We start from the raw sequence: 56550 nt of genomic DNA on the forward strand, positions 1-56550 counted from the left end.
TGTGTTTTTGGAGTGGGGTCGTGGGCACGTCCGGGCCGCGGCGGCCCGGGGGGGGGCCCGCCGGGGGCCGCCCCCGGGGGGCCCCCCCCCCCCCCCCCCCCGGCGAGGATGAGCAGCAGCGCCACCACGGCGGCGGCCGGCCAGCCGGCCCGCTGCCCCGGCCCGCCGGCCGCCACGGCGAGCAGCCCGACGGCAAGCGGCACGGCGGCGCCGGCCAGGGCGGCGGCCCGGGTGGCGGTCGGTGACCACGCGCCGCCGCGCCGCCGCGCCCCGTCGGCGATCGCCTCGACCACGTCGTCGTACTCCAGCTCGGGCCACTGCGCGCGGGCCGGCACGAGGTGCAGCACCTCCCCGTCGCGGACGCCCTGCGGCAGCAGCGCCTGGGCGGTGGCCAGGACCGCGCCGTCGGTGCGCCGCAGCACCCAGCCGCCGTGCCGTTCGCCGTCGTCGGCGAGGCCCTCGCCGGCGTGCCGCAGCACCTCCGGCAGCAGCTCGGCCAGGGGCACCTGCTCGGGCAGCGCGACGTCGACCCGCCGCTGGGGGGCGCTGATGGTGACCCGGGCCAGCCCGATAATCATCGACTGATCTCCATATCGCGCGGGGTTGGTGGCTGCGCGGACGACAGGACTTTACCTACCATGAGCCAGGCTCGGGTTACCGAGCGCTGTCAGGAGGGTCGAGTGTCCACTGTCGTCATCAAGCGGCCGCCCCGGCGCCCGGCGCCGGAGATCCCGGTCGGCGAGCTGCCGGTGGACGCGCCCCCGGAGATCCCCGCCGTCGCCGGCGGGCGCTGGCAGCAGCTGCTCATGGTGCTGCCGATGCTCGGCGGCACGGTGGCGATGGCGATGATGTTCGGCCGCGGCGGCGGCGCCTACTCGTACGTGGTCGGCGGGATGTTCGGGCTCTCCTCGCTGGCCATGCTGGTCACCTCGTGGGGCAGCGCGTCCGGCACCCCGAAGAAGTCCGAGATGATGGCCGCCCGGCGGGACTACCTGCGGCACCTGACGGCGCTGCGGCGCCGGGTCCGGCACACCGCCGGGCAGCAGCGCGCCGGGCTCTACTACCGGCACCCGGATCCCGGCCGGCTCTGGTCGACGGTCGACAGCCACCGGGTCTGGGAGCGGCGTCCCACCGATCCCGACTTCGCGGTGGTCCGGGTCGCCGTCGGCCCGCAGACCCTGGCGACCCCGCTGGTCCCCCCGGTCACCCGCCCGCTGGAGGAGCTGGAGCCGATGACGGCGGGCGCGCTGCGCCGCTTCCTGGACGCGTACTCCGTGGTGCCGGACCTGCCGGTGGCGCTCTCGCTGCGCAGCTTCGCCCGGGTCTTCGTGCGCGACGCCACCGGCGACGGGTCGGCCGGCCAGGCGCTGGCCCGGGCGATGCTCGCCCAGCTCGCGGTCTTCCACGCCCCGGACGAGCTGCTCGTCGCCGTCTGCGCCGGGCCGGAGCGGCGGGCCGCCTGGGAGTGGGTCAAGTGGCTGCCGCACGCCCACCATCCCACCCGCACCGACGCCCTCGGCCCGGTCCGGCTGGTCGCCAGCGCGGCGACCGAGCTGGAACGGCTGCTCGACGAGGTACTGGCCAGCCGGTCCCGGTTCAGCCCGGCCGGGCCGGCCACCGACGGCCCGCACGTGGTGGTGGTGCTCGACGGGGGCGACCTGACCGGGGCCACCGACCTGACCGGGGACGGCGGCATCGACGCCGTGACGGTCATCGACCTGGACACCCCGCCGCCGCGCCTGCTGGACCGGTTCGCGCTGCTGCTGGAGCTGCGCCACGGCCGGCTGCACTCCCACTCGGCCGAGGGGCACGCCGAGGTCGGCACGGCGGACCGGCTCGACCCGGTCGACGCCGAGGCCGTCGCCCGGCGGTTGGCCCCGCTGCGACTGGCCAGCGCCGTACGCGGTCCGGACGGCCCGCCCGGCGCCGAGCCGGGCCTGCCCGAGCTGCTCGGGCTCGGCGACCCGGAGGGCTTCACCGCCGAGCAGGGCTGGGCGCCACGCTCCACGCGGGAGCGGCTGCGGGTGCCGATCGGGGTGGGCACGGACGGCGGCGCCATCGAGCTGGACCTGAAGGAGTCGGCGCAGGACGGGATGGGGCCGCACGGCCTGCTGATCGGGGCGACCGGCTCCGGCAAGTCGGAGCTGCTGCGCACGCTGGTGCTCGGGCTGGCCGCCACGCACAGCTCCGAGCAGCTCAACTTCGTGCTGATCGACTTCAAGGGCGGCGCCACGTTCGCCTCCTTCGACCGGCTGCCGCACACCGCCGCGGTGATCACCAACCTGGCCGACGCGCTGCCCCTGGTCGACCGGATGGTCGACGCCATCAACGGCGAGCTGGTCCGCCGCCAGGAGCTGCTGCGCCGGGCCGGCAACTTCGCCAGCCTGCGCGACTACGAGCGGGCCCGCGCCGCCGGCACGCCACTCGCCCCGCTGCCGTCGCTGCTGCTGATCTGCGACGAGTTCTCCGAGCTGCTCTCGGCCAAGCCCGACTTCATCGACCTGTTCGTGCAGATCGGCCGGCTGGGCCGCTCGCTGGGCGTGCACCTGCTGCTGGCCTCGCAGCGGCTGGAGGAGGGGCGGCTGCGCGGGCTCGACACCCACCTGTCGTACCGGATCGGGTTGCGGACCTTCTCGGCGCTGGAGTCGCGGACGGTGCTCGGGGTGCCCGACGCGCACGAGCTGCCCCGCTCCCCCGGGCACGGCTACCTGCGCTTCGGCACCGAGCCGCTGGTGCGGTTCAAAGCCGCGTACGTCTCCGGGGCGCTGCGCCGGCGCGGCGCGGCGCCGGGCGCGGGGGGCGCCGGAGCCCCGCGCCTGCTCGCCTTCACCACGCACCTCGTGCCCAAGCCGGAGCCGGTCGGGCCGCCCGCCCTGCCCGCCGCCGACGAGGGCGGCACGGAGAGCCTGCTGGAGCTGATGGTGGACCGGCTGGCCGGCCAGGGGCCGCCGGCGCACCAGGTCTGGCTCCCCCCGCTCGGCCAGGCACCGGCGCTGGACGAGCTGCTGGGGCCGGTCGCCGCCGACCCGAAGCGCGGCCTCGGCTTCGGCAACCCGGACCTGCACGGCGCGTTGCAGGTGCCGGTCGCGGTGGTCGACAAGCCCTTCGAGCAGCGCCGCGACCTGCTCTGGCTGGCGCTCGACGGCGCCGCCGGGCACGTGGCGGTGGTCGGCGGCCCGCAGAGCGGCAAGTCGACGGCGCTGCGGACGCTGATCTGCGCGCTGGCGCTCACCCACACCCCGGCCGAGGTGCAGGTCTACTGCCTCGACTTCGGCGGCGGCGGGCTGGCCGCGCTGCGCGACCTGCCCCACGTCGGCGGGGTCGCCGGCCGCGCCGACCCGACGGCCGTCCGGCGTACGGTCGGCGAGATCGCCACGCTGCTGGTCGACCGGGAACGCCGCTTCGCCGAGCTGGGCGTGGAGTCGATGGCCGCCTGGCGGCAGCGGCGGGCCGCGCTGGCCGGCACCGACCAGCCCGGGGCCGACCCGTTCGGCGACGTGTTCCTGGTGGTGGACGGCTGGGCCACGCTGCGCGGCGAGTACGACGACCTGGAGCCCCTCATCACCGACCTCGCCACCCGTGGCCTGTCCTACGGGGTGCACGTGGTGGCGACGGCGGTGCGCTGGCTGGACTTCCGGCCGGCGATCCGGGACCTCTTCGGTTCCCGGCTGGAGCTGCGCCTCGGCGACCCGGCCGACTCGCTGGTGGCCCGCCGGGCGGCGACGAACGTGCCGGAGAAGACCCCCGGCCGGGGCGTCACCGCGGAGAGCCTGCACTTCCTCACCGCGCTGCCGCAGCTCGCCGGCGGAGGCCCGACCGACCTGGTCAAGCAGGTCGCCGGGAGTTGGCCCGGCCCGGTCGCGCCCCCGGTGCGGCTGCTGCCGCCGGTGCTCCCGTACGCCGAGCTGGACCTGACGGCGGCCACCGGCCTGCGCGTCCCGGTGGGGATCGCCGAGGCGGACCTGCGCCCGGTGGTGCTCGACTTCGCCACCGAGCCGCACTTCGTGGTCTTCGGCGACGCCGAGTGCGGGAAGTCGTCGTTCCTGCGCGCGCTGGCCACCTCGATCATGACCCGGTTCACCCCCGAGCAGGCCCGGATCATCCTGGTCGACTACCGCCGCAGCCTGGTGGACCTGACCGAGTCGGCGTCGCCGCACCTGATCGGGTACGGCTCCGCCGCGGCGCACACCACCGACCTGGTCGAGTCGGCCGCCGGCTACATGGCGGGGCGGGTGCCGGGGCCCGACGTCACGCCCAGCCAGCTGCGGCAGCGGTCGTGGTGGTCCGGGCCGGAGCTGTTCGTGCTGGTCGACGACTACGACCTGGTCGCCAGCGGGCCGTCCAACCCGTTGCGCGCCCTGGAGGAGCACCTGCCGCACGCCCGGGACGTCGGGCTGCACCTGGTGCTCGCCCGCCGCTCGGGCGGCGCCGGACGGGCCCAGTACGAGCCGGTCGTGCAGCGCCTCCGCGAGCTGTCCACCGCCGGGCTGGTGATGGCCGGCAGCCCGGAGGAGGGGGCGCTGGTCGGCCCGGTCCGGCCCGGACCGCTGCCGCCGGGGCGCGCGCGGCTGGTCACCCGGCGCGAGGGCGTACGCCTGGTCCAGCTGGCGTATCTGCCGCCTCCGTGACGGGTGTCCCCGGATCGCCCCGCGAGGGGCGCCCGAACCGGTAATCTCCGATCGTCATGTTTGCGTGTGCGAAGAACGGCCTGAGGATGTGACCAGGGTGCGGCACTGCTGCCCGCCGGCGGATCGACGGATCGCCGGGCGCGCGTTGCTCGCCCTGGTGGCCACCGTCGCGTCGGTCGCCGGCCCGGTCGACCCGGCCGCCGCCGCCCGGCCGCTCCCCACCGAGGCCGGCGCCGCCACGCAGACCGCCGCCGTCCCGCAGCCCCTCCCCGACGGGGCCCGCGCCGCCACGCAGACCGCCGCCGTCCCGCAGCCGCTCCCCGACGGGGCCCGCGCCGCCGCGCACGGCGCCGCCGCGCAGGCCGCCGCCGTCCCGGTGCCGCTCGCGCCGCCCGACGTGAAGAGCCGCCCCGACCAGGTGCGCGACGAGCAGTGGCAGCTCGACCTGTTGCAGGCCAGGACGGCCTGGCGCAGCTCGACCGGGCGCGGGGTCACCGTCGCGGTGATCGACTCGGGGGTGGACGCGACCCACCCCGACCTCGCCGGCCAGGTGCTGCCCGGCCTCGACCTGGTGGCGACCGGGGGATCCGCCGACGCCGCCGCCGACCCGGTCGGCCACGGCACCACCGTCGCCGGGCTCATCGCCGGCCGTAACGACGACAACCGTGGCGTCGTGGGTCTCGCTCCGGACGCCCGGATCCTGCCGGTCCGCGTCCTCGACGCCGAGAACCGCTACGACGACGCCATGATCGTCGCCAGGGGCGTGCGCTGGGCCGTGGACAACGGCGCCCGCGTGATCAACCTGTCCCTCGGCGGGAGCGGCGACAGCGCCGCCCTGGCCGCCGCGCTCGACTACGCCTTCGCCCGGGACGTCGTGGTGATCGCCTGCACCGGCAACGTGGCCGCCTCGACCAGCTCCAAGGTCTGGTACCCGGCCCGTGAGCCGGGCGTGGTGGCGGTCGCCGGGCTGGACCGCGACGGCGACGACCTCTGGTCCGGGTCGATCACCGGGCGCGCCACGGTGCTCGCCGCCCCCGCCACCGGGCTGGTCGGCGCCCGCCCGGGCGGCTACTGGCGGGTGCAGGGCACCAGCTTCGCCGCGCCCCTGGTCGCCGCCACCGCCGCGCTGGTGCGCGCCCGCTACCCGCAGATGTCCGCCGGCGACGTGGTGAACCGGCTGCTCACCACCGCCCGCGACCTCGGCCCGGCCGGGCGGGACGACCGCTTCGGGTACGGCACGGTCGACCCGGTCGCCGCGCTGAACGCCGAGGTGACCCCGGTGGGCCGCAACCCGCTCGACGACCAGACCTCGCCGGGCGTGGTGGGCTTCGGCCCGGCTCCGGGCTCGACGCAGGCCGACGCCGCGGGGGCCGGCGGCGACCCGCTCGGCCTCGCCGCGCCCCGCCGGCCCACCCGGTGGGGGGCGCAGCCGGCAGGGGCCCACGAGGAGACCACGCCGGAACGGCTCTGGACCGGTGCCGCGCTCTTCGTCGCCCTGCTCACCGGGGCGGCGCTGATGGTGCGCCGGCTCCGGCAGTGGATCCCGTCGGCCGCCGCGCGCCGCCCGGCCGCCGGGGCGGACAACCGCCGAGCGGCCCGCTGAGCCGGGTGTCGAGCGGCGCGCCCGGGGCGGGCGGCTGGGCCGGCGCCACCGGGCGGCGCGCACCGGCCCGCCCGTACGGGGTCTGACCGGGCCGTGTCGCGGGTAGGACTCCTGTCATGAGCACGCCCGGCCCGCGTACCCTCGCCTCGCCGCCACGGCCGTCGTGGCGCAGCCGCCGCCTGCACCCGGACCACTCCCGCGGCCTGCGGCTGACCCTCGGCGCGGGGGCCGCGTTCCTGGTGGTCCCGTTCGCCCTGCTCGCGATCCTGGTCGGGCGGGACTGGCCCCCGCTGCGCCGGCTGGACCTGGCGGTGACCGACGCGCTGGTCGGCTACGCCGCCGACCACCCGGCGTGGGTACGCCTGATGAGCCTCTGGACCGACGTGTTCGCCCCGATGCCGCTGCGGGTCGGTGCGCTGCTCCTGGTCGTCTGGCTGGTCCGGCGGGGCGCCCGGCAGCTGGCGGTCTGGGTCGGCGTCACCATGGCGGTGGGCGGCCTGCTCAGCCCGCTGCTCAAGCTGCTCTTCGGCAGGCCGCGCCCCGACCTGCCCGATCCGGTGGCCCAGGCGCCCGGCCTGGCCTTCCCGTCGGGGCACGCGCTCAACGCCGCCCTGGCCGCCGGGGTGCTGCTGGTGGTGTTCCTCCCGCACGCCGGGCCGGTCGCGCGCCGGCTGGTGGCCGCGGCGGCGCTGCTGCTCGCGCTCGTCACCGGCTTCAGCCGGGTCGCGCTGGGCGTGCACTGGACCAGCGACGTGCTGGCCGGCTGGCTGCTCGGCGCGGCCGTGGTGGCCGCGACGGCCGCCGCCCTCACGGTCTGGCGGGCCACCCCGCCCGGCCGGCCGGAGCCGCCGGCCCCGACGGGCGCCGGCCGCGTGGGTCCGACGGGCGCCGGCCGCGTGGGTCCGACAGGCGCCGGCCGCGTGGGTCCGACAGGCGCCGGCCACGTGGGCCCGGCGGGTGTCGACCGGGCGGGCCCGGCGGACGGCGGCTGGCCGGAGCCGCCGCCCCGGACCGGGTCGGCGGGCGGCACGCGGCGGGGCTGACGCCCCCCGGCTGGACTCCGTCAGGGCGCGCGCCGCACCCCGAGGCGTCGCCTCAGGTGCACTCGCCGGTGCCGACGGCGCGGGTGCGCTCGGCGCCGGCCAGGGCGACCGGGCGGGCCTCGGCCGCGGTCACCGCGAACCCGGTGTTCGGGTCGTCGGCCGCCGCCGCGAAGATCACCCCGAGCACCAGCCCGTTGGACGACACCAGCGGGCCGCCGGAGTTGCCGCTCTGCACGAGAGCCCGGATCGTGTAGATCTCCCGGGTCACGTTGCCGGCGGAGTAGATGTCGGGCCCGGTGATCCGGTCGACGTCCCGGATCCGCGCCGACTGGGCGTTGTACGGCCCGTCGAGCGGGAAGCCCAGCACGATGGCGTCCGCCCCGCTGCCCGCGTTGCCGGCGGCGAAGCGCATCGACGGGCCGGGCAGCCCGGGCACGTGCAGCACGGCCAGGTCCCGGTCGGGGTCGTAGACCACCACCTTGCTGTCGTACCGGTCGCCGTTGAGCTCGACGACGGTGGAGCGGGTGCCGGCGACGACGTGCGCGTTGGTCATCACCCGGTCGTCGGCGTAGACGAAGCCGGAGCCCTCGATCCGGCGCGAGCAGCTCGGCGCGGAGCCGAGCACCTTGACCACCGAACGCTGGCTGTTCACCACCACCTGCGAGCCGGCGAGCGCCGGGTCGGGCGGGGACACCTGCCGGGCCCGGGTGGGCGCCAGGTCACCGAAGACGTCGGGGAAGCCGTTGGTGTCGACGGTGTCCCGCAGCGCCGTGGAGAGCTGCTGCGCCTGGTCCGGCAGGACCCGGTCGACCACCGTGAGAAGGGCGCTGTTGCGCACCGAGGCGGCCAGCCAGGGCAGCGACGACGAGCCGAGCGGCACCGCGACGAGCCAGGCGACCAGCAGTACGGCGAAGAGCGAGACGAACGCCCCGCCGATGTCGTCGGCCCGCCGGCCCACGTCGCTGGTGATCGTCTTACGCAGGTGGGAACCGAGCCAGCCGGCGAGCGCCTGGCCGACCACCGCCAGCCCGAAGACCGCCACCAGGGAGATCAGCACCCGGGTGCCGCTCTCGACGAACTGCTGCGCCAGCAGCGGCCCGACCTGGAGACCCACCAGCGCGCCCAGGAAGAAGCCGGAGAACGACAGCACCCCGATGACGAAGCCCTGGCGGTATCCGCTGATCGCGAACACGAGCATGAGCAGCAGCAGTACGAGATCCACGGCGGACACGGGTCAAGCGTACGGGCACCGGGCCCGCCGAATGACCATCGCGTGCGGAAGGTGACCGCCCGGTCAGCGCACCGGAGTCTCGTCGACCGCGTCGGTGCCGGCCGAGGGCGCCGGGCTGGCCCCTCTCGGCGGAAGGTCGACGACCCGGTCGCGCGGCCACGGCCGGGCCCATCCGCCCAACTCCAGCAGGGTGGCCAGGACCCCGGCGGTGAAGCCCCAGACCAGCATCCCGCGCGCCGAGAACGCCGGGCCGATCCAGCCGCTCGGATGGCGTACGCGCAGCCGGTTGGCCGGGTCGACCAGCTCGGTGACGGGCAGCCGGACCACGTGCGCCACCTCGGCCGGTTCCCGGGGGTGCACCGGGTGCGGCGCGTGCCACCAGCCGAGCACGGGAGTGACCACGAAGTCGCTGACCGGGATCCAGAGCTTCGGCAGCTCGGCGAGGACGGTGACGCTGGCCGGGTCGAGCCCGACCTCCTCGTTGGCCTCGCGCAGCGCGGTCGCCGGGGCGTCGGCGTCCTCCGGGTCGGCCGCGCCGCCCGGGAAGGCCGGCTCGCCGGCGTGGTTGCGCAGGACGGCGGCCCGCTGGAGGATCAGCACGTCCGGGCCGGTGCCGGGCTCCTCGCCGAGCAGCACCAGCACGGCGCTCTCCCGCCCCCCGCTCTCGGGCGTCCGGAGCCGGGTGAAGTCCTCGGCGCGCGCGTCGCCGAGCCGGGACAGCAGCGGGTCGAGCCAGCCCGGCGCGCTGCGACCCGCGCCGGCGCCCCCGCGCCCCACCGCGTCCGCCCGCCGGCTCACGCCGACACCCCCGCGCCCCACCGCGTCTCCTCTCCGCTCACGCCGCTGCCCGACCGCCGGCCGCCCAGGTCGGCGTCCGACCGCCGGGCGCGCAGGTCGGCGTCCGACCGCCGGCCGCGCACGCCGCTGACCGGCCGCCGGCCGCTCACGCCGGCACCGCCACGCCGAGGTGCTGCCGGACCAGCCCCGCCAGCCGCGCGTCGTCGAGCTCGCCGGAGGAGTCGACGTGCCGGACGCGGCCCTGCCCGTCGACGAAGACGGTCAGCGGGATGGCCTTGCGCCTCAACTCCTGCTTCAGCCGCTCGCCCCGGTCGACCAGCACCGGGAAGCGGACCCCGAAGTCCTCCCCGATCGACTGGGCGCCCTCGCGGCTGTCCCCGCTGTTGACCCCGACCACCCGGAGCTGGCCGGCGGCCCGCTCGCTGAGCCGCTGGAAGGCGGGCAGCTCGCCGCGGCACGGCGGGCACCAGGAGGCCCAGACGTTGACCACCGCCGGGCCGCGCACGTCCCGCAGGGCGACGGGGGCGCCGCCGGTGAAGCAGTTCAGGGTCAGCTCGGGCAGCTCCGCCGCGCCCGCGGGGGCGGCCGGAAGGTCGGCAGGCGCCGCGGTGGCGGGCGGCATGGCGAGTGCCGAGCAGTCCTGGAAGGGCGACGGCCGGTCGGCGGCGGCCTCCTGCCGGCCGGCCGGGCCGCTCTCCTCCTCGGTGCCGGCGGCGGTGCACCCGGCGGCGGCCAGCAGCGCGGGTACGAGCAGGACGGCGAGGCCACGCCGGCGACGACGGGGACGGTGGCCGGCGGCACGGGCCGGGACGGCGCTCCGGTTCACGGCGCCTCCGCCACGACCGCCTGGACCGGCACCAGCTCCGGATCGACCCCGGCCGCCACCGCCAGGTCCCGGGCCCGGGGGCCCTTGAGCAGCTTGGCGGCGGCCGCCGGCTCGGTCGGGCCGGTGCCGTAAGACGGGCAGAGCTTCGCCAGCGTGCACGCGCCGCAGGCGGGCTTGCGGGCATGGCAGACCCGCCGGCCGTGGAAGATGACCCGGTGCGACAGCATCGTCCAGTCGCGCCGGGGGAAGAGCGCCCCGATCGCGTGCTCGATCTTCACCGGGTCGGTCTCGTCGGTCAGCTGCCAGCGCTGCACCAGCCGCCCGAAGTGGGTGTCGACGGTGATGCCGGGCACGCCGAAGGCGTTGCCGAGGATGACGTTGGCGGTCTTGCGGCCGATGCCGGGCAGCGTCACCAGGTCGGCGAGCTTGCCGGGGACCCGGCCGTCGTACCGCTCGACGAGGGCCTGGCCGAGCTTGATCAGCGAGTCGGTCTTGTTGCGGAAGAAGCCGGTGGGCCGGATCAGCTCCTCCAGCTCCGTCCGGTCGGCCCCGGCGTAGTCGGCGGCGGTCGGGTAGCGGGCGAAGAGCTTCGGGGTGACCTCGTTGACCTTCTTGTCCGTGCACTGCGCGGAGAGGATCGTCGCGACGGCCAGCTCCAGCGGGCTAGAGTGGTCGAGCTCACAGTGCGCGTCGGGGTGGGTCTCGGTCAGCACCCGGCCGATCCGTCGGGCGCGGCGCGTACGCCCGAGGTCGGTCTCGGCGGGGCGGGCGGAGCTGATTGTCACGCCGGCCAGCCTACGTCGCCGGGGTGACCGTCCGCCGGGGCCACGCGCCGTGGCCCGTCCGGTCAGCCGCCCTGCGGCGGGCTGATCGCGCCGGAGTCGTCGAACCGCGCGCCGGTGTCCGGGAAGTCGCTCCCGCTGAGCTGCTTCACGAGGCCCAGGCCGCGGTCGTCGCCGTCCATGGTCGGCTTGCCGGCGGAGTTCATGTACGTCGACACGAACGACCCCCCGGCCCAGCTGCCGTCCGGCTTCAGCGACACCTTGAGCACCCCGCCCCAGCCGAGCCGGCCGGTGTTTTTCAGCGAGTTGCCCCCGCCGGCGAAGTTGCCCAGGCTGTACGCGATCAGCCGGCCCTTGTAGAACTCCATGCCGCGCAGCACGTGCGGGCCGTGCCCGACGATCAGGTCGGCGCCGGCGTCGATCATCGCCTTGGAGAACTTGACCGGGTCGCCCCGGTTCTCGCCGAGGTACATCTCGGTGCCGGGCCGCACCCGCGTCTTGTCGGCCCCCTCGCCGCCCATGTGCACCTGCACGACGACCACGTCGGCCATCCCGGCGGCCTTGGTGATCACCCTCTTGGCCGCGGCGATGTCGACGAGGCTGTTGGACCAGACGTACGACGAGAAGCCGGCCACCGCGACCTTGACCCCCTTGACGTCGACCACGGTGATCTGGTCGGGCGCCCCGGTGTGTTCGAGGTCGTACTTCTCCAGCGCCTTCTGGGTGTTCTCGTAGCCCTTCGGCCCGAAGTCGTAGCCGTGGTTGTTGGCCTGGTTGAGCAGGTCGAAGCCCGCGTCGCGCAGGTGCGCCGCGTAGTCCGGCGGGGCGCGGAACTGGAAGCAGCGGGTGGAGTTCGGGCCGCACTTGCCGGTGCCGGTGTCGACGGTGAGCGGCTCCTCCAGGTTGCCCATCACCAGGTCGGCGGCGAGCGCCTTCTCGACGGAGTCGAAGAAGCCCTTCCCACCGTTGGCGGGCAGCCGGTTCGGCGCGTTGCCCATGATGATGTCGCCGGTGGCGGAGAGCGAGATCGCCTGCTCGGCGGGCGAGGTCGGCTCGCCCGACCGGACCGGGGCGCCGGTGCCGCCACCGCCCTTGCCGGGCTCCCAGACCGGGTCGGCTCCGGACCCGGACTGGCCGCAGCCGGCGACGAGCAGGACGGCGAGCAACGCGCCCAGGACGGGCGCGAGCCGGCGGGGCGGAGGGAAGGCGGCAGCGTACATCGGACGCGACCCTATCGGGTACGCATCGACGAAACGAGGGCCATTCGGACGAAGGTTCAGCCGGCCGGTCGTTCGGACCACGGAACGACGGTGCCGCGCCCGCCGGCCGTCACCGCGGCGTGCACGGCCCGGGCCAGCGGGGCGCCCCAGGTCGAGCGCGGTCCGCCGTACGCCGACTCCGGGCCGTCGACCGGGCAGAGCACCGCGACCGCGTCCGTCGGGGTGCCGGTGCCCGGCAGGCCCAGCTCGGCGATCGCCTGCGCCTTCGCCTCGGTGGCGGTGGCCACCGCGTTGACCAGGGCGGCGTCACCGAGCCGCGCCGGGACGTACACGACGATGTTGACCGTGCCGACCCGCTGGGCGAGCACCGCCGGGGCGGGCTCCGCAGCCCGGATCGGGGTGCCCAGGCCGACGGTGGCCCAGACCCGCACGCCGCTGTCCGCCCGCGCGACCACCTCGGCCACGTCGACCCCGGTCAGCAGGCCCACCCCGGGCCCGTCGAGGTCGAGCCCGTCGGCCAGGCCGGCCAGGTGGTCCGCGGGGTCGTCCCGGTCGTACGTCATCGGCACGGTGGCGTTGACGACCCAGTGCCGGACGCCGAGCCCGCCGCCCAGCGGCGCGGAGCTGACCGCGCGCAGCGGCCGGTCGGCGCGCCAGACGAGCAGCGGCACGTCCCGACCGTCCTCCCGACGGGCGGTCAGCACGGGTTCACCCAGCCCGGATTCGCTCAGCACGTGGCGACCCTACGACCCGTCGTCCGCCGGCCCGCCGCCGCCTGGCCAGCGCGCGATCTTACTGCTCGATCACGTCGCGGGGGTTACACCCAACGATCAAGATTCCAGGGGTGCACCTCTGATTCCAGCTCACGTGCGCCTAGACTGGCGACGCGCGAGGGATCAGCGGACGGCGGACCCGGCCGACGGACGGCACGCGCAGGTGGAGGTGCGCGATGGACGAGGTACTGGCCCGCAGCGGGATCTTCCAGGGCGTCGACCCGGAGGCTGCCGAGGCGCTCGCCAAGGAGATGGAGACGCTCGAGGTCCGCAAGGGCGAGGTCGTCTTCAACGAGGGCGAACCCGGCGACAGTCTCTACATCCTGCTGTCCGGCAAGATCAAGGTGGGTCGGCGGGCGGCCGACGGCCGGCAGAACCTGATCGCGGTGATGGGCCCGTCGGACATGGTGGGCGAGCTGTCGCTCTTCGACCCCGGTCCGCGCACGGCGACGGCCACGGCGGTCACCGACACCCGCCTGGTGCGACTGCGCAAGCAGGCCCTCCGCCCGTGGCTGAACAACCGGCCGGAGATCGCCGAGCAGCTGCTGCGGGTGCTGGCCCGCAGGCTGCGCCGCACGAACGACTCGCTGGCCGACCTGATCTTCACCGACGTGCCCGGTCGCGTCGCCAAGAACCTGCTCCAGATGGCCGGCCGCTTCGGCACCCGCGACGGCGGCGTGCTGCGGGTGACCCACGACCTCACCCAGGAGGAGATCGCCCAGCTCGTCGGCGCCTCTCGGGAGACCGTCAACAAGGCGCTGGCCGACTTCGCCTCGCGCGGCTGGCTGCGCCTGGACGGCAAGAGCATCATCATCCTCGACCCGGAGCGCCTGGCCCGCCGCGCCCGCGTCTGACGCGGTGGTCGGCTGACGCGGTGGTCGGCTGACGCGGTGGTCGGCTGACGCGGGGGCCATCCGGCGCGGTGGTCGGCTGACGCGGGGGCCATCCGGCGCGGGGTCATCCGACACGGGGTCATCCGACACGGTGTGCACCCGGCGCGGGGGTCGTCTGCCCGGGGCAGAATCGCTGGACTCCGGCCCGGGTCGGTGGTCAGGGTGGAACGATGCTGGACCACGTCGCCGTTCTCTCCGACATCCACGGGGTGCTGCCCGCGCTGGAGGCCGTGCTGGCCGAGCCGGACGTCGCCGCCGCCGACCTGATCGTGCTCGCCGGCGACATCGCGGCCGGCCCGCAACCGGTCGAGGTGCTGGACCTGCTCGCCGGCCTCGGCGACCGGGTCTGCTGGGTGCGCGGCAACGCCGACCGCGAGCTGGTGGAGGCCCGCGCCGGCCGCAAGTCCCCGGTCGACGTGTCGAACTGGGCCGCCGAGCAGCTCCGCGTCGACCACCTCGATCGGCTGGCGGCGCTGCCGCTGACGGTGACCCTGGAGGTCGCGGGCCTCGGTCCGGTGCTGTTCTGCCACGCCACCCCCCGCGACGACGAGGAGGTCGTGCTCGTCGACTCCCGGATGGAACGCTGGGCGGAGGTACTGGCCGGGGTGCCGGCCGAGGTGGGGACCGTGGTCTGCGGCCACACCCACATGCCGTTCACCCGGCTGGCCGACCGGCGGCTGGTCGTCAACCCGGGCAGCGTCGGGATGCCCTACGGCGGCCCCGGCGCCTACTGGGCGCTCCTCGGGCCCGGGGTGCAGCTGCGGCGCACCCACTTCGACGTGGACGCCGCCTGCGCCCGGGTGGCCGCCGAGTCGGGCTACCCCGACGCCGCCGAGTGGGCGGACGAATACCTGCGCTCCCGGCACAGCGACGCCACGGCGCTCGCGGTGTTCGCCCCGCGCGACGGCCGCTGAGCGGTGGCCGACGATCGCCCGCCCCGGTGATCGACCGCTCCCCGTGCTCGCCGTTCCAGGGCGGCGGGCCGCCGCCGGTCGTCGGGCCGCCGCCGGGGTGTGGACCGACACGTCCGGGTGCCGGTCGACGCGTTCCTGGTGGCCCCCACCGGGACCCGTCCGGGGGCGGAGAAGGCACTCGTTGCGCCCTGTCGAGCTGCCCCGTCCATGGGACCGGCCGGTCTGAGGCAGGACTCGCCGGTCGGGCTGCTGGCCTGGATGACGCAGACCTGCTCTCCCGCCGCCGGTACGAGCCGGCCGGGGCCGAACCGCCCGGCTCGCGGAGGTGACGCCCCACGCCATGCCCGCACCGGCCGCTTCGGCAAAGGCGGCCCGCCGACACACCACCAGCCCTGCCCCATCCGTGGGGGCAGCTCGACAGGGCCCCAAGCCTGGTCCCCGTCCCTCTCCTCGTCCCCGCCCCCGGCCTCGGACCTGGAGAGGTGTCAGTCGAGTCGCCCCGGGCACGCCGGGCGCGGGCGGCACGCCGGGCGCGGGCGGCACGCCGGGCATCAGCCATCAACCCGGCGACGGTCCGAAGTCGACTTCAAAAAAAGTCAGTCTTGACTGTTTGTTTCCGTGGGGGCACGCTGTCCCCGTGCCCGCATCGACCCGCGTCCCTCAGCAGGAGCGCAGCCGCGCCACCCAGGCCCGGCTGCTGGAGGCGACCGTCGAGTGCCTGGTCGAGCACGGCTGGGCGGGCACCACCACCACCGTCGTAGCGGCCCGGGCCGGCGTCTCGCGCGGCGCCCAGCTGCACCACTACCCCACCAAGGCCGCGCTGGTCACCGCCGCCGTCACGCACCTCACCGAACGGCGGGCCGAGGAGCTGCGCACCGAGGCCGAGGCGCTGCCGCCCGGCCCGCAGCGGCTCGACCGGGTGATCGACCTGCTCGCCACCTCGTTCACCGGCCCGCTCTTCGTCGCCGCCCTCGAACTGTGGGTCGCCGCGCGCACCGACCGGGAGCTGCGCGAGGCCCTGCTGCCGCTGGAGGCCCGGGTCGGCCGCGAGATGCACCGGCTCACCGTCGCGCTGCTCGACGTGGACGAGCGCCGGCCGGGCGTACGCGAGGCGGTGCAGGCCACCCTCGACCTGCTCCGCGGCCTCGGCGTGGCCAACCTGCTCAACGACGACTCGGCCCGCCGCGCCGCCCTGCTCACCACCTGGAAGCGCCAACTCGCCACCCTGCTCGCGCCCTGACCGCCGCTCCTGACCGGCCCCGGCCGGCCCGACCCGCACCGGAGGCACCATGGTCGACCTCAAGGACCTGCTCGCGGATCTGGCCGACGAGTCCGAGCACCTGGACGGGCTCGTACGCGACCTGCCGCCCGACGCCTGGGCGCGCCCCACCCCGGCGCCCGGTTGGAGCGTCGCGCACCAGGTCGCGCACCTCGCCTGGACCGACCGGGTCGCGCTGCTCGCCGCCACCGACCCCGAGGCGTTCCTCGCCTCCGTCGTCGCCGCCCCCGACCCGGCCCGGCTCGTCGACGCGGGCGCGGAGGAGTTCCTCGCGCCGCCGGCCGAGCTGCTGTCCCGCTGGCGGGCCGGGCGGGCCGCGCTCGCCGCCGCGCTGGCGGGTGTGCCCGAGGGCGGAAAGCTGCCCTGGTTCGGCACCCGGATGTCGCCCGCCTCGATGGCCACCGCCCGGATCATGGAGACCTGGGCGCACGGCGCGGACGTGGCCGACGCGCTCGGGGTGGTCCGCCCCGCCACGGCGCGCCTCCGACACGTCGCGCACCTGGGCTTCCGCACCCTCGGCCACAGCTTCGCGGCCCACGGCCGGCCGGCACCGACGACCCCCGTGCGGGTCGAGCTGGCCGCGCCCGGCGGCGGCACCTGGGCGTACGGGCCGGCCGACGCCGCCGACCGGGTCACCGGTCCCGCGCTCGACTTCTGCCTGCTGGTCACCCAGCGGCGGCACCGCGCCGACCTGGCCCTGTCGGCCACCGGCCCGGTCGCGGACGAGTGGCTGGACGTCGCGCAGGCCTTCGCCGGCCCACCCGGCGCCGGCCGCCCGCCCGCCACCGCCAGCGAGGTGCCGGCGTGAGCGACGTGCTCCGGGTCGGCAACGCCTCCGGCTTCTACGGCGACCGCCACACCGCCTGGCGGGAGATGCTGGACGGCGGCGAGCTCGACGTGCTGACCGGGGACTACCTGGCCGAGCTGACCATGCTGATCCTCGGCCGGGACCGGCTGCGCGACCCCTCGCTCGGCTACGCGAAGACCTTCCTCCGCCAGCTGGAGGGCTGCCTCGGCACCGCGCTGGACCGGGGCGTACGGATCGTGACCAACGCCGGCGGGCTGAACCCGGCCGGCCTGGCCGCCGCGATCGGGGCGCTCGCCGAACGGCTCGGCCTGACCGTGCGCGTCGGGCACGTCGAGGGCGACGCCCTCCCCCGGCCGGACGCGCTGACCGCGAACGCCTACCTGGGCGCGTACGGCATCGCCGCCTGCCTGGACGGCGGCGCGGACGTGGTGGTCACCGGCCGGGTCACCGACGCGTCCCTGGTGGTCGGGCCGGCCGTCGCGCGGTTCGGCTGGGGACGCGACGACCTGGACGCGCTGGCCGGGGCGACCGTCGCCGGCCACCTCGTCGAGTGCGGGGCGCAGGTGACCGGCGGCAACTTCAGCTTCTTCACGGAGCTGCCCGACGGCGGCCACCGCCCCGGCTTCCCGATCGCCGAGCTGCACCGGGACGGCTCCTGCGTCATCACCAAGCACCCCGGCACCGGCGGCGCGGTCACCGTGGAGACCGTCACCGCGCAGCTCCTCTACGAGATCGGCGGGCCGGCCTACCCGGGGCCGGACGTGGTGGCGCGGCTCGACACGGTCGCGCTGAGCGCCGACGGCCCGGACCGGGTACGGGTGAGCGGCGTCCGGGGCGCCCCGCCGCCCGACACGCTGAAGGTCGGCGTCAACAACCTCGGCGGCTTCCGCAACTCCATGACGTTCGTGCTCTGCGGGCTCGACATCCCCGCCAAGGCGGCCCTGGTGCGGGGCCAGGTCGAGGAGGCCGTCGGCAGCGAGGGGTTGGAGTTCGTCCTGGCCCGCACCGACCACCCCGACACCGGCGACACCGAGGCGGCGAGCGCCCTGCTGCACGTACACCTGCGCGACGGCGACAGGGCGCGGGCCGGGCGGGCCTTCTCGGCGGCGGCGGTGGAACTGGCCCTGGCCTCCTACCCGGGCTGCACGCTGACCACCCTGCCCGGCGACGCGACGCCCTACGGGGTGTTCACCGCCGACGCCGTGCCGCAGGACGCGGTGCCGCACGTCGCGGTGCTGCCGTCCGGCGAGCGGGTGCCGATCGCGCCGCCGACCCGCACCGCCGGACCGGAAGCGGCCGGCCCGCCCGACGCGCCTCCCGCCGGCCTCGCCGCCGAGCCGGCCGCGGCCGGCCACCCGGCCAGGGCCGCCGACGGGACGGTCGGGGCCCGAGGCAGGTCCGGGCCGGACCTGACCGGACCGCCCGACCGTCCGACCCGGCGCGGGCCGCTCGGCGAGCTGGTCGGGGCCCGCTCCGGCGACAAGGGCGGCGACGCCAACCTCGGCGTCTGGGCCCGCACCGACGCGACGTGGTCGTGGCTGCGCGACTGGCTCACCGTGGCCCGGCTGCGCGAGCTGCTGCCCGAGACCGTCCCGCTGGCCGTGGAGCGGTACGAGCTGCCGAACCTGCGGGCGGTCAACTTCGTCGTCCGGGGGCTGCTCGGGCAGGGCGTGGCCGCCTCCACCCGCTTCGACCCGCAGGCCAAGGCGCTCGGGGAGCTGCTCCGCTCCCGGATCGTCGACCTGCCGGCGGAGCTGTCCCCCGGCCCGGCCGACCCGGCCCGCCACCCGACGCCCGAGGAGGGCCGATGACCATAGTGGACACGCCGGAACGGCGCCAGCTGCGGGAGCTGACCCGGGCCTTCGTCACCCGGGAGGCGCTGCCGCACCTGGACGACTGGGAGCGGGCCGGCGAGGTCCCCCGCGACCTGCACGCCACCGCCGCCAAGCTCGGCCTGCTGGGCATCGGCTTCCCGGAGTCGGTCGGCGGCAGCGGCGGCGACCTGCTCGACTCGATCGTCGTCACCGAGGAGATCATCCGGTCGGGCGGCTCGTCCGGGCTGATCGCGGCGCTCTTCACGCACGGCATCGCGCTCCCGCACATCGTCGCCTCGGGCGACGCCGAGCTGGTCGACCGGTACGTCCGGCCGACCCTGGCCGGCACGATGGTCGGCGCGCTGGCGATCACCGAGCCCGACGGCGGCTCGGACGTGGCCGGCATCCGCACCACCGCCCGCCGGGACGGCGACCACTACGTCGTCAACGGGTCGAAGACCTACATCACCAGCGGCGTCCGGGCGGACTTCGTGACCACCGCCGTCTGCACCGACTTCCCGGGCAGCGGCTCGCTCACCCTGCTGGTGATCGACAAGGGCACTCCGGGGTTCACCGTCGGACGGCGGCTGGAGAAGCTCGGCTGGCACTGCTCGGACACCGCCGAGCTCTCCTTCGTGGACGTGCGGGTGCCGGTCGCCAACCGGATCGGCCCCGAGGACACCGGCTTCCTGGCGATCACCCAGAACTTCGCCGCGGAACGGCTCTCCCTCGCCACGAGCGCGTACGCGACCGCGCAGCGCTGCGTGGAGCTGGCGATGCGCTGGTGCCGGGACCGGTCCACGTTCGGCCGTCCCCTGGCGAGCCGCCAGCTCGTCCGGCACCGGCTCGCCGAGATGCACACCCGCGCCGAGGCGGCCCGCGCGTACGTGCACCAGGTGGCGGCGCGGGTGGCGGCCGGCGAGCCGGTGGTGACCGAGGTGGCGATGGCGAAGAACGTCGCCGTGGCCGCCTGCGCCGAGGTGGTCGACCAGGCGCTCCAGCTGCACGGCGGCTACGGCTACCTGCGCGACGCCGAGGTGGAACGGCACTACCGGGACGCGCGGATCCTCGGCATCGGCGGCGGCACCACCGAGATCATGAACGAGATCATCGCGAAGGGCATCGGGCTGTGACGACTCTGCGCAGCGCGATCGACCCGTCCGCACCGGCCCACCGGGCCAACCGCGAGGCCCTGCTGGAACGCCTCGCCGAGCTGAAGGCGGCGCTCGACCAGGCCAGGGCCGGCGGCGGCGAGAAGTACGTGACCCGCCACCACGGGCGGGGCAAGCTGCTGCCCCGGGAACGGATCGAGCTGCTGCTCGACCCGGACAGCCCGTTCCTGGAGCTGTCGCCGGTGGCGGCGTACGGCACCGACTTCCCCGTCGGGGCGAGCGTGGTGACCGGCATCGGCGTGGTCGAGGGCGTCGAGTGTCTCGTCGTCGCCAACGACCCGACGGTACGCGGCGGCGCGGTGAACCCGTGGTCGTTGGCCAAGACGCGCCGGGCCGGCGAGATCGCCCTGGCCAACCGGCTGCCGATGGTGAACCTCGTCGAGTCGGCCGGCGCGGACCTGCCCACCCAGGCCGAGATCTTCATCCCGGGCGGCCGGGTGTTCCGCGACCTGACCCGGCTCTCGGCCGCGCGGATCCCCACGGTCAGCGTGGTCTTCGGCAACGCCACCGCCGGCGGGGCGTACGTGCCGGGGATGTCCGACCACGTGATCATGATCCGGGACCGGTCGCAGGTCTACCTGGCCGGGCCGCCGCTGGTGCGGATGGCCACCGGCGAGGTCACCGACGACGAGTCCCTCGGCGGGGCGGCGATGCACGCCTCGACGTCCGGCCTGGCGGACTTCCTCGCCGCCGACGAGCCCGACGGCATCCGGCTGGCCCGGCAGTGCGTACGCCGGCTGAACTGGCGCAAGCAGGGCCCGGCGCCGCGCAACCCGTTCCCGGCGCCCCCGAAGTACGACCCCGAGGAACTGCTCGGCATCGCCAGCGCCGACCTGAAGGTGCCGTTCGACCCGCGCGAGGTGCTGGCGCGGGTCCTCGACGGCAGCGACTTCGACGAGTTCAAGCCGGCCTACGGCACCGCCCTGGTCACCGGCTGGGGCGAGCTGCACGGCTATCCCGTCGGGGTGCTGGCCAACGCGCGGGGCGTGCTGTTCAGCGAGGAGGCGCAGAAGGCGGCCCAGTTCATCCAGCTCGCCAACGCCGCCGACACCCCGCTGGTCTTCCTCCAGAACACCACCGGCTACATGGTCGGCACCGAGTACGAGCAGCGCGGCATCATCAAGCACGGCGCCCTCATGATCAACGCGGTGTCGAACTCGACGGTGCCGCACCTGACGGTCAACCTGGGCGCCTCCTACGGGGCCGGCAACTACGGCATGTGCGGGCGGGCGTACGAGCCGAGGTTCCTCTTCACCTGGCCGAACGCCAAGTCGGCGGTGATGGGGCCGGCGCAGCTCGCCGGCGTGCTCTCCATCGTGGCCCGGCAGGCCGCCGCCGCCCGGGGACGCGACTACGACGAGGACTCCGACGCCGCCATGCGGATGATGGTCGAGCAGCAGATCGAGTCGCAGTCCGGGGCGCTCTTCCTCTCCGGCCGGCTCTACGACGACGGGGTGATCGACCCCCGCGACACCCGTACCGTCCTCGGGCTCTGCCTGTCGGCGATCCACAACGCACCGGTCAGGGGCGCCGACGGCTTCGGCGTCTTCCGGATGTAAGGGGCCACTCATGATGATCACGAGACTCCTCGTCGCCAACCGGGGCGAGATCGCCCGGCGGGTCTTCGCCACCTGCCGGACGCTCGGCATCGAGACGGTGGCCGTGCACTCCGACGCCGACGCCGACGCGCCGTTCGTCGCCGAGGCCGACCGCGCCGTCCGGCTGCCCGGGAACACGCCCGCCGAGACGTACCTGCGGACGGACCTGATCCTCGACGCGGCCCGCAGGGCCGGGGCGGACGCCGTCCATCCCGGCTACGGCTTCCTCGCCGAGAGCGCCGAGTTCGCCACGGCGGTGACCGACGCCGGGCTGACCTGGGTCGGCCCGCCGGCCAAGGCGATCGCCGCGATGGGCGACAAGATGGCGGCGAAGGCGCTGCTCGCCGAGGCGGGCGTGCCGATGCTGCCCACGTGGACCGACGCCGACCAGGTCACCGACTTCCCGGTGCTGGTGAAGGCGTCGGCCGGGGGCGGCGGGCGCGGCATGCGCGTCGTCCGCGACGCCGCAGGGCTGGCCGAGGCCGTCGCCTCCGCGCGCCGCGAGGCGGCGTCGGCGTTCGGCGACGGCACGGTCTTCGTCGAGCGGTACGTCGAGCGGGGCCGGCACGTCGAGGTGCAGGTCTTCGGCGACGCGCACGGCACGGTGGTCGCCCTCGGCGCGCGGGACTGCTCCATCCAGCGCCGGCACCAGAAGATCGTCGAGGAGGCCCCGGGGGTCCTTCCCGGCGAGGTGCGGCAGCGGCTGCACGCCGCGGCGGTGGCCGCCGCCCGAGCGGTCGACTACGTCGGCGCCGGCACGGTCGAGTTCCTGCTCGCGTCCGACGGGGCGATCTACTTCCTGGAGATGAACACCCGCCTCCAGGTCGAGCACCCGGTCACGGAGCTGACCACCGGCCTGGACCTGGTCCGGCTGCAACTGCTCGTCGCCGAGGGCGAGCCGTTGCCGGTGGCGGCGACCCCGCCCGCGCGGGGCCACGCGATCGAGGTACGTCTCTGCGCCGAGGACCCCGCGCAGGGCTACCGGCCGGCGACCGGCACCCTGCACCGGTTCGCCCTGCCCGGCGTCGCGGCCGAGTTCGGGCCGCTGGCCGGGCCGGGCCTGCGGCTGGACTCGGGCGTGGTCGACGGCTCGGTGGTGGGCGTCCACTACGACTCGATGCTCGCCAAGGTGATCGCGTGGGCGCCCACCCGCGCCGAGGCGGCCCGGGCGCTGGCCGGCGCGCTGGCCCGCGCCGAGTTGCACGGGGTGGTCACCAACCGGGACCTGCTGGTCCGCGTCCTGCGCAGCCGGGAGTTCGCCGCCGTCGACGTCGACACCGGCTTCCTGGACCGGCACCCCGACGTCCTCGCCCCGCTGCTGCCCGCCGATCAGCTCCCAGTCGTCGCGCTGGCGGCGGCCCTCGCCTCGGCCGCCGCCCGCCGCGCCTCGGCACCGGTGCTGGCCGGGCTCCCCTCGGGCTGGCGCAACGTGCCGGCGTTCCCGCAGGTCACCCGCTTCGCCGGCCCGGCCGGCGAGGTCGAGGTCCGCTACCGCCTGGACCGCTCGGGCGGCCTCGCCGAGTGGTCGGTGTCGCCGGGCGCCGGCTCTGCCGCCCGCACCGCCGGGCCGACCCCGGACGGAGCGGCCCCGCCGAACGGGCCCACCCCGGGCGGGACGGATCCGGCGGACGGACCGACGTCGGACGCCCCGGCAGGCGGGCCGACGCCGGTGGTGGGCCTGGTCGAGGCCGCCCCCGACCGGGTGGTCCTCGACGTCGACGGGGTGCGGCGCGCTTACCGCGTACGCCGGACCGGGTCGGAGGTCTTCGTGGACGGCCCGGACGGGGCGGCGGGCCTGGTCGAGCTGCCGCGCTTCGCGGAGCCCACCGCGGAGCTGGCGGCCGGGTCGCTGGTCGCGCCGCTGCCCGGCGCGGTGACGCGGCTGCACGTCGAGGTCGGCCAGCGGGTGGCGGCCGGCGACCTGCTGCTGACGCTGGAGGCGATGAAGCTGGAACATCCCGTGCTCGCCCCGACCGACGGCGTGGTCGCCGAGCTGCCGGTGCCGGCCGGCGGGCAGGTCGACACGGGCGCCGTGCTGGCCGTGGTCAACCCCCACTGATCCCTGGAGGCCCCGATGAACTTCGACCTGACCCCCGAGCAGGACCAGCTCCGCGACGCGGTCCGCGCGCTGGGCCGGCGGTACGGCCACGACTACTTCGTCACCAGGGCCAAGGCCGGCGAGCACACCACGGAGCTGTGGAACGAGGCCGGCCGCCTGGGCTACCTGGGGGTCAACATCCCCACCGAGTACGGCGGCGGCGGGGGCGGCATCACCGAGCTGGCCATCGTCTGCGAGGAGCTGGCGGCGGCCGGCTGCCCGCTGCTGCTGCTCGTGGTCTCCCCCGCCATCGCCGCCACGGTGGTCGCCCGGCACGGCACCGAGGAGCAGCGCAAGCGCTACCTGCCCGGCTTCGCCGACGGCTCGCTCAAGGTGGTCTTCGCGATCACCGAGCCGGAGGCCGGCTCGAACTTCCACCGGCTCGGCACGGTGGCCCGACGCGACGGCGAAGACTGGCTGATCTCCGGCCGCAAGTGCTACATCTCGGGCGTCGACGAGGCGTCGTACGTGCTGGTCGTCGCCCGCACCGAGGACGCGGTCTCCGGCAAGCTCAAGCCGGCGCTGTTCATGGTGCCGACCGACGCGCCGGGGCTGACCCGGTCCAAGCTGGACATGGAGATCGTCTCCCCGGAGAACCAGTTCCTGCTCTACCTCGACGACGTGCGGGTGCCCGCCGACGCGCTGGTCGGCGAGTCGCTGGACGCGGGATTGCCGGCGCTCTTCGCCGGGCTCAACCCGGAGCGGATCACGGTCGCCGCGATGGGCGCCGGCACCGGCCGGTACGCCATCGAGCGGGCCAGCAAGTACACGGCCGCCCGCAAGGTCTGGGGCGGCCGGAGCATCGGCTCGCACCAGGGCGTCGCGCACCCGCTGGCGCACGCGGCCGTGCAGGTGGAGCTGGCCCGCCTCATGATCCACAAGGCGGCCACCCTCTACGACGCCGGCCGTGACCTGGAGGCCGGGGTGGCCGGCAACATGGCCAAGTACGCGGCCGGGGAGGCGGCGGCGCTGGCCGTCGACACCGCCGTCCAGGTGCACGGCGGGGCCGGCATGACCACCGAGTACGGCGTGGCGACGCTGCTCGGCGCGGTGCGCGCCGGCCGGATCGCCCCGGTCAGCCGCGAGATGATCCTCAACTTCGTCGCCCAGCACGTGCTCGGTCAGGACAAGTCGTACTGACGGCCCGCCCCGGCTATCCGGCCAGGGCGACGGCGGTGCCGGTCACCGCGATGCCGGTTCGCGGCCCGGCGGGGATCCCGACCGTCAGGACGCTGGGGCGGCCCATGTCCTGTCCCTGGTGCACGGTGACGGTCGCGGGTGGGGTGACCAGCCCCAGCTCGCGCAGGTAGCCGCCGAACGCCGCCGCCGCGGCACCGGTGGCGGGGTCCTCCCGCACGCCCCCGGGCGGGAACGGGTTGCGCGCGTGGAACACGTGCGGGGACTCGCGCCAGATCAGGTCGACGGTCGTCCAGTCGCGCCGCGCCATCAGCGTGGCCAGCGCGTCCATGTCGTAGTCCAGGTCGGCCAGCCGCTGCCGGCTGGTGGCGGCCACGACCGGATGCCAGGCGCCGGCGAAGGCGACCCGCGGCGGCAGCGTCGCGTCGAGATCGTCCGGCGCCCAGCGCAGCGCGGCGAGCAGCGCAGCGAGGTCGTCGGCGGCGACGGGCCGGGTCTGCGGCGCCACGCTGACCAGCGTCGCCGTGGTCGTGCCGTCCGGCGCCACGGCGGTGGTGACCTCGACGAGGCCGGCCCGGGTGTCGAGGCGCAGCCGGCCCGGACCGTGCCGCTCGGCGTGGGCGACCGCCGAGGCGATGGTCGCGTGGCCGCAGAACGGCACCTCGGCCAGGGGACTGAAGTAGCGCACCTCGAACCGCCCGTCGCCGTGGGGCACGAGGAAGGCCGTCTCGGAGTAGCCGACGTCGGCGGCGACGCGCAGCATCTCGGCGTCGCCGATCCCGGTCGCGTCGAGCACGACTCCGGCCGGGTTGCCGCCAGCGGGGTCGGCACTGAACGCGACGTAGCGCAGGATCTCCATGATCAGGACCCTACGACGGTGGGCCGCTGAGGAGCCACCGACGGGCCGGGCTACGGGGGCCCCGGGCTACGCCGCGTCGTCGGCGAAGAACTCCCGCAGCGCGTCGGCCACCAGGCAGGGAGCGGTCGTCGTCGCGAAAAGGTGCGCCAGCCAACTGGTCGACCGTGGTAGCGTTCGGCCCGACATCGCTGCGACATCGGATCGCGTGGGAGAGAGGGGGGTGAGGTTGATGACCGCGAAGGCGGCTGCTGCTGCGTGCAGCGCCCGGACCAACCTCGCGTCCCGGGCCTCGGCCTGACCCAGCTGATCTCCCCGTTCGACGGGATGTTCGATCCCGACCGGGTTACGCCGGTGTCTGTCGGGGCCCCTCTTCCGAAGGGTCTCTTCCGTTGTCATCGTCATCTTCCGCGCCGATCCCGTCCTCGAACGTGCTGCGTTCGTACGGCTGGGACGGGGCACACGAACACGAGTTCGCCGCGCACCGGGCCGCCGGGTTGCGGCCCGCCCGCGTCGCCCTGGTCGACCGCGGCCTGGCCACGGTGGTCACCGCCGCCGGCCCGGTGCGCGCCACCTGGTCGGCCCGTTCCGGCCCGCCCCCGTGCACCGGGGACTGGGCCGCCGTCACCACCGCCGCGCAGCCCGAGTTGGCCGCGTTGCTGCCCCGCCGCACCGCCATCGTCCGGGCCGCCGCCTCGCGCACCTCCCGCCCACAGGTCCTGGCCGCGAACGTCGACACGGTCGTCGTCGTGGAGTCCCTCGCCACCCCCATACCCGCCGGCCGGATCGAGCGCATGCTCGCGCTCGCCTGGGACAGCGGGGCGCTCCCGGTCGTCGTCCTGACCAAGGCCGACCTCGCCGGGCGCGACCCCGCCGAGGCACGTGCGGAGGTCGCCGCGCTGGCCCTCGGCGTCGACGTCCTGGTCACCAGCGTCGCCACGGGCGAGGGCCTGGACATCCTCGCCGCGGCGCTGACCGGGACGATCGTGCTGCTGGGGCCCTCGGGCGCGGGCAAGTCCTCGCTCGGCAACGCCCTGCTCGGCGCCGAAGCGCTGACCACCGGGGCGGTCCGCGCCGGCGACGGCAAGGGCCGGCACACCACCGTTCACCGCGAACTGCTCCCACTGCCGAACGGGGGCGTGCTCATCGACACCCCCGGTCTGCGCGCGGTCGGCCTGCACGACACCGAGGACGGCCTCCAGCAGGTCTTCGCCGAGATCGAGGAGCTCGCCCGCGACTGCCGGTTCGCCGACTGCCGGCACACGAGCGAGCCCGGTTGCGCGGTACGCGCGGCGATCGAGGCGGGCGACCTCGCGCAGCGCCGGCTGGACAGCTACCGCAGACTCCAGCGGGAATCCGACTGGGCGGCCTCCCGGGACGACGCACGCCTGCGCGCGGAACGGGAGAACCAGCGCAAGGCGATCACCCGCCACCTCCGGGCGACCTACCACTTCCGGGGACAGTCGTGACCGCCCGCCCCACCGAGGCGACGCCGACCCCGCGATACGCCTCGGCCGAGGACGCGTTCTTCGTCCTGCGTCCCGTCACCGAATCGCCGAGCACCCTTCCGCACGAGGAGTCGTACCCCGCCATGACCACCCGCAGCTGGCACACCCGGCCGGAAGCCGGACCGGACGACCGCGCCGCGATCCGCCGGATCAACCTGTCCGCGTTCCCCGGCCCGCTCGAGGCCGATCTGGTCGACGCGCTGCGCGAGGACCCGCAGGCGTGGTTGCCGTGGTCCTCGTGGCTCGCCGAGGACCCCGACGGCACCCCCGCCGGCTTCGCCCTGCTGACCCGATGCCACGTGGACGACGTACCGGCCCTGGCCCTCGGCCCGTGCGCGGTGTCGCCCGAACAGCAGCGCACGGGCGCCGGATCAGCGGCGATTCGGGCCGCCCTGGACGCCGGCCGGGCGGCGGGCGAACAACTCGTCCTCGTACTCGGTCACGCGCCCTACTACCCCCGGTTCGGCTTCACGCCCGCCTCCCGGTACGGAATCCGGCCGCCGTTCGAGGTGCCGGACGAGAACATGATGGCGCTGGTACTCGACCCGGGCCGCCCGGTCCCGCGCGGAACCATCCGCTACGCGGCGGCCTTCGGCGTCTGACCCGCACCGCCTCCGTCAGGTGCGGGACGGGCCGGCCGCCCCGCACCTGACCAGGCCCGGTCGGCGAGGGGCCGGGTACGGCGGACGCCCGATCGTCCGCCGTACCCCGGGTCCTCGGCGGACGGTCGGCGAACCGACCGCCGCCAGCGGCGTGACCACCGGTGGGAGCCGCTTCGGCTCACCCCGACGTAATGAGATCCGGCCGCCGACGCCTATGCGGCCCGGCCCGCCAGGCTCATCCGATGCCGGCCATCCAGGACGGCGTCGACGCACCCCCGCCCGGCGTGTGGTCGTCCACCACCCGCCAGCCGTCGGCCCCCCGGCGCAGCAGCAGGAAGCCGACGACCTCGCTGGCCGGGGCGCCCACGCCGTAGACCTCGCCTTCGTCCGCTGTGGCCAGCTTGATCGCGCAGACCGCGTCCGGGTCGGGCTTCGCCCGCTCGCACGGCCCGACGTAGCGGGCCCCGGAGGCGTCCGCGAGGAAGCGGGCCACCGCCTGGTCGACGCTGGGGAAGCCGGCTCCCGCCGGGGACGACGCGCCGGCCGGGGACGGCGTGACCCCGGGTGCGGGCGTGGTGGCCGCCGGCGTGGTCGCCGCCGCCGGTGTGGTCGTCGGCGCGGGCGGGCCGTCCGTTCCGCAGGCGGCCAGGGCGCCCGACATCAGCACCGCGGCGACGATCCGGGTGTACCGGTGCACCGGCGCTCCTCTCCTCAAGGGACGATCTCCACAGGAGATCATCGCACCGGTGCCGGCGTCCCCGGTTGACAGCCGCCCCGGCGTGGACATGCTGGACGGGTGAGGTTTCCCAGGCCCGACGCGCGGACGAAGGCGGTCGTCGCGGCGCTGGCGGCGCTCGCGCTGCTGGTCACGCTGATCGCGCGGGGCCGCCAGGATCTCCTCGGCGTGGTCCTGGCGCTGCTCTGCGTCCTGATGACGATGATCGCGGCGGTGTCGGTGGCGGCGGCCCGGCAGGGGGACGGCGGGCGACCGACGACCGCACCGGCCGTCCCGGGGCAGCCGGGGGGCGGGATGTACGGCGTCGACGCCGACACCCTGGAGACGCTGGACCCCCGGGACACGGTCCGCGTGATGCGGGAGCGCCGCCGGGGACGCGGCTCAGCGACCGGTGAGGGTGGGTGACGCGAGCGCGTCCAGCCCGCGCCCGGCCAGGCAGCGGTACGTCCGGTCGGCGTCCGCCCCCGTCGGGGGCAGCACCTCCAGGTTCCAGCCGTCGACGCGGCTCACCCCGCTGGTGAGCCGGAAGGTGGTCTCGTTGCAGACCCGGCGCACCGCCGGGGCCTGGCGGAGCCGGGCGTGGTCCGCGCCGACCAGGGTGTCGGGGAGCCGGCCCTCGGCGTAGCTCTCCCAGGTGTGCTCGCCGTCGCAGGGCACTCGGGCCGCCCGGGCCCGGGCGCCGCGCACCTCCATCGGCCCGAAGCACTCCAGCTCGTCGGCGCAGCCCGTGCCGTCGGGCAGCCCGGTGGCCGCCGCGCACGCGGGCAGCAGCCCGCTCGTCGCGGCCACGTCGGCCGTCGGGGACGGGGCCGGGACCGAGCTCGCGCCGGCCAGCCAGGCACCGGCGCTGGCCGAGGCGGCCAGCGCGACCATCCCGGCGCCGCCGAGGAACCAGCGCCGCCGGCGCGAAGGTGCGGGGGTGGCCACCGTCGGGTGCGTGTCCTCCACGGGCGGTCGCGGGGCGGGGCGGGGCGTGCTGCCGGCGGGACCGCCGCCGGCCGGGTAACCCGACACCGGCGCGCCGCTGACCGGCGCGCCGGGCGGGACGAGCGGCAGGCCGGCCAGCAGGTCGCGCAGCTCGACGGCCGACGGGCGCTCCCCCGGGTCGTTCGACATGCCGACCCGCAGCACGTCGATCATCTCCTCCGGCACGCCGGGCAGGCCGGGGACCGGCTGGTGGAACATCTCCAGCACCGTCACCAGGCTGGGGTTGCGCTCGGAGTGCCAGCGGGGCGGGCGGCCGTGCATGACCGCGTAGAGGGTCGCGCAGAGGGCGTATACGTCGACGGCGGGCGACGGCGGGCTGTGGTTGAACATCTCCGGTGGCGCGTACGCCGGGGTGAGCACCTCCAGGGCGACGGAGGCGTCGCGCATCTCGGCCACCACGGCCAGCCCGAAGTCGGCCAGCACCGCCGGGTTGAAGTGCGAGAAGAGGATGTTCGCCGGCTTGACGTCGCGGTGCAGCACCCCGGCGGCGTGCGAGTGGGCGATCGCGTCGGCGATCTTGACGCCGAGGTCGCGGGCCTCGGCCGGCCCGAGCGGCGACGTGCGCATCCGCTCCGCGTACGAGCCGTCGCAGAGCTCCATGATCAGATAGGGGTGCTGGTCGACGGTGACCCCGACGTCGAAGAGGTCCACCACGTGCGGGTGGGACGACATCCGGCCGGCGGCCCGCGCCTCGCGCAGGAAGCGGGCCTGGTCCCGCTCGCTGTCGAGCGTGCGGTTCTCGACCTTGACCGCGACCTCGCGCCCCACCGAGATCTGGGTCGCCTTGTAGATGGTGGCGTAGCCGCCCCGGGCAAAGACGTGTAAATCAGTCAGACCGGGCACGATGGGCAACGGCAGGGCGCCGGGCGGGGTCTCGGTCACAGTTCTAGAAAATACCCAACCGGACCGGCTGCTCAATGCGCCGCATCGGGAGCCGGGGCGGCACCAGCGGAAAGAACGCTCCCACCGCCGCCGACCGTCGAGCCCGCGCGCCGCTCGTCCCACCAGAGCCCCACGGCGGTCGCCACCGCGCCCAGCCCCTCCCAGACGGCCACCCCGAGAAACCGGCCCGGCGCGACGTCGGCCAGCACCGCGATGACGAACACGGTGAACGTGACGAGCCGGAACACCACCGTGAAGCGGTAGAACGGGCGCCACTCGGTCGCGGTGGCGAGCAGGTAGTAGACGCCCATGTTGAACGAGGCCATCGAGGACGCCGTCAGGAAGGTGCCGGTGTGGTCGCCGGCCGCGCGGGTGGCGGGCACCTCGAAGCCGAGCACGCGCAGCAGCGCCTCCGGCCAGAGCAGCCCGACCGCGCCCATGACCAGGGCCAGCACGCCGAAGACCGCGATCGTCCATCCCGCGGCCGAACGCGGCAACCTCATCCCGGCCCTCCCCAGACGCCGGCGCGGTCGACATCGGACCGCCCCTCGGACCTGCCACGCTATCGGCCACCCCCGACACGCCGCATCCCCGGAACCGCCAATACCTCGCCGGGCGAGGGAGCCGGCCGCCGAGAGCGGTCCGGCGGCGGCGAGACAGGCGGCCAGGCGGGCGGTCGGGCGGGCGGTCAGGTGGCGGCGAGGCGGGCGCGGAGGGCGTCGGCGGCGGGACGCTCGCTGCGCTGTTCCGTGGCGTACGCCAGCCGCACCGCCTCGTCGGCGCTGGCCAGCGCCTCCACGGGCCGGCCGCACTCGGCGAGCGCCTCGGCCAGCACCATCGCCCCGACCACCTGGCTGCGCACGTCCTCCGCCGGGGCGGCCACGGCCCGCCGGGCCCAGTCCAGCGCCTGCTCGCGCTGGCCGTGGGCGAGCAGCGCCGCGGCGTACCGGGCCATCGTCTGGCGGCGGGAGATGAGCAGCGAGGGCACCGTGGCGGCGACGGTGGCCACCGGGGCGAGGAGCCCGACCGCGGTCGCGGAGTCACCCGCGGCCAACCGGGCGGTCGCCAGCAGCACCCGGGGCGCCACCTGGGCGGGCGCCTGCGGGTTGTGCGGCTCGACGGCGGTCAGCACCGAGCGGGCGGCCCGCTCGGCGGTGTCGTAGTCGCCCATGTCCAGCGCCACGAACCCGCGCAGCGTGCCGGCCATCCCGGTGAGCAGCGGGTGCGACGTCCGGTGGGCGTGCCACAGCGCGTCGGTGAGCAGGTCGGCGGCGTGTTCCGGCTCGCCCAGTCCGCGCGCCACCACCCCGCGCACGACCAGCGCGAAGCCCTGCCCCCAGTCGTCGGAGGCGGCGGCGAACTCCCGGTACGCCCGGCGGGCGCCCCGGTCCGCCTCGGCCAGCTCGCCCAGCTCGGCGGTCGCGTACGCCTCCACGGCACGCAGCGTGCCCACCGCCCACGCCTCGCCGACCCGCTCGCCGAACGGCAGGAAGACCTGCGCCATCCGGCACGCCTCCCGCAACCGGCCGGCCAGCAGCCGGGCGAACGCCGTGGTGCCGCGCAGCCAAGCCCGCCCGTACGGGTCCTTCAGCTGGGCGAAGAGTCGGGCGGCCCGGCCGAGCACCGCGTCGGTGCCGGCGAAGTCGCCCCGCGTGGTGGTGACCCAGGCCAGGTTCTGCAACGACCACGCCTGCCCCCGAGGGTCCTGCGCCTGGAGGCTGACCTGGTACGACGCCGCGAGGCGGCTGCTCGCCTGCCCCAGCCGCCCGGCGATGAAGTCGGCCATGCCGAGGCGGCGCATCGCCGAGGCGCGCAGGGTCGGCAGCCCGCCGTCGGTGGCCACCTGCGACGCCTCCTGCCAGCAGGCCGTCGCCCGCGCCTGGTCGCCCATGGTCTGGTGGGCCTGCCCGGCGAGCAGCAGCGCGCTGGCCCGCACCGCCGGCTCGCCGGCGTTGGCCGCGATCTTCTCGGCGGAGGCGAGCGCGTCGGCGGGCCGCCCGATCTGGAGCAGCGCCCGGGCGTGCACCACGCGGTCGGCCGCCGGCACCCCGTCGCGGGCCAGCTCGGCGGCGCGCTCGGCGTACTCCACGGCCAGCGCGGGCTCGCCCGCCTGCAGGGACCGGCGGGCGGCCCGGCCGAGCGCGTCGACGCCCAGCGGGACGACGGCGCGCGCCGGCGCGTCCGGCCGCAGCCCGACCGCGTCGGCCAGCGTGGCGGCCCGCTCCACGTGCTCGGCCACGAAGACATCGCGGGCCGCCTCCGTGAAGCCGCCCGGCGCGCCCGCCCCGGCCGGCGGGTCGGTCGCGGCCCAGCGGGCCAGCGCGGCGTGTCGCTCGGCCAGCTCGGCCTTGCTCACCCCGGCGTAGGCGGCCTCCCGCATCAGCGGGGTGGCGAAGGCGTAGCCGGTGCGGGCGCGGTGCAGCATCCGGCGTTGCAGCAGCTCCTCGACGGCCCGCTCCAGCTCGACGGCGATCACCGCCGCCGGGCGGCCGTCCCGGCCGGCCCGCTGCTCGCGCAGGGCCTCCAGCGCCCCGGCCGGCACGGTGTCGCCGACCACCGCGGCGTCGCGCAGCACCGAGCGGGCGCCGACGGGTAGCGCGTCGATGCGCGCGGCGAGCACCGCCGCCAGGTCGCGGGAGAGCAGGCGGCTGCCGAGCGAGCCGGGCGCCAGCCGCCAGCCGCCGGGGCCGGGACCGTGCCGGTCGGCGACGGCCGTCAGCGCGCCCCGCTCCATCAGCAGGGTGACCAGCTCGGCCAGGTAGAACGGGTTGCCCTGCGCGGTGGCGAGCAGCCGGTCGGTGTCGGCCTGGGGCAGCTTGCCGCCGCCGAGATAGCTGGTGAGCAGCCGGGCCGCGTCGGCGCCGCGCAGCGGCGGCAGCGCGTGCACCTCGGCGTCGGCGACCCGGGTCAGCGCGCCGGCGGTACGCACCAGCTCGGGCCGGCCGAGCAGCAGCACCAGCACCGGGCCGGTGAGCCGGGACAGGGTCACCCCGAGCGCCTGGATGGTCTCGGCGGTCGCGTCGTGCAGGTCGTCGACGACGACCACCAGGGGCGCCTCCGCCGCGAGCGCGCTGAGCAGTTCGGCGACGGCGTTCGGCACGGCGTCGGCGTCGGCGGGCTGCCCGGCGGTGCTCCACTCGGCCTGGTCGGTCGCGCCGCCGGCGGGCAGTTCGGCGTACCCGAGCAGGGCCAGCAGCTGGTCGGTGGCGACCGGGGACGGATCGCCGCCGGAGCGGCCGAGCCGTTGGCTGAGCCGGCGCAGCCGCTCCTCGACCGCCGGGCGGGTGAGCGCGGTGGCGGCGTCGGTGGGCAGGCCGACCGCCGCCCGGACCAGGTCGGCCAGGGGCGCGAGCCGGCGGCGCTCGCCGAAGGCGGCACAGCGCACCGACAGCACCCGGGCGCCGGTGTGCGCGGCGTACCGGCCGGCGCCCACGTCGTAGCCCGCGGCGAGGCGTTCCACCTCGGCGGCGAAGCGGGACTTGCCGAGGCCGGCCTCGGCGGTCATCAGCAGCACCCGGGGCTCGCCCCGGTCGATCACCTCGGCCAGCCGGCCGGCGACCCGGCCGATCTCGGTCTCCCGGCCGACGAAGGGCGCCTCGTCGCCGAGACCGGACCGGGTGCCCGGCGCGTCCAGGAGGCCGAGCAGCTCGTACGCCTCGACCGGCTCGCGCTTGCCCTTCAGCCGCAGCGGGCGCAGCGCGCGCCAGGAGGCGACGCGCCGGGTGGCGGCGGAGGTCCGCGCCCCGGCGTAGACCGCGCCGACGGCGGCGGCGTCGGCCAGCCGGGCGGCGGTGTTCACGGTGTCGCCGATGACCGTGTACTCGATCGCGGCCTGGATGCCGGCGATCACGTCGCCGGTGTTCAGCCCCACCCGCAGGCCGAGCGGCGCGCCGCCGCCCCGCTCGTCGTCGAGCACCCGGCGCACCGCCCGCTGCATGGACAGCGCGGCGCGGACCGCCCGTTCGGCGTCGTCCTCGTGCGCCACCGGCGCGCCGAAGACCGCCATGATCCCGTCGCCGGTGAGCTTGTCGACGTGCCCGCCGAACGTCTTGACCGCGCCGGCCAGGGCGGCGAGCACCCGGTCGGTGACCGCGCCGACCCGTTCCGGGTCGAGGTCCTCCGACCAGGAGGTGAAGTCCGACAGGTCGCCGAAGAGCACGGTGACCACCCGGCGCTCGGCCGCCGGCAGCATGGCGGCGGCCGGCAGCGCGGCCCCGCAGTTGTGGCAGAACCGCGCGCCGGGTACGGCTACGGTTCCGCACACCGGGCAGGTCACGCTTGCTCCAACCCCGCGGCACCTTCGCCGGATTCCCGCGCGAGGTGTTCCAGTTGCGCGCGCACCGACCACTCGGCCGCCCACCACAGCGACCGGTCGACGTCCGCGTAGACCTTCGCGACCACCTCGGCCGCGGTGCCGGCGCCCTCGGCGACCGCCGCCCGGACCTGGTCGAGCCGGGCCCGGCGGTGGGCGAGGTAGAACTCCGCGGCGGCGGCGCAGTCGGCCAGCGCCGGGCCGTGCCCCGGCAGCGCCGGGATCCCCCGGTACGTCGAGAGCAGCTCCAGGCTGTCCAGGTAGTCGCCGAGGTGCCCGTCGGGGTGGGCGACGACGGTGGTGCCCCGGCCCAGGATGGTGTCGCCGGTGAGCACGACCCGCTCGTCGCCGTGCTCCACGAGGAAGCAGACCGAGTCGCCGGTGTGCCCGGGGGTCGGCAGGAGCCGGATGCCCAGGCCGTGGCCGTCGAGGCCGTCCCCGGTGGTCAGCGGCTCCCCGCCGAGGGTGTGCGTGGGGTCGGCCGCGCGGACGGGCACCCCGTCGAGCAGGTCGTGCAGGCGGCGCGAGCCGTCGGTGTGGTCCGGGTGGCCGTGGGTGATCAGCACCAGCCCGATCGGCCCCCGCGCGGCGATCGCGGCCAGGTGCCCCTCGTCGGCCGGGCCGGGGTCGACGACGACGGCGTGCTCCTGGCCGGGTGCGCGCAGCAGCCAGGTGTTGGTGCCGTCGAGCGTCATCGGCCCCGGGTTGGGGGCGCGCAGCAGCGTCACCCAGTCCGGCAGCTCGTCGGCGAGCGCCGCCGCCGGCGCGGTGAAGTGCCCCGTCATGGCTGCGATCGTACGGCCCCCGCCGCCCCGCCCCGCGATCTTGCAGTTTCCGCCCGGGTTACGTCCCCCTTCGCGGCTTTCGCCGGGGCGGTAAGTGCAAGATCGCGGGGCGGGCGGGGGCGCGGGGGTTAGGCGACCTCGACGATTACGTCTACCTCTACGGGGGCGTCGAGGGGGAGCTCGGCGACGCCTACGGCGCTGCGGGCGTGCCGGCCGGCCTCGCCGAAGACCGCCCCGAACAGGTCGGAGGCGCCGTTGATCACGCCCGGGACGGCGGTGAAGCCGGGGGCGGCGGCGACGAAGCCGGTCACCTTGACGATCTTGACGACGTTCTCCAGGCCGACCAGCGAGTCGATCGCCGCCAGGGCGTTGAGCGCGCACCGCTGGGCCAGGTCCTTGGCCTGCTCGGCGGAGACGCCGGCGCCGACCTTGCCGGTGGCGAGGAGCTTGCCCCCGGCCATCGGCAACTGCCCGGAGACGTAGACGTGCTGCCCGGACTGCACGGCCGGCACGTAGCTGGCCACGGGCGGGACCACCTCGGGCAGCTCGTGCCCGAGTTCGGCGAGCTTCGCGTGGGGACCGTTGGTCATGCCGCTCACGCCTTCGGCCGCTTGAGGTACGCGACGAGCTGCTCCGGGTTCGGGCCGGGAACCACGGAGACGAGTTCCCACCCGTCCTCGCCCCAGTTGTCGAGGATCTGCTTGGTCGCGTGGACCAGCAGCGGGACCGTGGCGTATTCCCACTTCTGCATCGGTGGAGGGCTCCCTTGGATGGAGTACGGCTCTTCGACGCACAGCCTACGGTCCGGCGGACGGCCGGGGTGCGGGACGCTGCTCCGGAGCGACGGGCAGCTCCCCGCAGGGGCCGCCGTGCTCGTACGGCTGGGGGCAGCGGGACCGGTCCGGCAGCAGCAGGTCGCAGAAGACCCGGTGCCGGTTGTTCTGGTCGTCGGCGGTGGAGACGGTGGTCTCGCCGGCGTCCAGCTCCGGCAGGAAGCTCAGCGACGTGGCGACCGTGCCGGCCAGCGCGGTGGCCGCCGCCAGGTCGGCGACCCGGATCGGCAGGTGGATGACGTACCCGGGCTCCTCCTCGTCCCGGCCGCGCGCGCCGGGCCGGTGCACGGCGCGCACCTCGACGGGATCGGCGAACCGGCGGTACGACCGCTCGTTGATCGGCAGGCCGCCCACCACGCCCTCGGCCTCGCCGGAGCCGGTCCCGGCCCGCCACGCCCGGTCGCCCGCCGGGAACTGGCCTCGGGGGTTGTTGTCCACGTCGCGCATGCCCTCGCCTCCGGACGTCGTACCTGTTCACGTCATCGTCCGGGGCCCGGCCGTTCCGCCCGGCCCCGTTCCCCCGCGACGGTCAGAACGTAGGACCGGATCGGAAGTCCCGCCAACAGGACGCGCACGGCCGGTCACGTCAAGTCACATATGCGACACACGTCCGGCGGGGAATCCGACTGCGCCCGCCGACCCACCGGAGGCGCCGATAGACCGCTACCCTTCCGGTCGGACGGGCGCTCGCCGGCTCGCCGCCAGCTCGATCACGCTGTCGCCACGGGAGGCGGCGGCGTCGCACCCCCGGGGGAAGAGATGACCCAACCGCCCAGCGGTGGCCCCGTCGGATCGCCGGCCGGCCAGCCGGAGTCCCCGACCCCGTTCGGCGCCACCCCGCCGCCCGCCACCCCGCCGTACGCCGCCCCGCCGTACGCCACCCCGTCGCCCGCCGCCCCGCCGTACGCCGCCCCGGGCCCGCCGGTCCCGCCGCCGCCGGCGGGACATCCGCCCTACCCGCAGCCCGGCGCACCCAGGAAGAAGCGCGGCGTGCTGATCGCCTCGATCGCCCTGGCCGTGATCCTGCTGCTCTGCGCCGGTGGCGGCGCCGTCGCCTTCCTGACCCTGCGCGACGCCGAGAGCGGCACGGGCGCCGGCGAGCCGGTGGCCGCGGTGGAGCAGTTCCTCACCGCCGTCTACCAGGACCGCGACGCGGGCCGGGCCGCCGCCCTGGTCTGCTCCTCGGCACGGGACGACAAGAAGGTCGCCGCCAAGGTCGCCGAGGTCGAGAAGTACGCCTCGACCCACCGGAACCCCCGGTTCCGGTGGAGCAGCCCCAAGGTGGACGACCAGACCGGCGACCGGGCCACCGTCACCACCAAGGTGACCATGACCACCGCCGACGAGAAGATCGCCGAGCAGGACCTGCGGTTCACGGTGGTGAAGAAGACGGGTTGGCGGGTCTGCGAGGTCGCGTGAGCCCGTCCGCTGGATAGGCTCGACGGGTGCGAGCAGCAGAGCGGGCGACCGGCCCGGCCGGCGCGGAGTGGCCGGCCCGCCTCCACGTCGTGACCGGCAAGGGCGGCACCGGCAAGACCAGCGTCGCGGCCGCCCTGGCCCTGGCGCTGGCCGCCGACGGCCGGCGCACGCTGCTGGTCGAGGTTGAGGGCCGGCAGGGCATCGCCCAGCTCTTCGGCACCGACCCGCTGCCCTACGAGGAGCGGCACCTGACCGACGCGCCGGGCGGCGGTGAGGTGCGGGCCCTGGCGGTCGACGCCGAGGAGGCCCTGCTCGAATACCTCGACATGTTCTACAAGCTCGGCGCGGCCGGCCGGGCGCTGCGCAAGCTCGGGGCGATCGACTTCGCCACCACCATCGCCCCGGGCCTGCGGGACGTGCTGCTCACCGGCAAGGTGAAGGAGGCCACCACCCGCACCGTGGGGCAGCGGCGCGCGTACGACGCGGTGGTGCTGGACGCCCCGCCGACCGGGCGGATCGGCCGTTTCCTCAACGTCACCGCCGAGACGGCGCGGCTGGCGAAGGTGGGCCCGATCAAGACCCAGAGCGAGGGCGTCGCGGCGCTGCTGCGCTCCCCGATCACCGCCGTGCACGTGGTCACCCTGCTGGAGGAGATGCCGGTCCAGGAGACGGTCGACGCCATCGCCGAGCTGACCGCGTTCGGCTTCCCGGTGGGCCGGGTGATCGTCAACGGCACCCGGCCGCCGCTGCCCGCGGGTCGGGCGGTGACCCAGGCCGAGCTGGAGCGGGGCCTGCGCGCCGCCGGGCTGCCGACGGACCGGGGCACGGTCGCCGGGCTGGCCGCGGAGGCACGCGACCAGGCGATCCGCCGCGAGCTGGAGGATTCGCTCCGCACCGAGCTGGCGGAGCTGGGGCTGCCGCTGACCGAGCTGCCACTGCTGCCCGACGGGGTGGACCGCGCCGGGCTGGACCGGCTCGCCGAGGCCCTCGTCCGGGCGGATTGACTCACACCTGCCGGCGGCACGGGCGCGCCGGCCGACCCGGCCCGATACGCTCGATTGGTGCCTTCCGAAGACGCGGCGCCGCAGCTGGACGTCGACCAGATCCTCGCCGATCCGGGCGTGCGGATCGTGGTCTGCTGCGGGGCGGGCGGGGTGGGTAAGACGACGACGGCCGCCGCGCTCGCGCTGCGGGCCGCCGAGCAGCACGGCCGCCGCACGGTGGTGCTCACCATCGACCCGGCCCGCCGGCTGGCCCAGTCGCTGGGGCTGACCGAGCTGGACAACACCCCCCGCCAGGTCAAGGGGATCGACGTCGAGGCCAGCGGCGGCGAGCTGCACGCCATGATGCTGGACATGAAGCGCACCTTCGACGACGTGGTGCTCCAGCACACCGATCGGGCGAAGGCGGAAGAGATCTTCGCCAACCCCTTCTACCAGGCAATGAGCTCGACCTTCGCCGGCACGCAGGAATACATGGCGATGGAGAAGCTGGGCCAGTTGCACGCCCGGGGCGAGTGGGACCTGATCGTGGTGGACACCCCGCCGTCCCGCTCGGCGCTGGACTTCCTCGACGCGCCGGCCCGCCTGTCCCGCTTCCTCGACGGCCGGATGCTGCGGCTGCTGCTGGCCCCGGCGCGCACCGGCGGCCGCAGCATGTTCAGCCTGGTCACCGCCTCGTTCGGGATGTTCTCCAAGGTCGTGCAGAAGGTGCTCGGCGCCCAGTTGCTGACCGACCTGTCCGGCTTCGTCGCGGCGCTCGACTCGATGTTCGGCGGGTTCCGGCAGCGCGCCGAGCAGACGTACCGCATCCTCCAGGCGCGGGAGACGGCCTTCCTGCTGGTCGCGGCGCCGGAGTCGGACGCGGTGCGGGAGGCCGCCTACTTCGCGGGCCGGCTGCGCGAGGAGAAGATGCCGCTGGCGGGCCTGGTGCTCAACCGGGTGCACCGCCCGGCGGTGCCCGGCCTCGACGCGGCGGAGAGCCTGGCCGCCGCGGAGCGGCTGGCCGCCCTCGGCGGGCACGAGGGCACCGTCGACGTGCTGCGGGCCCACGCGGCCCTGGCCCAGCAGGCCGTACGCGAGCGGAAGGTGGCGGCCCGGTTCACGGAGGCGTTCCCGGCGGTGCCGGCGGTGTCGGTGACGGCGCAGCCCGCCGACGTGCACGACGTCGACGGGCTGCGGACGATCGGCGCGGCGATCAGCCGGCCGTGACGGCGCTCAGCCGGCGGCGGTGACGAGGATCTTGTCCTTGCCCGCCTTGTCCTTGGCGTTCTTCTTCATCGCGGCCTCGAACATCTTGCGCCAGCTCGTCACCTGGGGGTGACGGCGCAGCAGCGCGCGGCGTTCGCGTTCGGTCATGCCACCCCACACCCCGAACTCGATCCGGTTGTCCAGCGCGTCGGCCAGGCACTCGTACCGGACTGGGCAGCTCCGGCAGATCCGCTTGGCCACGTTCTGTTCGGCGCCCTGTACGAACAACGCGTCCGGGTCCCCGTTCTGACACGCCGCCAGCGACGGCCAGTCAGTGATCATGCCCATCTGTACTCGTCCCCCCTTGCAGTACCTACCGACCCCGTCGCGGACCAGCCGGCAATTCCCCCCGGTCGCCCGGCGCGCCTTCCCCAAGGCGGCACGGGCGACATGTGGCTCTGTCGCCGCCCCCCATCATGCTCTGTAGTCACCCGATTACGCAACGTTGTCGGCTAAATCCATCATTCCGGACACTCCCGGCTTCCCGGGCTTCGCGACCGCCGGTTACCCCGCCGAAGTCCGTGAAAACGCTGCGGGCCCCCTCGGGAAGAAGGGAGACTCGGCACCGGATTCACGCAACCCCGCACCGGGGGTCATGCGTTTAGCACAACGAGGTCGGCGCGCGCAGGAAATGGGGAAAGAACGCCCCAGCGCCCCTCGTTCCCTACTCGCGTACCCTGTCGAGGTGACCTGGATGCGGAAACGTGACCACAATGTGCTGACCAACGCCGCATCGCTGCTCATATGTGGCCTCCTGGCCGGCGTGGTGGTCGCAGCGGCGGCCTTCCCCGCGGTGGCGATGTCCGGCCTCGCCGCGAAGGCCGGCGCCGAGACCTTCGGCGCACTACCCAAGGAGCTGACCGTGGCGCGGGCGCCACAGATCAGCTACCTGTACGCCTCCGACGGCAAGACCCCGCTGGCGACCATGTACGACGAGAACCGTCGGGACGTGAAGCTGGCCGACATCGCGCCCGTCATGCAGAAGGCGATCATCGCCGCCGAGGACCACGACTTCTACAAGCACAACGGCGTGGACCTCAACGGCATCGCCCGGGCCTTCGTCAACAACCAGTCCAACGCGGCCAGCCAGCAGGGCGCCTCGACGCTGACCATGCAGTACGTCCGGCTGGCCATCGCCTACTCGGCGACCCACCCGGCCGACGTGGTCGCGGCCACCGAGGACACCAGCGCCCGCAAGCTGCGCGAGATGCGCTACGCCCTCCAGATCGACAAGGAGCTCTCCAAGGACGAGATCCTGGAGCGCTACCTCAACATCGCCGCGTTCGGCAACGGCGCGTACGGCGTCTACGCCGCCAGCCAGGTCTACTTCAACAAGCCGCCGAGCAAGCTGAAGATCGAGGAAGCGGCCATGCTCGCCGGCATGGTGAAGGCCCCCAGTACCAACGACCCGACCACCAAGAGCGGCTACAAGGCGGCGGTCGACCGGCGCAACTACGTCATCGAGAACATGGTCGAGACCGGCGCCATCACCCGCCAGGAGGCGGACGCGGCGAAGGCCACCAAGCTCGTGATCACCGGCAAGCGGGCCCCCAACGGCTGCGTCGCGACCAACAAGAAGGGCTGGGGCTTCTTCTGCGACTACCTCTACCGCTGGTGGATGCAGCAGGAGACGTTCGGCTCGACCACGTACGACCGGGAGCGGCGGCTGAAGAGCGGCGGCTACAAGATCATCACCTCGCTCGACGTGCCGGCGCAGGACGGCGCGGACAAGGCCGTCCGCCGCGCCAAGCCGGAGAACAGCAAGGAAGCCGCCATGGTGGCGGTGGTCGAGCCGGGCACCGGCCGGGTCCGGGCGCTGGCGGTGAACCGCACCTTCAAGCTGGACGACCCGAACAAGCCGGCCAACAAGATGCACAGCGACCCGAAGCAGCGCAAGAAGGGCAAGCGCGGCAACTACCCGAACACGGTCAACCCGCTGCTCACCGGCGGCGACGGCATCACGGGCTACCAGGCCGGCTCGACCTTCAAGATGTTCACCATCGTTGCGGCGCTGGAGAAGGGCGTCCCGCTCGGCTACACGTTCAACGCCCCGCAGCAGTTCAAGTCGGAATACATCATCAGCAGCAGCAGCCCGGCGGCGTGCCCCGGCACCCACTTCTACTGCCCGACCAACTCCAACAAGAAGGCCGGCGGCGTCCAGACCATGTGGAGCGCCTTCGCCCAGTCCACCAACACCTACTTCGTGCCGCTGCAGCAGAAGGTCGGCGCGGAGAACGTGGTGGACGTGGCCAAGCGGCTCGGCATCCAGTTCCGGCAGGCCGAGGACGCCAAGTTCGCCGGCAGCAAGGAGGCCGCCCACCAGTGGGGCGCCTTCACCCTCGGTGTCTCGCAGACCACCCCGCTGGAGTTGGCCAACGCGTACGCCACCCTCGCCGCCGACGGCAAGTACTGCGAGCCCATCCCGGTGCAGGAGATCAGGGACCCGGACGGCAAGAAGCTCGACGTCGCCAACCCGCGCTGCGAGAAGCGCGTCAGCACCGAGGTGGCCCGCGCCGCCGTCGACGCCGCCCGCTGCCCGGTCGGCGACAACTCCTCCACCAGCCGGTGCGGCGGCAGCCGTACGGCCGCGAGCGTCAAGGGCATCGTCGACGCCCCGGTCGCCGGCAAGTCCGGCACCACCGACTCGGAGAAGACCGCCTCGCTGGTCGCGATGACCAGGCAGTACGCGGTGGCCGGCATCATGGCCGACCCGGACTGGCCGCAGACCAACGTCAAGATGAAGCACAACCAGAAGGACGGCATCAACCCGCCGGTCTACGAGACGCTGCGCGACGCCATGAAGGGCAAGAAGCGGATCAACTTCGAACCCCCGGGCCAGAAGATCCGCGAGGGCGACCAGCGCCGGATCCCCGACGTGAAGTGCCTCGACGTGGAGCAGGCGAAGTCCCGGATCGAGGCGGAGGGCTTCGACGCGGTCGTCTCCGACATCAAGGTCGCGTCGACCTGCGCCCCCGGCAAGGCCGCGGGCACCAGCCCCGACGGCCGCACCATCAAGGGCGGCGTCGTGACCATCCAGATCAGCGCCGGCGGCGGCGCCACCCAGGGCGGCACCACGCCGCAAGGCCCCAACGGTCCGCCGGCCGGCCCAGGCCGCCCGCCGAACCGACCCGGCGGCTGAGCCGGCCGGACGACAACGGGCGGGCACCCCTCGTGGGGGTGCCCGCCCGTTTCGCGTACGCGGCCCGGCGCGCCGGGGATCAGAGGCCGAGCTGCCGGCGTACCTCGGCGGCCACCCGACCGCCCTCGGCCCGGCCGGCCACCGCCGCCTGGGCCGCCTTCATGGCCGGGCCCATCTGCGCCTTGCCGGTGAAGCCGCCCGCGGCGAGCGCCCCCGCGACCAGCTCGGTCAGCTCGGCGTCGGAGAGCTGGCTCGGCAGGTAGCGCTCCAGCACCTCGCCCTCGGCGGTCTCCTTCGCGGCCTGCTCGGCGCGGCCGGCGTCGGCGAAGGCGGTCGCGGCCTCCCGGCGCTTCTTCGCCTCCCTGGTCAGCACCGCGAGCACCTCGTCGTCGGTGAGCTCGCGCTTGGCCTTGCCGGCGACCTCGGCGGTGCCGACGGCGGCCAACGCCATCCGCAGCGTGGAGGTGGTCAGCTCGTCGCGCGCCTTGAGGGCGGCGCGCATGTCGGCGGTGAGGCGGTCCTTCAGCGTGCTCATGGACGGTGAAACTACCCTGAATGCCATGCGAAAGCGCACACTATTCCGGCTCGCGACCGGGACCGCCGCCCTCGGCGCGGCGACCCTGGCGTACGCGTCGCTCATCGAGCGCAACATGTTCACCCTGCGGCGGTACGACGTCCCGGTGCTGCCGGCCGACGCCGAGCCGCTGCGCGTCCTGCACCTGTCCGACCTGCACATGACGCCCGACCAGGGCCGCAAGCAGCGCTGGGTGGCGTCGCTGGCCGCGCTCGACCCCGACCTCGTCGTGGTCACCGGGGACAACATGGCGCACCCCGACGCCGTACCCGGCGTGCTGCGCGCCCTCCAGCCCCTCCTCGACTACCCGGGCGGCTTCGTCTTCGGCTCCAACGACTACACCGGCCCCGTCTGGAAGAACCCGTTCACCTACTTCCTGCCCGACCGGGAGTACACGGAGGGCGTCGAGCTGCCGCACGAGGAGCTGCGCGACGTGCTCACCGGCGCCGGCTGGGCCGACCTCAACAACGCCCGCACCACCGTCAAGGCCGGCGGCCGCGCGGTCGAGCTGCTCGGCGTGGACGACCCGCACATCGAACGCGACGACTACGACTCCGTCGCCGGACCGGTGTCGCCCGCCGCGGACCTGTCGATCGCGCTCGCCCACTCCCCCGAGCCGGCGGTGCTCGACCGGATGGCCGCCGACGGCTTCGGGCTGCTGCTCGCCGGGCACACCCACGGCGGCCAGGTCTGCGTGCCGGGCGTCGGCGCGCTGGTCACGAACTGCGGCCTGCCCCGCTCGATGGCGCGCGGCCTGCACCGCTGGCCCGGCTCCGACTCCTGGCTGCACGTCTCCGCCGGCCTCGGCACCCACCCGACCGCGCCGGTACGGTTCGCCTGCCCGCCCGAGGCGAGCATCCTCACCCTCATCCCCCGCTGACCGCCCCCGCAGGCCGCCCGCACCCCGCGCTGCGCACCCCGCGCCCCGCGCCCCAAGATCCGCGCAACTTCCGGGATGTAGTGGCATCCGCTCGACGGGAGCCAACGAGATCCGGGAAGTTGCGCGGATCTTGCCGCCCCGGCACCCGATCCACCGGGCGCCGGGGCGGTGGGGGTACCGAGTTGGACCACCGAACAGGGTGGGCTACTATTTGTCGGCACGCCTCGGGGTGTGGCGCAGCTTGGTAGCGCGCTTCGTTCGGGACGAAGAGGTCGTCGGTTCGAATCCGGCCACCCCGACCAGGTGAGAGGGCACATCCGATCGATGGATGTGCCCTCTAGTGCTTCCTGGGCGACCAACCGAGTGACCACCGCTCCGGGGTAGGCGCGAAGATGCGATCCATCGCGACCGCCCCGCTCAACAGAACCGGCCGCAGTTGGTGCCGGTAGACCTTCTCCGTGACCGTGGTTCCGGAGTGCCTGCACAGGTCGGCAACGTCTTCCAGACTCACACCGCCGCTCGGCAGCACCGGAACGGAGCTGTGGCGCAGCTCGTGGGGCGCCCAGTCGGCCGAACCGTCCTGCTCCGGTCCCGGTCGCGCGAGGGCGACCGGGACCGAAACATGAACCGTGGCCTGTGGGCCGTTCGGCCACGGGGCATTCAGCGGCCGATGTCATCCAGCTCGGTCAAGTCCTCGTGCGAGAGGGAGAGTCCCGCGCCGGCGATGTTCTCGCGCAGGTGTGCTGTCGATGACGTGCCGGGGATGAGCAGGATGTTCGGTGATCGCTGCAGCAGCCAGGCGAGCGCGACGGACATCTGGGTCGCCTCCCGTCTTGCGGCGACCGCCGAGAGAGCCGAGGACTGAAGCGGGGTGAAGCCCCCGAGGGGGAAGAAGGGCACGTACGCGATGCCTTCGGTGGCGAGCCGGTCGATGAGCTTGTCGTCGTGGCGGTGGGCGAGGTTGTACATGTTCTGCACGCACACGATCGGCGCGATGCTCTGTGCCTCGGTGACCTGCTCCTCGGTGGCGTTGCTGACCCCGAGGTGGCGGACCAGGCCCTGCTGCTGGAGTTCCACGAGCGTGGCGAACGCGTCGGCGAGCGAGCCGGGCTGGGGACCTTCGGCGTTGCCGAGTCGGAGGTTGACCAGGTCGAGTACGTCGAGCCGGAGGGACTTGAGGTTGTCGTGGACCTGGCGGCGCAGGTCTTCGGGTCGCCGGGCCGTGGGCCAGCCACCCTGTTCGTCGCGGGTCGCGCCCACCTTGGTCACGATGTGCAGCGACTCGGGATAGGGGTGCAGTGCCTCGCGGATCAACTCGTTGGTGACGCGCGGCCCGTAGGCGTCGCTGGTGTCGATGTGGGTGATGCCGAGGTCGACCGCTTCACGCAGAACGGCCAGGGCACCCTCGCGATCGGTGGGCGGCCCCATGACCCACGGGCCGGCCAGTTGCATGGCGCCGTAGCCGAACCGCGTGACGGTCAGGTCACCCAGGGTCCAGGTGCCGCCGGGAAGAGAGAAGGAGGGTGTGCTCATCCTGTTGCCTTTCGTCTGCGAGCTTGGGGGTGGCGCCTACTGCCTCCCTGCATCAGCATTGGAGAGAAACTTCCTGTCGGGAAGTAGGCACCCTGGAGTGCGTAACCCACCCATCGGTGAGAGGTGCGAGCAGTGACGACGATGAAGGCGGCCCAGAAGAGGGCTCAGGCCAAGGTGGAGTACAACGCGTTCCTGGCGGGGTGCCCCAGCCGGCAGCTGCTCGACCGAATCTCGGACAAGTGGGTCGTCCTGATCCTGTGCGCGCTGGGCGGCGACAACAACCCTGGCCGGCCCGGTGCAGCACACGCAGACGCTCCGAAGGCGATGCGTTACTCCGAGATCTCTCGCCTCCTGGCCGGGGTCAGCCAGAAGATGCTGACCCAGACGCTACGCTCGCTGGAGCACGATGGCCTGCTCACCCGTACCGTGACGCCAACCGTCCCGGTCACCGTCTCCTACGAGCTGACCGACCTCGGCCGCTCGCTTCATCACATGACGCGCGGGCTCAGAGACTGGGCGCAGACACACATGGCCGAGGTCCTCGCGAACCGCGAGAACCGCGACTCTCGTACCTCCTGACGCTCACACCCAACCCGGACCGGCTCGGCTGGATGAGCGCTGCCGGGGCCGCCGCCACCCGGCCCCGGCTGCTTTACTGTGCACCGTGTCGGAGCCGATCCCCCAGCCGCCCCTGGACGAGTCGTCACCCGTGGGCGCCGCCGAACAGCCACACCTAGCCGCTGGGTCCCCTCAGCCGCCTGCCGTCCCGGTTGCCTCGTCGGACGAGTCGACGCCCGCGCGGCGCCGGCGCGGTCCGCTCCTGCTGGTCGCCGCTGTCGCCATGCTGGTGGGGGCGCTCGTCGCGACCGCCGTGGTCCTGTTCGTCGTCCGGGGCGACCAGCACCAGTACGCCGTCAACGTCTTCCTCAGCAACGACGCCACGGCCGAGCAGAAGGCCGCCATCGAGTCGGCCCTGCACGGGCTGGAGCCGGTGGGGGGCATCAGGTTCGAGGGCCGCGAGCAGGCGTGGCAGCAGTTCCGGGAGACGTTCAAGGACAGGCCGGACATGATCGCGCAGGTCTCGGCCGATGCGATGCCCGAGTCGTTCCGGCTCACGACCGAGGGCAGGGAGTTCGACTGCACGCGGCTGGCGCCGGTCCGCCACCTGCCGGGCGTGGACGAGATCCAGGTGATCCAGCGGCCGACGGACAAGAAGGCAGGCGCGGTCGTCGGCTGCGGCTGACCGCCGCCGCCCCCGGCCGCATCGGCCCCGGGCGACGCGCCCGGGGCGAGGCGAAGGGCTTTCCGGGCACCGAGCGTCGGGAGCCAGGCACCGGGCGCGGGACGACATGCGCTCGCCGGCGCGTACGGCCAGGGGCATGCCCGCTCGGCGGACATGCCCCTGACGTCTGGGTGCGGCGGCGCGGGCCTCGGGTGCCACCGGGTGCCCGGTGGCGGCGCGCGGCGGGTCAGCCGGCGGCCGGGGTGGCCCACTCGACGAACTGGATCACCACACCGTTGGGGTCGGTGACCTGGAACAGCCGCTCGCCCCACGGCTCCTCGCGCAGCGGCATGGTGATGGCGACCCCCTCGCTCTCCAGCCGGCTCAGCACCCCGGCCAGGTCGGCCACGGTGAACGCCAGGATCAGCCCGGACGCCCGCTGGTCGCGCTGGTCCTCGGGGAGCACCTCGATCCCCCGTCGCAGCAGCACGACGTCGGCGGCCGCGTCGCCCCGGCTGAGCGAGGCGAACCCGTCGGCGGCGGCCTTCTCCTCGTAGCCGAGGTGCGTGACGAGGAAGTCGCGGGACGCGATGACGTCGTCGACGGTCAGGGACACGGTGGTGGCGGTGACGTTCATGTTTCTCCTAGCGGGAGGGGCCGAGCGGTCGGGGTGTGCGGCGGGGTCGTCAGCGGCCTCGCCGGGGCGGCAGCCGAAGCGGCAGCCGGGTCCCGCGGGCGCCGGAGCGACCGCCCTTCGAGGTCTTCTCCGGGGCGCCGATCCGTGGCGCGGGACCGGTGGTCGGAGCCTTCGGTGTGCGGCGCGTACTCAAGGGCCCTCCTCGGTTGGGAACGACACAACTTTAGGTCGGACCCATCAGATATGTCAAGCACAAATTTGTGTCCAACCTATGAGAGACTGTGTGGCATGACCTCAGCGACCCCCAACCTGCGCGAACAGAAGAAGCGCGAGACCCGCCAGACGATCTCCGACGTGGCGACCCGCCTCTTCATGGAGCGCGGCTTCGAGACCGTCACCATCGCCGAGATCGCCGCGGCGGCGCACGTCGCCAAGATGACCGTCACCAACTACTTCCCGCGCAAGGAGGACATGGCCCTGGACCTGAGCGAAGAGTTCGTCGGCTCGCTCGCCCGCACCGTCGCCGAGCGGGGCGCCGGGGAGTCGGCCCTCGCCGCGCTGCGGCGGGAGTTCCTGGCGGCCGTCGCCCGTCAGGACCCGGTGATCGGCTTCGCCGGCCTGCCGTTCGTCCGGATGATCGTCGAGAGCCCGACGCTGACCGGCCGCCTGCGCGAGTTCCATGAGCTGCGCGAGCAGGCCCTGGCCGACCTGCTCGTCGCGGAGACGCACGCCGGCCCCGGCGACGTCGTGCCGCGCGCCGTCGCCGCCCAGCTCGGCGCCGCGCACCGGGTCCTCTTCACCGAGACCATCCGGCGCACGCTCGCCGGCGACGACCTGGACGACATCGCGGCCGCCCTGGCCGTCGCCGGCACCCGGACGTTCGACCTGCTCGAACCGGCGCTCGGCGACTACGCCGTCCGCTGAGGACGGACGCCGCCGGGGCCGTCGGGACGCCGCCTCCACCATCGAGCGGGCCAAGCCCCGGCGAGCCCCGGCCCCGACGGCCGGGCGGTCTGCGGCACACCGGAGACCACCGCCGGCGGGTCAGATCGGCCTTCACCGTGTCGACGCGGCGCCCGTTCGCGCGCGGAGCCGCGCTCGCGGCATCGCCGACGCGGCACCTCTGAGGCGACCGGGCGCACAGGTGCCCCCGACAGCCGGCCGGATCGCGCGCTCAGTCGTGGTGTTCGGTGCGCGCGATCTCGGCGAACGCGCCCGCCAGGTAGCCGTCGAGCGGCCGGCCGGTCACGGCGAGCAGGTCGGCCACGAGCAGCGGCGCGTGCCGCGCCACGGCGGCCGGGTCGGGCGGGGCCTCGTCGCCGTCGGGATCGTAGACGCCCAGGGCGCCCGCCAGCAGGACGAGCACCACGTGCGGGTCGACGTCGGGCCGCCACCCGGTCGCACCCCGGACGCAGCGTTCGAGCACCTGGCGGACGTCGTCGCCGTCCAGGCCGTCCGGGTGGCCCTCCTCCAGCAGGAGCCGGACCACCGCGCCCAGGACCAGACCCGACCGTTCGGCCGCCGCGAGCCGGGCCACCGCCACGTCGTACGCCTCGGAGTCGTGCTCGCGCGCGGCGGCGACCGCGTCGACGGCGGCCGTGGCGATCTCGCGGGCCGGGGCGGGCAGGTGTCGCCAGGTCGTGGTCATCCCGACCAGCATCGCAGACGGGCCCGACAGCGGGCGCGGCCCGGCGGCGGCGAGCACGGGCCCGCGGCGGCGGCGAGCACGCCCCGGCGACCGGCACGACCCCGGGAACCGGACCCGGGACGTGGCCTTGGTCACGTACGGGTGCCGGGGCGCGCTGGCCGGGGCCGTAAAGCGCTCGCGGGTCGTCGCACCCGGCGCACAGAATCGCGGACATGCTCAGTCGCGCCCTGCCCCGCCGTCCGGAAGCCCGGCGGATCCTCGTCGGCACCCTGCTGTCCGCGGTCGGGCGCGGCCTCACCCTGCCGTTCCTGTTCATCTACCTGACCGACGTCCGCGGCCTCACCGACGCCCGCGCCGGTCTGGTCATCGGCTGGTACGGCGCGGTCACCCTCGCCCTGTCGCCGATCGGCGGCACGCTCATCGACCGCTTCGGCGCGCGCCGGATCGTCGTGCCGTGCCTGTTGATCGAGGCGGCCGGCACCGGCTCGCTGGCGCTGGTCGACTCGACCGCGTCGGCGTTCGGGGTGATGACCCTGGTCGCGATCGGCAGCTCGGCCATCTGGTCCGGGCAGAACACGATTCTCGCCTCGCTCACCGACCACGACGAGCGGCAGCGGGTCTTCGGGCTGAACTTCGCCCTGCTCAACCTCGGCATCGGCATCGGCGGCCTGACCTCCGGCGCGATCGTCGACACCGCCCGCCCGGGCACCTTCCAGGCGATCTACGTGCTCGACGCGATCAGCTACCTGATGCCCGCCCTGATCCTGCTCAGCCTGCCGAAGGTCGGTCGCCGGCTCACCGCCGGCCCGACCGGGGACCGGCCGTCGACCGGTGGCTACCTCACCGTGCTGAAGGACCGGCCGTTCCGGCGGCTGGTCATCTTCGGCCTGGTCCTGACGACGTGCGGCTACGCGCAGATCGAGGTGGGCTTCGCCGCGTACTCCGTGCGGGTGGTGGAGGTGTCCCCGCGCATCGTGGCCTGGGCGCTGGCCGGCAACACGGTGATGATCGTCCTCGCCCAGCTGCTGGTCATCCGCCGGATGGAGGGGCGCAGCCGGACGGGTGCGCTGGCCGTCGTGGGCGCGGTCTTCGCGACCGCCTGGCTGGTCCTCGGCGCGGCAGGGGTGATCGGCACCGAGAGCGCACTGCTCGCCGCCCTCGGCGTGGTGGCCTGCTCGGCCATCTTCGGCTTCGGCGAGACGCTGCTCTCGCCGGTGATGCCGGCGCTGACCAACGCGCTCGCCACCGACGAGCTGCGCGGCCGGTACAACGCGATGAGCTCGATGATCTTCGGCATCAGCGGGGTGATCGGCCCGGTCACCGCCGGCCCCCTGATCGGCGCGGCCGACGGCCGGATCTGGGTCGCGACGGTCGTCGGCGGCTGTCTGGTGGCCTCGCTGGTCGCGCTCTCCCTGCGCCCCCTGCTGACGGCCGTCCAGGACGGCCGAGTCCCGGCCGCCCCGCCCGCCGCGGACCCGGCCCCCACCCTCGCCTGAGCTGTTCGAGCGGGACGCCGCCGAGCCGACCGACGGCGCCTAGCAGGTCGAGCCGCTGTTCAGCGGCGTCGCCACGGACCAGACGCAGACGGGCCCCGGAGCAGCCGCTCCGGGGCCCGCCTGCGGTGCGACGCCGCGTCAGGCGGCGGGGACCTCCGTGGTGGTGCGGATGCGGTCCAGCGCCGGCGCCGAGACCGGCGACTGCGCGGTCAGGTACGCCACGAACGCGTCCAGGTCGATCATTCCGGTGACCGCGTTGGTGCCGCCGGTGAGGACGGTGAAGCCGTCGCCGCCGCCGGAGAGGAAGTTGTTCACCGTGATCCGGTACGTGGTGCCGGCGTCGACCGCCACGCCACCGATGGTGAGGCTGCCCCGGACCACCCGGCTGCCCGCGCACGGGTCCGCCGCGGTGCCGGTGGTGCCGGCCGGGTCGACGACGTACCGGACGGTCGACGACGGGTAGAGCGTCCGGCCCGCGACGAACTGCTGCTCCAGCATGCAGTAGAGCTGCGCGCCGGTGAGGTCGAGCGTCACGAGGTTGTTGCCGAACGGCTGTACGTCGAACGCCTCCGAGTAGGTGACCGGGCCGGCGTCGAGCTCGTCGCGTACGCCACCGGGGTTCATGAAGGCGGCGACCGCGCCCTGCTCGTCGTCGGTGGCGGCGAGCTGCGCGTCGGCGATCAGGTTGCCCATCGGGGACTCGCCCAGGGTCTTGTCGTAGAGGACCTCCTGGGTCTTCTTGATCTCCGTGGTGGCCTGGCCGACCTCACGGTTGGCCACCGGGCCGAGCACGGCCTTGTAGCGGTTGATCAGGTCGGTCTGCGCCCGGTTCGGGTCGAGGTCGCGGGTGACCACCACGTTCTCGGCCTTCGCGCTGAGGACGTCGCCGGTGCGTCGGTCGATGGAGAGGTCGATGTCGGTGACCAGGCGGCCGAAGGAGCTGGCGCTGGTGACGAGCTTGCCGGCGATGTCGCAGTTGTACGCCTGGTGGGTGTGGCCACTGACGACGACGTCGATCGACGGGTCCATCCGGTTGGCGATGTCCACGATGGGGCCGGAGATGCCCTTGCAGTCGTTGATGCCGCCGGTGGCGTCCTGCGTGCCGCCCTCGTGCAGCAGCACGACGATGGTCTCGACGCCCTGGCGGCGCAGCTCGCGGGCGTACCGGTTGGCGGTCTGCGCCTCGTCGGCGAAGCTCAGGCCGGCGACGCCCTGCGGGCTGACGATCTGCGGGGTGCCCTCCAGCGTCATGCCGATGAAGCCGACCTTGACGCCCTGCACCTTGTGGATGGCGTACGGGGCGAGCAGCGGCTGACCGGTGGCGGTCCGGAACGCGTTGGCCGACAGGTACTGGAAGCCGGCGCCCTCGTAGGGGGTGCCGTCGGCGCAGCCGTCGACCGGGTGGCAGCCGCCGTTCTGGATGCGCAGCAGCTCGTCGGGGCCCTCGTCGAACTCGTGGTTGCCGACGCTGGCGTAGTCGAGCCCGGCCAGCGACAGCGCCTCGATGGTCGGCTCGTCGTGGAACGCGGCGGAGAGCAGCGGGGAGGCGCCGATCAGGTCGCCGGCCGCCACGGTGATGGTGTTCTGCTTCTTGGCGGCGCGCTCGCGCAGCTCGGCGAGCTGGGTGGCGAGATACTCGGCCCCGCCGGCGGGCTGCCCGGCGATGGTGCCGTTGGTGATGCCGGTCGGCGGTTCGAGGTTGCCGTGGAAGTCGTTGAGGGCGAGCAGCTTGACGTCGACCGGCTTCGGGCCGGCGTCCGCCCGGTCGGGGGTGGTCGTGACCGCGCCGAACGCGGTCACGGCGAGCACGGTCAGGCCGATGGCGGCCCGGCGCGTCCCGGAGATGGACATGGAACTCCTCGTGGGAAGCCGGCGCGGGCAACCCGGGCGGCGGTTCACGCCGGGCCGGCCGCGCCGTGCGGCAGGGTTCGGTCGCGCTCGACGGCGATGGGGGACCGCCGCCGGAATGCCGACAGCTTCTCATCGTCGCCGGCCACCGCGCGACCGGGGCGGCCGATGGACCTGGGAATACGCCTGCGGCCGGGAGATCCGGTCGGGCTTTTCCGACATGCCCGGCAGGGGTCCGCCCCGGCCGGCTCGCCGACGGCAACCGGGTCGTCGACGCCTCGACGGCGACACCGGCCACCGGCCCCGGTCGCCCGGGGCCAGTGCCCACGTCAGCAGTTCGTGTAGCTGCCCCTGCTTCCCCACGAGCAGGAGTCGATCAGCGTCCCGGACGGGTTGCGCAGGTACGCCTTGTCGCCGGTGTTGTTCCAGATGTAGGCGCGCGAACCCCAGTAGCGGTGGGTGGAACTGTTGGTGCCCCGTCCCGTGTGGATCACCACGCTGGCCCCCGGGCGCAGCTTGAAGTCGCCCGAGAACTTGTAGACGTGGTTGGACTTGTCGCGCAGCGTCCAGCTCTTCAGGTTGAGGGTGGCCGAGCGCCGGTTGGTCAGCCGGACGTACTCGGCGTTGAGGCTGGAGTTCGAGCGGTTGTCGACCCCCGGCGAGTTGTAGTAGACCTTGGTGATCTGGACGGCCGGGGTGGCGGCCTGGGCCGGGCCTGCGGTGGTCAGCGAGACGCCCACCGTGACGGCGAACGCCGCGGCGAGACCGATCAGCCTTCTTCTCATGCGATTCCCCCACCGGGACAGCCGACCCACGGGCCGGCGGATGAGCCGTTGAGCCGTGCCCCACTCGGGGACGGCTGGCCGAGGCTATCGATGCCGGAAGGCGATTGTGGACGGTGAAACGACCGCGTCCGACGATTGCGGCCGGCCGGTTGATCAGCTCCGGCCCGACGGGACGTACGCCGGTCGTCCGACGGGACGCGGGGATGACCGGGCGGTGAGGCGTCGGACACCGACCGTCCCGTCGCCGGCCGGCGTTCGGTGCCGGAAAGCAGCCGACGCGTTGGTCGTCCCGGCACCTCGCGCCGGTCCGGCGCGACGGTCGGCGCGGCGACGGCCGCCGCGTCCCAGGCGCCGGCGGACCCGGGCGGGCGGTGCGCATCTTCGACCCGTACGCGACGCGGAAGACCTCGCCCGCCGCGGTCCGCCACCCGCGGTCAGAACCCGCACGTCATGCCGGCGGCGTGGCTGACCTGCACCAGGTGCGTGGCGCAGCCACTCCCGGAGACCTGGTGCAGCAGGAAGCCGGTCGGCTCGGCGACCCAGCCGATCTGCTCGTCGGCGCTGGTGGTGAGCGAACTCTGCCGCCAGGTGCTCGGCGCGGTGGTGAGCACCGTGCCGGCGAAGCTCACCGTCACGGGGCGGTGGACGTGCCCGGCGACCACCCGGGCGACGTGCGGGTGCCGGGCGACCACCTCGGCCAGCCCGTCGCCGTCGGTCAGCCGGATGTCGTCGAGGAACGGGATGCCGACCGGCGCCGGCGGGTGGTGCAGGCAGACCACGGCCGGCACCTCCGGCCGGCCGGCCAGCACCCCGTCGAGCCAGCCGAGCTGGTCCTCGCCGAGACAGCCGGCGCCGTCCCCGGCCGGCATCAGCGAATCCAGCACCACGATCGTCGCCTCGGCGTGGTCGATGTGGTAGTAGGCCGAGAAGCCGCCACCGAGCCAGGGCGTGCCGCCGAAGGCGTCGAGCAGCGACTCCCGGTCGTCGTGGTTGCCGGCGACCAGGTGCACCGGCAGCGGGAACCGGCCGATGATCTCGCGGAGCGCGGCGTACTCGTCGGGGCGGCCGTGGTCGACCAGGTCGCCGGTGACGACCACGCAGTCGGGCCGGGGGACCAGCGCCAACACCCGGCCGAGGGCCCGGTGCAGGCCGGCGGCCGGTTCGGCGGCGAGCACGCCGGTGGTCACGTGCGGGTCACTGAGCTGGGCGATGAGCATCGGTGCCTCCACTCGGCCGGGACCCTCACGCTATCGCCGCGGGCCCCGCCGCGCGGCCCGCCCGAACCCACAGGCCCTGTCCACAGCCTGTGGATGGCACATGTGTACGAAGGCTGTGGACGATCTTGCTCCTGGGCGGGGCGACGCGGCGCTGAGTACCCTTGGTGCGGGCCCGCGCGCGGGCCGGAACCCCCTCCCTACCTGGAACGACGTGCCCAGTGGATCACGAGCGAGTCATCCGTGACGTGACGGTCCGCCTGCCGATGGCCTCGACCGCCGTCGAGGCGTGCCAGTGGACGGTCACCGCGCTCGCCCGGCACGCGCCGGCCACCATCTCGGTCCTGCTCCAGGTGCACGACCGGCTCCGCTGCGTCGCGGCCACCGGCTCCTGGCAGGTCTTCTCGACCGTGCCGCCCAAGACCGGGATCGTCGGGCGGGTGTACGCCTCCGGCGAGACCGCCGTCGTGCCCGACGTCGCCGACGACCCCGACTACATTTCGGTACGCCCCGACGTCACCGCCGAGGTCTGCGTGCCGGTACGGGACCCGGCGGGCCGGCCGATCGGCGTGCTCGACCTCCAGTGGTGCGCGCCGGCCGACCTGGCCCCGTGGCGGGACACCGCCGAGCGGCTGGCGGCCCGGCTCGGCGCCCGGATCGTGGCGCTCGGCGGGCCCCCGGGGGAGAGCCGCAGCGAGAAGCTGCTCCGGCACGCCACCGCGCTGACCGCCGCCCCGACGGAGTGGGACCTGTTCGCCGCCGCGATCGGCGCGGCCCGGGACGTGTCCACCCTCTCCGCCGCCGTACTGCTGCTCGCCGGCCCGGACGGGCCCCGGCTGGGCGCGCCGACGGCCGCGCCCGGCGAGTTCGAGTCCCGGATCCGGGCCGAGCTGACCGAGGCGGGCCCGGCCGCGCTGGACCGGCTGATCAGCCGCGCCCACCGCCACGGCGTGGGCTACACGCTCGGCGAGGCGGGGCACCCACCGGTTCCCGACCACCGGCCGCTGGCCCGGGCCGGGGTACGCACCCTGGTCGCGGTGCCGGTCGGCCCGCCCGACGACCACGGCGGCGTGCTGCTGGTCGCCGACGAGCGGCTGCTGCGCCCCGACCCGACCACCGTCAACCTGCTCGAATTGCTGGCCGGCCAGGCGTGGAGCTGCCTGGACCGGCTGCGTACCGTCGCCCGGCTCCGCGAGCAGGCCAACTCCGACCCGCTGACCGGGCTGGGGCACACCGGGCCGTTCGGCCGCCGGATCGCGCGGGCCACCCCCGGCCGTACGGCCCTGCTCGCGATCGACGTGGACGGCTTCAAGAGCGTCAACGACACGTACGGCCACCAGGCCGGCGACCGGGTGCTGGTACGGCTGGCCCGGGCCCTGGAGGGGGCGCTGCGGCAGGGCGACGAGCTCTACCGTGTCGGCGGCGACGAGTTCGTGGCGGTGATCGAGGTGAACCGGCCCGACGAGGCGGTCCGGATCGCCGAGCGTCTCGCCGAGGAGGCGCGCCGGATCGGCCGGACGATCAGCGTGGGAGTGGCCCTGCCCCGCCCCGGCGAGCCGCCCGAGCTCACCCTCCGCCGCGCCGACCAGGCCCTGTACGCGGTGAAGCGGCAGGGCCGCGACGGCGTCCGCCTGGCCGCCGCCTGACCGCCTCCCGCCCTCGTCGATCTTGCACTTCGTGCCCTCACTATGTCCCGCTTGTGCCTTTTGCCAGGGCAGAAAGTGCAAGATCGCCGGCGGCGGGGACGCGCGTGGCGGGGCAGGGCCGCGCGGGGGTGGGGTTAGCGGG

50 protein-coding genes, 1 tRNA gene and 2 pseudogenes (1 of these 53 only partly in view) are annotated in these 56550 nt (G+C 74.8%); 26 read left to right on the forward strand and 27 right to left on the reverse strand.

The genetic code is table 11. The annotated features are described in order from the left end of the window. The coding region (gene eccD, locus ACWENR_RS00005) for a type VII secretion integral membrane protein EccD (RefSeq protein ID WP_452274851.1) at positions 1 to 578 on the reverse strand (578 nt) is incomplete at its 3' end. A gap of 102 nt (positions 579 to 680) precedes the next feature. On the opposite strand from eccD, the gene eccCa reads away from it, so the two are divergent. The 3 genes and pseudogenes from eccCa to ACWENR_RS00020 all read left to right on the forward strand — a co-directional run. Beyond that, positions 681 to 4628 (forward strand): type VII secretion protein EccCa, encoded by a 3948-nt coding sequence (gene eccCa / locus ACWENR_RS00010; RefSeq protein WP_452274852.1) that lies wholly within the window; start codon positions 681 to 683, stop codon positions 4626 to 4628. An 88-nt stretch (positions 4629 to 4716) separates the two neighbouring features. After that, positions 4717 to 6231 carry a type VII secretion-associated serine protease mycosin gene (gene mycP, locus ACWENR_RS00015; protein ID WP_452274853.1) on the forward strand — a complete coding sequence of 505 codons (1515 nt, stop codon included), beginning with the start codon at positions 4717 to 4719 and terminating at the stop codon, positions 6229 to 6231. 116 nt (positions 6232 to 6347) lie between these two features. Then, positions 6348 to 7070, forward strand: a pseudogene (locus tag ACWENR_RS00020) (phosphatase PAP2 family protein); the annotation flags it as partial. 256 nt (positions 7071 to 7326) lie between these two features. Here the strand turns inward: ACWENR_RS00020 and ACWENR_RS00025 are convergent. The 7 genes from ACWENR_RS00025 to ACWENR_RS00055 form a co-directional block, all read right to left on the reverse strand. After that, positions 7327 to 8505: a MarP family serine protease gene (locus ACWENR_RS00025; RefSeq protein WP_452274854.1), complete on the reverse strand. Its 1179-nt coding sequence runs from the start codon at positions 8503 to 8505 to the stop codon at positions 7327 to 7329. Positions 8506 to 8568: 63 nt separating this feature from the next. Continuing rightward, complete coding sequence (locus ACWENR_RS00030) at positions 8569 to 9282, reverse strand: NUDIX hydrolase (protein ID WP_452274954.1); 714 nt, start codon at positions 9280 to 9282, stop codon at positions 8569 to 8571. A 17-nt stretch (positions 9283 to 9299) separates the two neighbouring features. Then, positions 9300 to 9452: a hypothetical protein gene (locus tag ACWENR_RS00035; protein WP_452274855.1), complete on the reverse strand. Its 153-nt coding sequence runs from the start codon at positions 9450 to 9452 to the stop codon at positions 9300 to 9302. Continuing rightward, positions 9449 to 10129, reverse strand: a complete 681-nt coding sequence (locus ACWENR_RS00040) for a TlpA family protein disulfide reductase (RefSeq protein WP_452274856.1) — start codon at positions 10127 to 10129, stop codon at positions 9449 to 9451. Before ACWENR_RS00040 ends, ACWENR_RS00035 begins: the two co-directional genes overlap by 4 nt. Beyond that, the gene (gene nth, locus ACWENR_RS00045) at positions 10126 to 10914 is read right to left on the reverse strand and encodes an endonuclease III (protein ID WP_452274857.1); all 789 of its coding nucleotides are present in this window, start codon (positions 10912 to 10914) and stop codon (positions 10126 to 10128) included. The genes ACWENR_RS00040 and nth overlap by 4 nt, the downstream gene beginning before the upstream one ends. Before the next feature lie 62 nt (positions 10915 to 10976). After that, entirely contained in the window at positions 10977 to 12131 is a 1155-nt protein-coding gene (locus ACWENR_RS00050; RefSeq protein WP_452274858.1) for a CapA family protein, read from the reverse strand. Between the two features lie 56 nt (positions 12132 to 12187). Further along, positions 12188 to 12865, reverse strand: a complete 678-nt coding sequence (locus ACWENR_RS00055; protein WP_452274859.1) for an adenosylcobinamide amidohydrolase — start codon at positions 12863 to 12865, stop codon at positions 12188 to 12190. A 215-nt stretch (positions 12866 to 13080) separates the two neighbouring features. Here ACWENR_RS00055 and ACWENR_RS00060 point away from each other — a divergent pair, with 215 nt between their 5' ends. From ACWENR_RS00060 to ACWENR_RS00100, 9 genes are all read left to right on the forward strand, one after another. After that, positions 13081 to 13758 carry a Crp/Fnr family transcriptional regulator gene (locus ACWENR_RS00060; RefSeq protein WP_088981720.1) on the forward strand — a complete coding sequence of 226 codons (678 nt, stop codon included), beginning with the start codon at positions 13081 to 13083 and terminating at the stop codon, positions 13756 to 13758. 209 nt (positions 13759 to 13967) lie between these two features. Next, positions 13968 to 14711: a metallophosphoesterase family protein gene (locus ACWENR_RS00065; protein WP_452274860.1), complete on the forward strand. Its 744-nt coding sequence runs from the start codon at positions 13968 to 13970 to the stop codon at positions 14709 to 14711. 637 nt (positions 14712 to 15348) lie between these two features. Continuing rightward, positions 15349 to 15951 carry a TetR/AcrR family transcriptional regulator gene (locus ACWENR_RS00070; protein WP_452274861.1) on the forward strand — a complete coding sequence of 201 codons (603 nt, stop codon included), beginning with the start codon at positions 15349 to 15351 and terminating at the stop codon, positions 15949 to 15951. 49 nt (positions 15952 to 16000) lie between these two features. Next, positions 16001 to 16798: a TIGR03084 family metal-binding protein gene (locus tag ACWENR_RS00075; protein ID WP_452274862.1), complete on the forward strand. Its 798-nt coding sequence runs from the start codon at positions 16001 to 16003 to the stop codon at positions 16796 to 16798. Beyond that, positions 16795 to 18609, forward strand: coding sequence for an acyclic terpene utilization AtuA family protein (locus tag ACWENR_RS00080; RefSeq protein ID WP_452274863.1), 1815 nt, complete (start codon positions 16795 to 16797; stop codon positions 18607 to 18609). Before ACWENR_RS00075 ends, ACWENR_RS00080 begins: the two co-directional genes overlap by 4 nt. Then, positions 18606 to 19745: an acyl-CoA dehydrogenase family protein gene (locus tag ACWENR_RS00085; RefSeq protein ID WP_452274864.1), complete on the forward strand. Its 1140-nt coding sequence runs from the start codon at positions 18606 to 18608 to the stop codon at positions 19743 to 19745. Before ACWENR_RS00080 ends, ACWENR_RS00085 begins: the two co-directional genes overlap by 4 nt. After that, entirely contained in the window at positions 19742 to 21343 is a 1602-nt protein-coding gene (locus tag ACWENR_RS00090) for an acyl-CoA carboxylase subunit beta (protein WP_452274865.1), read from the forward strand. The genes ACWENR_RS00085 and ACWENR_RS00090 overlap by 4 nt, the downstream gene beginning before the upstream one ends. A 13-nt stretch (positions 21344 to 21356) precedes the next feature. Beyond that, a complete protein-coding gene (locus ACWENR_RS00095; protein WP_452274955.1) occupies positions 21357 to 23441 on the forward strand; it encodes an ATP-binding protein in 2085 nt (694 codons plus the stop codon). Positions 23442 to 23456: 15 nt separating this feature from the next. Then, the gene (locus ACWENR_RS00100; protein WP_452274866.1) at positions 23457 to 24620 is read left to right on the forward strand and encodes an acyl-CoA dehydrogenase family protein; all 1164 of its coding nucleotides are present in this window, start codon (positions 23457 to 23459) and stop codon (positions 24618 to 24620) included. A 13-nt stretch (positions 24621 to 24633) separates the two neighbouring features. On the opposite strand, the gene ACWENR_RS00105 is transcribed toward ACWENR_RS00100, so the two are convergent. Next, positions 24634 to 25476 carry a PhzF family phenazine biosynthesis protein gene (locus tag ACWENR_RS00105; RefSeq protein WP_452274867.1) on the reverse strand — a complete coding sequence of 281 codons (843 nt, stop codon included), beginning with the start codon at positions 25474 to 25476 and terminating at the stop codon, positions 24634 to 24636. Between the two features lie 428 nt (positions 25477 to 25904). Here ACWENR_RS00105 and rsgA point away from each other — a divergent pair, with 428 nt between their 5' ends. Together rsgA and ACWENR_RS00115 are read left to right on the forward strand one after the other, a co-directional pair. After that, entirely contained in the window at positions 25905 to 26942 is a 1038-nt protein-coding gene (rsgA, locus tag ACWENR_RS00110) for a ribosome small subunit-dependent GTPase A (protein WP_452274868.1), read from the forward strand. After that, positions 26939 to 27583 (forward strand): GNAT family N-acetyltransferase, encoded by a 645-nt coding sequence (locus ACWENR_RS00115; RefSeq protein WP_452274869.1) that lies wholly within the window; start codon positions 26939 to 26941, stop codon positions 27581 to 27583. The genes rsgA and ACWENR_RS00115 overlap by 4 nt, the downstream gene beginning before the upstream one ends. A gap of 235 nt (positions 27584 to 27818) precedes the next feature. On the opposite strand, the gene ACWENR_RS00120 is transcribed toward ACWENR_RS00115, so the two are convergent. Continuing rightward, positions 27819 to 28280, reverse strand: a complete 462-nt coding sequence (locus ACWENR_RS00120; RefSeq protein ID WP_452274870.1) for a hypothetical protein — start codon at positions 28278 to 28280, stop codon at positions 27819 to 27821. A 99-nt stretch (positions 28281 to 28379) separates the two neighbouring features. Between ACWENR_RS00120 and ACWENR_RS00125 the strand changes: the two genes are divergently transcribed. Next, entirely contained in the window at positions 28380 to 28724 is a 345-nt protein-coding gene (locus tag ACWENR_RS00125; RefSeq protein ID WP_452274871.1) for a hypothetical protein, read from the forward strand. On the opposite strand, the gene ACWENR_RS00130 is transcribed toward ACWENR_RS00125, so the two are convergent. The 7 genes from ACWENR_RS00130 to ACWENR_RS00160 all read right to left on the reverse strand — a co-directional run bounded on the left by ACWENR_RS00130 (position 28701) and on the right by ACWENR_RS00160 (position 36565). Continuing rightward, the gene (locus ACWENR_RS00130; protein WP_452274872.1) at positions 28701 to 30188 is read right to left on the reverse strand and encodes a serine/threonine-protein kinase; all 1488 of its coding nucleotides are present in this window, start codon (positions 30186 to 30188) and stop codon (positions 28701 to 28703) included. The genes ACWENR_RS00125 and ACWENR_RS00130 overlap by 24 nt on opposite strands. A gap of 32 nt (positions 30189 to 30220) precedes the next feature. Beyond that, the gene (locus tag ACWENR_RS00135; protein ID WP_452274873.1) at positions 30221 to 30691 is read right to left on the reverse strand and encodes a hypothetical protein; all 471 of its coding nucleotides are present in this window, start codon (positions 30689 to 30691) and stop codon (positions 30221 to 30223) included. 185 nt (positions 30692 to 30876) lie between these two features. After that, entirely contained in the window at positions 30877 to 34464 is a 3588-nt protein-coding gene (locus tag ACWENR_RS00140; RefSeq protein WP_452274874.1) for an adenylate/guanylate cyclase domain-containing protein, read from the reverse strand. Further along, entirely contained in the window at positions 34461 to 35285 is an 825-nt protein-coding gene (locus ACWENR_RS00145) for an MBL fold metallo-hydrolase (protein WP_452274875.1), read from the reverse strand. Before ACWENR_RS00145 ends, ACWENR_RS00140 begins: the two co-directional genes overlap by 4 nt. Positions 35286 to 35413: 128 nt before the next feature. Further along, the gene (locus tag ACWENR_RS00150) at positions 35414 to 35875 is read right to left on the reverse strand and encodes a RidA family protein (RefSeq protein ID WP_452274876.1); all 462 of its coding nucleotides are present in this window, start codon (positions 35873 to 35875) and stop codon (positions 35414 to 35416) included. A 5-nt stretch (positions 35876 to 35880) separates the two neighbouring features. After that, the gene (locus ACWENR_RS00155; protein ID WP_013736319.1) at positions 35881 to 36036 is read right to left on the reverse strand and encodes a DUF4177 domain-containing protein; all 156 of its coding nucleotides are present in this window, start codon (positions 36034 to 36036) and stop codon (positions 35881 to 35883) included. Between the two features lie 46 nt (positions 36037 to 36082). After that, entirely contained in the window at positions 36083 to 36565 is a 483-nt protein-coding gene (locus ACWENR_RS00160; RefSeq protein WP_452274877.1) for a hypothetical protein, read from the reverse strand. Positions 36566 to 36877: 312 nt separating this feature from the next. Here ACWENR_RS00160 and ACWENR_RS00165 point away from each other — a divergent pair, with 312 nt between their 5' ends. Genes ACWENR_RS00165 through ACWENR_RS00175 form a run of 3 tightly spaced genes read left to right on the forward strand, consistent with a single transcriptional unit; the run spans position 36878 to position 39747 of the window. Next, the gene (locus tag ACWENR_RS00165; protein ID WP_452274878.1) at positions 36878 to 37537 is read left to right on the forward strand and encodes an Rv0361 family membrane protein; all 660 of its coding nucleotides are present in this window, start codon (positions 36878 to 36880) and stop codon (positions 37535 to 37537) included. Positions 37538 to 37563: 26 nt separating this feature from the next. Further along, entirely contained in the window at positions 37564 to 38541 is a 978-nt protein-coding gene (locus ACWENR_RS00170; RefSeq protein WP_452274879.1) for an ArsA-related P-loop ATPase, read from the forward strand. Positions 38542 to 38595: 54 nt separating this feature from the next. Continuing rightward, positions 38596 to 39747, forward strand: a complete 1152-nt coding sequence (locus ACWENR_RS00175; protein ID WP_452274880.1) for an ArsA family ATPase — start codon at positions 38596 to 38598, stop codon at positions 39745 to 39747. Positions 39748 to 39753: 6 nt separating this feature from the next. Here ACWENR_RS00175 and ACWENR_RS00180 read toward each other — a convergent pair whose 3' ends face one another. After that, the gene (locus ACWENR_RS00180) at positions 39754 to 40074 is read right to left on the reverse strand and encodes a WhiB family transcriptional regulator (RefSeq protein ID WP_319460489.1); all 321 of its coding nucleotides are present in this window, start codon (positions 40072 to 40074) and stop codon (positions 39754 to 39756) included. Positions 40075 to 40480: 406 nt separating this feature from the next. Here ACWENR_RS00180 and ACWENR_RS00185 point away from each other — a divergent pair, with 406 nt between their 5' ends. Continuing rightward, positions 40481 to 42925 carry a penicillin-binding protein gene (locus ACWENR_RS00185; protein WP_452274881.1) on the forward strand — a complete coding sequence of 815 codons (2445 nt, stop codon included), beginning with the start codon at positions 40481 to 40483 and terminating at the stop codon, positions 42923 to 42925. A 79-nt stretch (positions 42926 to 43004) separates the two neighbouring features. Here the strand turns inward: ACWENR_RS00185 and ACWENR_RS00190 are convergent, their stop codons facing one another. Next, positions 43005 to 43460: a GatB/YqeY domain-containing protein gene (locus ACWENR_RS00190; RefSeq protein ID WP_452274882.1), complete on the reverse strand. Its 456-nt coding sequence runs from the start codon at positions 43458 to 43460 to the stop codon at positions 43005 to 43007. 25 nt (positions 43461 to 43485) lie between these two features. On the opposite strand from ACWENR_RS00190, the gene ACWENR_RS00195 reads away from it, so the two are divergent. Then, positions 43486 to 44379 carry a metallophosphoesterase gene (locus tag ACWENR_RS00195; RefSeq protein WP_452274883.1) on the forward strand — a complete coding sequence of 298 codons (894 nt, stop codon included), beginning with the start codon at positions 43486 to 43488 and terminating at the stop codon, positions 44377 to 44379. A 225-nt stretch (positions 44380 to 44604) separates the two neighbouring features. Next, positions 44605 to 44681 (forward strand) — tRNA-Pro (locus ACWENR_RS00200). Between the two features lie 35 nt (positions 44682 to 44716). Here the strand turns inward: ACWENR_RS00200 and ACWENR_RS00205 are convergent. Then, a pseudogene (locus ACWENR_RS00205) lies at positions 44717 to 44953 on the reverse strand (hypothetical protein); the annotation flags it as partial. A gap of 86 nt (positions 44954 to 45039) precedes the next feature. Then, on the reverse strand, positions 45040 to 45912 hold the full coding sequence (locus ACWENR_RS00210) for an aldo/keto reductase family oxidoreductase (protein ID WP_366640442.1): 873 nt from the start codon (positions 45910 to 45912) through the stop codon (positions 45040 to 45042). Between the two features lie 132 nt (positions 45913 to 46044). Between ACWENR_RS00210 and ACWENR_RS00215 the strand changes: the two genes are divergently transcribed. After that, positions 46045 to 46491 (forward strand): winged helix-turn-helix transcriptional regulator, encoded by a 447-nt coding sequence (locus tag ACWENR_RS00215; protein WP_452274884.1) that lies wholly within the window; start codon positions 46045 to 46047, stop codon positions 46489 to 46491. A gap of 262 nt (positions 46492 to 46753) precedes the next feature. After that, positions 46754 to 47155 (forward strand): permease-like cell division protein FtsX, encoded by a 402-nt coding sequence (locus tag ACWENR_RS00220; protein ID WP_452274885.1) that lies wholly within the window; start codon positions 46754 to 46756, stop codon positions 47153 to 47155. Between the two features lie 226 nt (positions 47156 to 47381). Here the strand turns inward: ACWENR_RS00220 and ACWENR_RS00225 are convergent, their stop codons facing one another. Continuing rightward, positions 47382 to 47771, reverse strand: coding sequence for a VOC family protein (locus ACWENR_RS00225; RefSeq protein ID WP_452274886.1), 390 nt, complete (start codon positions 47769 to 47771; stop codon positions 47382 to 47384). 288 nt (positions 47772 to 48059) lie between these two features. Here ACWENR_RS00225 and ACWENR_RS00230 point away from each other — a divergent pair, with 288 nt between their 5' ends. Next, positions 48060 to 48695: a TetR/AcrR family transcriptional regulator gene (locus tag ACWENR_RS00230; protein WP_452274887.1), complete on the forward strand. Its 636-nt coding sequence runs from the start codon at positions 48060 to 48062 to the stop codon at positions 48693 to 48695. A 250-nt stretch (positions 48696 to 48945) separates the two neighbouring features. Here ACWENR_RS00230 and ACWENR_RS00235 read toward each other — a convergent pair whose 3' ends face one another. Beyond that, on the reverse strand, positions 48946 to 49419 hold the full coding sequence (locus tag ACWENR_RS00235) for a hypothetical protein (protein ID WP_452274888.1): 474 nt from the start codon (positions 49417 to 49419) through the stop codon (positions 48946 to 48948). Positions 49420 to 49631: 212 nt separating this feature from the next. Here ACWENR_RS00235 and ACWENR_RS00240 point away from each other — a divergent pair, with 212 nt between their 5' ends. Further along, complete coding sequence (locus ACWENR_RS00240; protein ID WP_452274889.1) at positions 49632 to 50915, forward strand: MFS transporter; 1284 nt, start codon at positions 49632 to 49634, stop codon at positions 50913 to 50915. 138 nt (positions 50916 to 51053) lie between these two features. On the opposite strand, the gene ACWENR_RS00245 is transcribed toward ACWENR_RS00240, so the two are convergent. The 3 genes from ACWENR_RS00245 to ACWENR_RS00255 all read right to left on the reverse strand — a co-directional run bounded on the left by ACWENR_RS00245 (position 51054) and on the right by ACWENR_RS00255 (position 54765). Next, the gene (locus tag ACWENR_RS00245) at positions 51054 to 52766 is read right to left on the reverse strand and encodes a bifunctional metallophosphatase/5'-nucleotidase (protein ID WP_452274890.1); all 1713 of its coding nucleotides are present in this window, start codon (positions 52764 to 52766) and stop codon (positions 51054 to 51056) included. Between the two features lie 326 nt (positions 52767 to 53092). Further along, positions 53093 to 53548: a lamin tail domain-containing protein gene (locus ACWENR_RS00250; RefSeq protein WP_452274891.1), complete on the reverse strand. Its 456-nt coding sequence runs from the start codon at positions 53546 to 53548 to the stop codon at positions 53093 to 53095. Positions 53549 to 53982: 434 nt separating this feature from the next. Then, entirely contained in the window at positions 53983 to 54765 is a 783-nt protein-coding gene (locus tag ACWENR_RS00255) for a phosphodiesterase (protein ID WP_452274892.1), read from the reverse strand. A 218-nt stretch (positions 54766 to 54983) separates the two neighbouring features. Here ACWENR_RS00255 and ACWENR_RS00260 point away from each other — a divergent pair, with 218 nt between their 5' ends. Next, positions 54984 to 56408 (forward strand): diguanylate cyclase, encoded by a 1425-nt coding sequence (locus ACWENR_RS00260; RefSeq protein WP_452274893.1) that lies wholly within the window; start codon positions 54984 to 54986, stop codon positions 56406 to 56408. Positions 56409 to 56542: 134 nt separating this feature from the next. On the opposite strand, the gene ACWENR_RS00265 is transcribed toward ACWENR_RS00260, so the two are convergent. Continuing rightward, positions 56543 to 56550, reverse strand: the final stretch of a protein-coding gene (locus ACWENR_RS00265; RefSeq protein ID WP_452274894.1) for an aspartate-semialdehyde dehydrogenase. 1054 nt of this gene lie beyond the right edge of the window; the window shows 8 of its 1062 coding nt (coding positions 1055-1062); its start codon lies off the right edge, out of view; its stop codon occupies positions 56543 to 56545.

It is taken from the genome of Micromonospora sp. NPDC004336, assembly GCF_053602615.1.

What these genes read in the sequence shown, in the direction of transcription:
- ACWENR_RS00060 (WP_088981720.1), top strand. Translation starts at nt 13,081, where the DNA reads ATGGACGAGGTACTGGCCCGCAGCGGGATCTTCCAGGGCGTCGACCCG.
- ACWENR_RS00245 (WP_452274890.1), bottom strand. Translation starts at nt 52,766, where the DNA reads ATGTCCATCTCCGGGACGCGCCGGGCCGCCATCGGCCTGACCGTGCTC.
- ACWENR_RS00160 (WP_452274877.1), bottom strand. Translation starts at nt 36,565, where the DNA reads ATGCGCGACGTGGACAACAACCCCCGAGGCCAGTTCCCGGCGGGCGAC.
- ACWENR_RS00180 (WP_319460489.1), bottom strand. Translation starts at nt 40,074, where the DNA reads ATGGGCATGATCACTGACTGGCCGTCGCTGGCGGCGTGTCAGAACGGG.
- ACWENR_RS00095 (WP_452274955.1), top strand. Translation starts at nt 21,357, where the DNA reads ATGATCACGAGACTCCTCGTCGCCAACCGGGGCGAGATCGCCCGGCGG.
- ACWENR_RS00135 (WP_452274873.1), bottom strand. Translation starts at nt 30,691, where the DNA reads ATGAGGTTGCCGCGTTCGGCCGCGGGATGGACGATCGCGGTCTTCGGC.
- ACWENR_RS00190 (WP_452274882.1), bottom strand. Translation starts at nt 43,460, where the DNA reads ATGAGCACGCTGAAGGACCGCCTCACCGCCGACATGCGCGCCGCCCTC.
- ACWENR_RS00155 (WP_013736319.1), bottom strand. Translation starts at nt 36,036, where the DNA reads ATGCAGAAGTGGGAATACGCCACGGTCCCGCTGCTGGTCCACGCGACC.
- ACWENR_RS00150 (WP_452274876.1), bottom strand. Translation starts at nt 35,875, where the DNA reads ATGACCAACGGTCCCCACGCGAAGCTCGCCGAACTCGGGCACGAGCTG.
- ACWENR_RS00250 (WP_452274891.1), bottom strand. Translation starts at nt 53,548, where the DNA reads ATGAGAAGAAGGCTGATCGGTCTCGCCGCGGCGTTCGCCGTCACGGTG.
- ACWENR_RS00165 (WP_452274878.1), top strand. Translation starts at nt 36,878, where the DNA reads ATGACCCAACCGCCCAGCGGTGGCCCCGTCGGATCGCCGGCCGGCCAG.
- ACWENR_RS00240 (WP_452274889.1), top strand. Translation starts at nt 49,632, where the DNA reads ATGCTCAGTCGCGCCCTGCCCCGCCGTCCGGAAGCCCGGCGGATCCTC.
- ACWENR_RS00105 (WP_452274867.1), bottom strand. Translation starts at nt 25,476, where the DNA reads ATGGAGATCCTGCGCTACGTCGCGTTCAGTGCCGACCCCGCTGGCGGC.
- ACWENR_RS00255 (WP_452274892.1), bottom strand. Translation starts at nt 54,765, where the DNA reads ATGCTCATCGCCCAGCTCAGTGACCCGCACGTGACCACCGGCGTGCTC.
- ACWENR_RS00185 (WP_452274881.1), top strand. Translation starts at nt 40,481, where the DNA reads ATGCGGAAACGTGACCACAATGTGCTGACCAACGCCGCATCGCTGCTC.
- ACWENR_RS00050 (WP_452274858.1), bottom strand. Translation starts at nt 12,131, where the DNA reads ATGTACGCTGCCGCCTTCCCTCCGCCCCGCCGGCTCGCGCCCGTCCTG.
- ACWENR_RS00235 (WP_452274888.1), bottom strand. Translation starts at nt 49,419, where the DNA reads ATGACCACGACCTGGCGACACCTGCCCGCCCCGGCCCGCGAGATCGCC.
- ACWENR_RS00230 (WP_452274887.1), top strand. Translation starts at nt 48,060, where the DNA reads ATGACCTCAGCGACCCCCAACCTGCGCGAACAGAAGAAGCGCGAGACC.
- ACWENR_RS00210 (WP_366640442.1), bottom strand. Translation starts at nt 45,912, where the DNA reads ATGAGCACACCCTCCTTCTCTCTTCCCGGCGGCACCTGGACCCTGGGT.
- ACWENR_RS00065 (WP_452274860.1), top strand. Translation starts at nt 13,968, where the DNA reads ATGCTGGACCACGTCGCCGTTCTCTCCGACATCCACGGGGTGCTGCCC.
- ACWENR_RS00145 (WP_452274875.1), bottom strand. Translation starts at nt 35,285, where the DNA reads ATGACGGGGCACTTCACCGCGCCGGCGGCGGCGCTCGCCGACGAGCTG.
- ACWENR_RS00075 (WP_452274862.1), top strand. Translation starts at nt 16,001, where the DNA reads ATGGTCGACCTCAAGGACCTGCTCGCGGATCTGGCCGACGAGTCCGAG.
- ACWENR_RS00085 (WP_452274864.1), top strand. Translation starts at nt 18,606, where the DNA reads ATGACCATAGTGGACACGCCGGAACGGCGCCAGCTGCGGGAGCTGACC.
- ACWENR_RS00220 (WP_452274885.1), top strand. Translation starts at nt 46,754, where the DNA reads ATGCTGGTGGGGGCGCTCGTCGCGACCGCCGTGGTCCTGTTCGTCGTC.
- ACWENR_RS00100 (WP_452274866.1), top strand. Translation starts at nt 23,457, where the DNA reads ATGAACTTCGACCTGACCCCCGAGCAGGACCAGCTCCGCGACGCGGTC.
- ACWENR_RS00225 (WP_452274886.1), bottom strand. Translation starts at nt 47,771, where the DNA reads ATGAACGTCACCGCCACCACCGTGTCCCTGACCGTCGACGACGTCATC.
- ACWENR_RS00195 (WP_452274883.1), top strand. Translation starts at nt 43,486, where the DNA reads ATGCGAAAGCGCACACTATTCCGGCTCGCGACCGGGACCGCCGCCCTC.